Origin of the sequence: Mesorhizobium sp. B2-4-6 (genome assembly GCF_006442775.1) — a bacterium.
Lineage (GTDB): Bacteria > Pseudomonadota > Alphaproteobacteria > Rhizobiales > Rhizobiaceae > Mesorhizobium.
Genome location: NZ_VFVI01000002.1, coordinates 334791 through 389910, shown reverse-complemented (window position 1 = coordinate 389910; position 55120 = coordinate 334791). Strand labels below are relative to the sequence as shown.

60 protein-coding genes (2 of these 60 only partly in view) are annotated in these 55120 nt (G+C 63.6%); 33 read left to right on the top strand and 27 right to left on the bottom strand.

The genetic code is table 11. The features are described from left to right. Positions 1 to 131, top strand: partial view of an ABC transporter ATP-binding protein gene (locus FJ957_RS07805; RefSeq protein WP_140830220.1) — the end only. The gene continues 829 nt to the left of window position 1, outside the view; 131 of the gene's 960 nt are visible here — the last part of the coding sequence; the start codon falls outside the window, past its left edge; it ends in the stop codon at positions 129 to 131. 8 nt (positions 132 to 139) lie between these two features. Next, positions 140 to 1129 (top strand): dipeptide ABC transporter ATP-binding protein, encoded by a 990-nt coding sequence (locus tag FJ957_RS07800; RefSeq protein ID WP_140830218.1) that lies wholly within the window; start codon positions 140 to 142, stop codon positions 1127 to 1129. Positions 1130 to 1177: 48 nt separating this feature from the next. On the opposite strand, the gene FJ957_RS07795 is transcribed toward FJ957_RS07800, so the two are convergent. From FJ957_RS07795 to FJ957_RS07780, 4 genes are all read right to left on the bottom strand, one after another. Further along, positions 1178 to 1732 (bottom strand): hypothetical protein, encoded by a 555-nt coding sequence (locus FJ957_RS07795; protein ID WP_181180523.1) that lies wholly within the window; start codon positions 1730 to 1732, stop codon positions 1178 to 1180. A gap of 99 nt (positions 1733 to 1831) precedes the next feature. Further along, positions 1832 to 2914: a TIGR01620 family protein gene (locus FJ957_RS07790; protein WP_140830214.1), complete on the bottom strand. Its 1083-nt coding sequence runs from the start codon at positions 2912 to 2914 to the stop codon at positions 1832 to 1834. Then, a complete protein-coding gene (locus FJ957_RS07785; protein WP_140830212.1) occupies positions 2911 to 4383 on the bottom strand; it encodes a YcjX family protein in 1473 nt (490 codons plus the stop codon). The genes FJ957_RS07790 and FJ957_RS07785 overlap by 4 nt, the downstream gene beginning before the upstream one ends. Positions 4384 to 4446: 63 nt before the next feature. Further along, positions 4447 to 4950, bottom strand: coding sequence for a histidine phosphatase family protein (locus tag FJ957_RS07780; protein WP_140830210.1), 504 nt, complete (start codon positions 4948 to 4950; stop codon positions 4447 to 4449). Positions 4951 to 5199: 249 nt separating this feature from the next. On the opposite strand from FJ957_RS07780, the gene dksA reads away from it, so the two are divergent. Further along, positions 5200 to 5616 (top strand): RNA polymerase-binding protein DksA, encoded by a 417-nt coding sequence (gene dksA / locus FJ957_RS07775; RefSeq protein ID WP_140830208.1) that lies wholly within the window; start codon positions 5200 to 5202, stop codon positions 5614 to 5616. A 118-nt stretch (positions 5617 to 5734) separates the two neighbouring features. Here dksA and FJ957_RS07770 read toward each other — a convergent pair whose 3' ends face one another. After that, a complete protein-coding gene (locus tag FJ957_RS07770) occupies positions 5735 to 6448 on the bottom strand; it encodes a flagellar biosynthetic protein FliO (protein ID WP_140830206.1) in 714 nt (237 codons plus the stop codon). Positions 6449 to 6659: 211 nt separating this feature from the next. On the opposite strand from FJ957_RS07770, the gene FJ957_RS07765 reads away from it, so the two are divergent. Together FJ957_RS07765 and FJ957_RS07760 are read left to right on the top strand one after the other, a co-directional pair. Next, positions 6660 to 9242 (top strand): ATP-binding protein, encoded by a 2583-nt coding sequence (locus FJ957_RS07765; protein WP_140830204.1) that lies wholly within the window; start codon positions 6660 to 6662, stop codon positions 9240 to 9242. A 185-nt stretch (positions 9243 to 9427) separates the two neighbouring features. Beyond that, on the top strand, positions 9428 to 10135 hold the full coding sequence (locus FJ957_RS07760; RefSeq protein ID WP_140830202.1) for a purine-nucleoside phosphorylase: 708 nt from the start codon (positions 9428 to 9430) through the stop codon (positions 10133 to 10135). Between the two features lies 1 nt (position 10136). On the opposite strand, the gene FJ957_RS07755 is transcribed toward FJ957_RS07760, so the two are convergent. The 4 genes from FJ957_RS07755 to FJ957_RS07740 form a co-directional block, all read right to left on the bottom strand. Continuing rightward, a complete protein-coding gene (locus tag FJ957_RS07755; RefSeq protein WP_140830200.1) occupies positions 10137 to 11354 on the bottom strand; it encodes a cytochrome c in 1218 nt (405 codons plus the stop codon). Beyond that, entirely contained in the window at positions 11351 to 13117 is a 1767-nt protein-coding gene (locus FJ957_RS07750) for a GMC family oxidoreductase (RefSeq protein ID WP_140830198.1), read from the bottom strand. The genes FJ957_RS07755 and FJ957_RS07750 overlap by 4 nt, the downstream gene beginning before the upstream one ends. A 3-nt stretch (positions 13118 to 13120) precedes the next feature. Continuing rightward, on the bottom strand, positions 13121 to 13873 hold the full coding sequence (locus FJ957_RS07745) for a gluconate 2-dehydrogenase subunit 3 family protein (protein WP_181180522.1): 753 nt from the start codon (positions 13871 to 13873) through the stop codon (positions 13121 to 13123). A gap of 265 nt (positions 13874 to 14138) precedes the next feature. Further along, a complete protein-coding gene (locus tag FJ957_RS07740) occupies positions 14139 to 14444 on the bottom strand; it encodes a ribbon-helix-helix domain-containing protein (protein ID WP_140652977.1) in 306 nt (101 codons plus the stop codon). A 341-nt stretch (positions 14445 to 14785) separates the two neighbouring features. Here FJ957_RS07740 and FJ957_RS07735 point away from each other — a divergent pair, with 341 nt between their 5' ends. The 3 genes from FJ957_RS07735 to FJ957_RS07725 all read left to right on the top strand — a co-directional run bounded on the left by FJ957_RS07735 (position 14786) and on the right by FJ957_RS07725 (position 17103). Continuing rightward, positions 14786 to 15181: a VOC family protein gene (locus FJ957_RS07735; RefSeq protein WP_140830197.1), complete on the top strand. Its 396-nt coding sequence runs from the start codon at positions 14786 to 14788 to the stop codon at positions 15179 to 15181. Between the two features lie 77 nt (positions 15182 to 15258). After that, complete coding sequence (locus tag FJ957_RS07730; protein WP_140830195.1) at positions 15259 to 15807, top strand: gluconate 2-dehydrogenase subunit 3 family protein; 549 nt, start codon at positions 15259 to 15261, stop codon at positions 15805 to 15807. Positions 15808 to 15855: 48 nt separating this feature from the next. Beyond that, positions 15856 to 17103: a GMC family oxidoreductase gene (locus FJ957_RS07725; RefSeq protein WP_140830193.1), complete on the top strand. Its 1248-nt coding sequence runs from the start codon at positions 15856 to 15858 to the stop codon at positions 17101 to 17103. Positions 17104 to 17152: 49 nt separating this feature from the next. Here the strand turns inward: FJ957_RS07725 and FJ957_RS07720 are convergent, their stop codons facing one another. Beyond that, positions 17153 to 17545: a hypothetical protein gene (locus FJ957_RS07720; protein ID WP_140830191.1), complete on the bottom strand. Its 393-nt coding sequence runs from the start codon at positions 17543 to 17545 to the stop codon at positions 17153 to 17155. Positions 17546 to 17851: 306 nt separating this feature from the next. Between FJ957_RS07720 and urtA the strand changes: the two genes are divergently transcribed. The 6 genes from urtA (at position 17852) to FJ957_RS07690 (ending at position 24217) form a co-directional block, all read left to right on the top strand. Further along, a complete protein-coding gene (urtA, locus tag FJ957_RS07715; RefSeq protein ID WP_140830189.1) occupies positions 17852 to 19162 on the top strand; it encodes an urea ABC transporter substrate-binding protein in 1311 nt (436 codons plus the stop codon). A 114-nt stretch (positions 19163 to 19276) separates the two neighbouring features. Beyond that, positions 19277 to 20893, top strand: coding sequence for an urea ABC transporter permease subunit UrtB (gene urtB / locus FJ957_RS07710; protein WP_140830187.1), 1617 nt, complete (start codon positions 19277 to 19279; stop codon positions 20891 to 20893). Further along, positions 20890 to 22113, top strand: a complete 1224-nt coding sequence (gene urtC / locus FJ957_RS07705; protein WP_140830186.1) for an urea ABC transporter permease subunit UrtC — start codon at positions 20890 to 20892, stop codon at positions 22111 to 22113. Before urtB ends, urtC begins: the two co-directional genes overlap by 4 nt. Before the next feature lie 7 nt (positions 22114 to 22120). Continuing rightward, on the top strand, positions 22121 to 22867 hold the full coding sequence (urtD, locus tag FJ957_RS07700) for an urea ABC transporter ATP-binding protein UrtD (protein ID WP_140830184.1): 747 nt from the start codon (positions 22121 to 22123) through the stop codon (positions 22865 to 22867). Positions 22868 to 22939: 72 nt separating this feature from the next. Continuing rightward, entirely contained in the window at positions 22940 to 23635 is a 696-nt protein-coding gene (gene urtE / locus FJ957_RS07695) for an urea ABC transporter ATP-binding subunit UrtE (RefSeq protein ID WP_140830182.1), read from the top strand. A 405-nt stretch (positions 23636 to 24040) separates the two neighbouring features. Beyond that, complete coding sequence (locus FJ957_RS07690; protein ID WP_095765283.1) at positions 24041 to 24217, top strand: hypothetical protein; 177 nt, start codon at positions 24041 to 24043, stop codon at positions 24215 to 24217. A gap of 23 nt (positions 24218 to 24240) precedes the next feature. On the opposite strand, the gene FJ957_RS07685 is transcribed toward FJ957_RS07690, so the two are convergent. The 10 genes from FJ957_RS07685 to FJ957_RS07640 form a co-directional block, all read right to left on the bottom strand. Continuing rightward, complete coding sequence (locus FJ957_RS07685; RefSeq protein ID WP_140830180.1) at positions 24241 to 25386, bottom strand: GGDEF domain-containing protein; 1146 nt, start codon at positions 25384 to 25386, stop codon at positions 24241 to 24243. Positions 25387 to 25498: 112 nt separating this feature from the next. Continuing rightward, entirely contained in the window at positions 25499 to 26305 is an 807-nt protein-coding gene (locus FJ957_RS07680) for a DUF72 domain-containing protein (protein ID WP_140830178.1), read from the bottom strand. A 24-nt stretch (positions 26306 to 26329) separates the two neighbouring features. Next, on the bottom strand, positions 26330 to 26896 hold the full coding sequence (locus tag FJ957_RS07675; RefSeq protein WP_246685799.1) for a GNAT family N-acetyltransferase: 567 nt from the start codon (positions 26894 to 26896) through the stop codon (positions 26330 to 26332). Next, positions 26785 to 27195 (bottom strand): DUF302 domain-containing protein, encoded by a 411-nt coding sequence (locus FJ957_RS07670; RefSeq protein ID WP_181180521.1) that lies wholly within the window; start codon positions 27193 to 27195, stop codon positions 26785 to 26787. The genes FJ957_RS07675 and FJ957_RS07670 overlap by 112 nt, the downstream gene beginning before the upstream one ends. Beyond that, positions 27195 to 30116: an excinuclease ABC subunit UvrA gene (gene uvrA / locus FJ957_RS07665; protein ID WP_140830173.1), complete on the bottom strand. Its 2922-nt coding sequence runs from the start codon at positions 30114 to 30116 to the stop codon at positions 27195 to 27197. The genes FJ957_RS07670 and uvrA overlap by 1 nt, the downstream gene beginning before the upstream one ends. Positions 30117 to 30934: 818 nt before the next feature. After that, positions 30935 to 31216, bottom strand: coding sequence for a hypothetical protein (locus FJ957_RS07660; protein WP_140830861.1), 282 nt, complete (start codon positions 31214 to 31216; stop codon positions 30935 to 30937). A 76-nt stretch (positions 31217 to 31292) separates the two neighbouring features. After that, entirely contained in the window at positions 31293 to 31895 is a 603-nt protein-coding gene (locus FJ957_RS07655; RefSeq protein ID WP_140642887.1) for an ATP-dependent Clp protease proteolytic subunit, read from the bottom strand. Between the two features lie 19 nt (positions 31896 to 31914). Then, complete coding sequence (locus tag FJ957_RS07650; protein ID WP_140830171.1) at positions 31915 to 32388, bottom strand: SRPBCC domain-containing protein; 474 nt, start codon at positions 32386 to 32388, stop codon at positions 31915 to 31917. Beyond that, positions 32385 to 32699: a metalloregulator ArsR/SmtB family transcription factor gene (locus FJ957_RS07645; RefSeq protein ID WP_140830169.1), complete on the bottom strand. Its 315-nt coding sequence runs from the start codon at positions 32697 to 32699 to the stop codon at positions 32385 to 32387. The genes FJ957_RS07650 and FJ957_RS07645 overlap by 4 nt, the downstream gene beginning before the upstream one ends. Before the next feature lie 44 nt (positions 32700 to 32743). After that, positions 32744 to 33124 carry a cupin domain-containing protein gene (locus FJ957_RS07640; protein ID WP_140830166.1) on the bottom strand — a complete coding sequence of 127 codons (381 nt, stop codon included), beginning with the start codon at positions 33122 to 33124 and terminating at the stop codon, positions 32744 to 32746. 194 nt (positions 33125 to 33318) lie between these two features. Here FJ957_RS07640 and FJ957_RS07635 point away from each other — a divergent pair, with 194 nt between their 5' ends. Genes FJ957_RS07635 through FJ957_RS07625 form a run of 3 tightly spaced genes read left to right on the top strand, consistent with a single transcriptional unit; the run spans position 33319 to position 34732 of the window. Further along, positions 33319 to 33837: a single-stranded DNA-binding protein gene (locus FJ957_RS07635; protein WP_140642880.1), complete on the top strand. Its 519-nt coding sequence runs from the start codon at positions 33319 to 33321 to the stop codon at positions 33835 to 33837. A 34-nt stretch (positions 33838 to 33871) separates the two neighbouring features. Then, a complete protein-coding gene (locus FJ957_RS07630) occupies positions 33872 to 34270 on the top strand; it encodes a DUF2306 domain-containing protein (RefSeq protein WP_140830164.1) in 399 nt (132 codons plus the stop codon). Positions 34271 to 34300: 30 nt separating this feature from the next. Continuing rightward, entirely contained in the window at positions 34301 to 34732 is a 432-nt protein-coding gene (locus tag FJ957_RS07625; RefSeq protein WP_140830162.1) for an OsmC family protein, read from the top strand. Positions 34733 to 34772: 40 nt separating this feature from the next. On the opposite strand, the gene FJ957_RS07620 is transcribed toward FJ957_RS07625, so the two are convergent. The 3 genes from FJ957_RS07620 to FJ957_RS07610 all read right to left on the bottom strand — a co-directional run bounded on the left by FJ957_RS07620 (position 34773) and on the right by FJ957_RS07610 (position 36435). Further along, entirely contained in the window at positions 34773 to 35402 is a 630-nt protein-coding gene (locus FJ957_RS07620) for a MarC family protein (RefSeq protein ID WP_140830160.1), read from the bottom strand. A gap of 93 nt (positions 35403 to 35495) precedes the next feature. Beyond that, a complete protein-coding gene (locus tag FJ957_RS07615) occupies positions 35496 to 35873 on the bottom strand; it encodes a VOC family protein (protein WP_140830158.1) in 378 nt (125 codons plus the stop codon). A gap of 31 nt (positions 35874 to 35904) precedes the next feature. After that, a complete protein-coding gene (locus FJ957_RS07610) occupies positions 35905 to 36435 on the bottom strand; it encodes a hypothetical protein (RefSeq protein ID WP_140830156.1) in 531 nt (176 codons plus the stop codon). 85 nt (positions 36436 to 36520) lie between these two features. On the opposite strand from FJ957_RS07610, the gene FJ957_RS07605 reads away from it, so the two are divergent. Beyond that, positions 36521 to 37345 carry an AraC family transcriptional regulator gene (locus FJ957_RS07605; RefSeq protein WP_140830154.1) on the top strand — a complete coding sequence of 275 codons (825 nt, stop codon included), beginning with the start codon at positions 36521 to 36523 and terminating at the stop codon, positions 37343 to 37345. Positions 37346 to 37372: 27 nt separating this feature from the next. Here the strand turns inward: FJ957_RS07605 and FJ957_RS07600 are convergent, their stop codons facing one another. Then, a complete protein-coding gene (locus tag FJ957_RS07600; protein WP_140830152.1) occupies positions 37373 to 37996 on the bottom strand; it encodes a ParB-like protein in 624 nt (207 codons plus the stop codon). A gap of 6 nt (positions 37997 to 38002) precedes the next feature. Beyond that, positions 38003 to 39694 carry a SulP family inorganic anion transporter gene (locus tag FJ957_RS07595; protein WP_140830150.1) on the bottom strand — a complete coding sequence of 564 codons (1692 nt, stop codon included), beginning with the start codon at positions 39692 to 39694 and terminating at the stop codon, positions 38003 to 38005. Between the two features lie 200 nt (positions 39695 to 39894). On the opposite strand from FJ957_RS07595, the gene gyrA reads away from it, so the two are divergent. Next, complete coding sequence (gene gyrA / locus FJ957_RS07590; RefSeq protein WP_140830147.1) at positions 39895 to 42681, top strand: DNA gyrase subunit A; 2787 nt, start codon at positions 39895 to 39897, stop codon at positions 42679 to 42681. A 48-nt stretch (positions 42682 to 42729) separates the two neighbouring features. On the opposite strand, the gene FJ957_RS07585 is transcribed toward gyrA, so the two are convergent. Further along, positions 42730 to 42882: a hypothetical protein gene (locus FJ957_RS07585; protein ID WP_095765297.1), complete on the bottom strand. Its 153-nt coding sequence runs from the start codon at positions 42880 to 42882 to the stop codon at positions 42730 to 42732. Between the two features lie 191 nt (positions 42883 to 43073). On the opposite strand from FJ957_RS07585, the gene coaD reads away from it, so the two are divergent. The 8 genes from coaD (at position 43074) to FJ957_RS07545 (ending at position 49206) form a co-directional block, all read left to right on the top strand. Then, entirely contained in the window at positions 43074 to 43574 is a 501-nt protein-coding gene (coaD, locus tag FJ957_RS07580) for a pantetheine-phosphate adenylyltransferase (RefSeq protein ID WP_140830145.1), read from the top strand. A 78-nt stretch (positions 43575 to 43652) separates the two neighbouring features. Continuing rightward, the gene (locus tag FJ957_RS07575) at positions 43653 to 44183 is read left to right on the top strand and encodes a peptidylprolyl isomerase (protein ID WP_246685798.1); all 531 of its coding nucleotides are present in this window, start codon (positions 43653 to 43655) and stop codon (positions 44181 to 44183) included. A gap of 29 nt (positions 44184 to 44212) precedes the next feature. After that, positions 44213 to 44725 (top strand): peptidylprolyl isomerase, encoded by a 513-nt coding sequence (locus tag FJ957_RS07570; RefSeq protein WP_140653014.1) that lies wholly within the window; start codon positions 44213 to 44215, stop codon positions 44723 to 44725. 10 nt (positions 44726 to 44735) lie between these two features. Further along, positions 44736 to 45185 carry a DMT family transporter gene (locus FJ957_RS07565; RefSeq protein ID WP_140830141.1) on the top strand — a complete coding sequence of 150 codons (450 nt, stop codon included), beginning with the start codon at positions 44736 to 44738 and terminating at the stop codon, positions 45183 to 45185. Beyond that, positions 45185 to 46273 carry a tRNA preQ1(34) S-adenosylmethionine ribosyltransferase-isomerase QueA gene (gene queA, locus FJ957_RS07560; RefSeq protein ID WP_140830139.1) on the top strand — a complete coding sequence of 363 codons (1089 nt, stop codon included), beginning with the start codon at positions 45185 to 45187 and terminating at the stop codon, positions 46271 to 46273. The genes FJ957_RS07565 and queA overlap by 1 nt, the downstream gene beginning before the upstream one ends. Further along, complete coding sequence (locus FJ957_RS07555; protein WP_140830137.1) at positions 46263 to 46532, top strand: hypothetical protein; 270 nt, start codon at positions 46263 to 46265, stop codon at positions 46530 to 46532. Before queA ends, FJ957_RS07555 begins: the two co-directional genes overlap by 11 nt. Then, positions 46525 to 47655 carry a tRNA guanosine(34) transglycosylase Tgt gene (gene tgt / locus FJ957_RS07550; protein ID WP_140830135.1) on the top strand — a complete coding sequence of 377 codons (1131 nt, stop codon included), beginning with the start codon at positions 46525 to 46527 and terminating at the stop codon, positions 47653 to 47655. Before FJ957_RS07555 ends, tgt begins: the two co-directional genes overlap by 8 nt. A 204-nt stretch (positions 47656 to 47859) precedes the next feature. Continuing rightward, complete coding sequence (locus tag FJ957_RS07545; protein WP_140830133.1) at positions 47860 to 49206, top strand: hypothetical protein; 1347 nt, start codon at positions 47860 to 47862, stop codon at positions 49204 to 49206. A gap of 19 nt (positions 49207 to 49225) precedes the next feature. Here FJ957_RS07545 and FJ957_RS07540 read toward each other — a convergent pair whose 3' ends face one another. Beyond that, the gene (locus tag FJ957_RS07540; RefSeq protein ID WP_140830131.1) at positions 49226 to 49645 is read right to left on the bottom strand and encodes a DUF4864 domain-containing protein; all 420 of its coding nucleotides are present in this window, start codon (positions 49643 to 49645) and stop codon (positions 49226 to 49228) included. A 216-nt stretch (positions 49646 to 49861) separates the two neighbouring features. Here FJ957_RS07540 and FJ957_RS07535 point away from each other — a divergent pair, with 216 nt between their 5' ends. From FJ957_RS07535 to FJ957_RS07510, 6 genes are all read left to right on the top strand, one after another. Then, positions 49862 to 50098: an Lrp/AsnC family transcriptional regulator gene (locus FJ957_RS07535; protein ID WP_040995065.1), complete on the top strand. Its 237-nt coding sequence runs from the start codon at positions 49862 to 49864 to the stop codon at positions 50096 to 50098. Between the two features lie 166 nt (positions 50099 to 50264). Then, positions 50265 to 51677: a circularly permuted type 2 ATP-grasp protein gene (locus FJ957_RS07530; protein WP_181177361.1), complete on the top strand. Its 1413-nt coding sequence runs from the start codon at positions 50265 to 50267 to the stop codon at positions 51675 to 51677. Between the two features lie 123 nt (positions 51678 to 51800). Then, complete coding sequence (locus FJ957_RS07525; RefSeq protein ID WP_140830129.1) at positions 51801 to 52742, top strand: alpha-E domain-containing protein; 942 nt, start codon at positions 51801 to 51803, stop codon at positions 52740 to 52742. A 21-nt stretch (positions 52743 to 52763) separates the two neighbouring features. Next, positions 52764 to 53558, top strand: coding sequence for a transglutaminase family protein (locus FJ957_RS07520; protein WP_140782841.1), 795 nt, complete (start codon positions 52764 to 52766; stop codon positions 53556 to 53558). 32 nt (positions 53559 to 53590) lie between these two features. Then, the gene (locus FJ957_RS07515) at positions 53591 to 54322 is read left to right on the top strand and encodes a peptidase (protein WP_140782840.1); all 732 of its coding nucleotides are present in this window, start codon (positions 53591 to 53593) and stop codon (positions 54320 to 54322) included. 99 nt (positions 54323 to 54421) lie between these two features. Beyond that, positions 54422 to 55120, top strand: partial view of an aspartate aminotransferase family protein gene (locus tag FJ957_RS07510; RefSeq protein WP_140830127.1) — the start only. It continues 714 nt past the right edge of the window; only the first 699 of its 1413 coding nucleotides appear in the window; it begins with the start codon at positions 54422 to 54424; the stop codon falls past the right edge of the window.

Sequence of the window (55120 nt, the reverse complement as noted above, 5' to 3'; positions counted from 1 at the left end):
TGCTGCGGCTGCCCCAAGGCTGCGCCTTCGGCCCGCGCTGCCCGGTCCGTTACGAACCTTGCGAGGCTGGCAAGCCAGGTCTCGGCGCGAGCGCGCATGCCGCGGCATGCTTTCGGGTGGCGCAGGCATGAGCGAGCCGATGACAGACACAGATCGCCCGATCCTCGAGACGCGTTCGCTGGCAAAACGCTTTTCGATCGGCACCCGGTTTTCCGCCGAGGGCAGGCGGACGGTCCATGCCGTGGACAACGTCTCGCTGACCGTGTGGCGGGGCGAAACAGTGGGCCTTGTCGGGGAATCCGGATGCGGCAAGTCCACGCTGGCGCGCTGCCTGGTCCGGCTCTACGACATCACCGACGGCAAGCTTCTGTTCGAAGGTGACGACATCACCTCGAAGTCGCTATCCGATCTGAGGCCGCTGCGGCGGCGCTTGCAAATGGTCTTTCAGGATCCCTCGGCCTCGCTCAATCCGCGCCGGCGCGTCGGCGATCTCGTCGCCGAGCCGCTGCGCATTCATGGCAAGGTTTCGGCCAAAGAGATCACCGCGCGGGTGGCGGAGCTGTTCGAACTGGTCGGACTGTTGCCGGACCATATGGTGCGCTATCCGCACGAATTCTCCGGTGGCCAGCGCCAGCGCGTCGGCATCGCGCGGGCGATCGCGTTGAATCCCGACCTTGTCGTGCTGGACGAGCCGGTCTCCGCGCTCGACGTGTCGGTACAGGCCCAGATCGTCAACCTGCTCGCCGATCTGCAGGAGAAGCTGAAGCTCACCTATATCTTCATCGCCCACGATCTCTCCGTGGTGCGCCAGGTCTCGACACGCATCGCGGTTATGTATCTCGGCTCGATCGTCGAGGAAGGCCCGGCGGAAGAGGTCTTTGCGACGCCGGCTCATCCCTACAGCCAGGCGCTGATCTCGGCGGTTCCCATTGTCGAGACGACGCCTGCGGGCGCGCGCAAGCGCATCATCCTCACCGGCGACGTGCCAAGCCCGCTGAAGCCTCCATCCGGGTGCCGCTTCCATCCGCGATGCCCGATCGCGGCGGAACGGTGCCGTTCTGAGCGGCCGGAACTGAAGGAATATCGTCCAGGCCGCAAAGTGGCCTGCCACTTCCCGACTTTAACGTGAACCGTCTTCTTGCGGGTGGCGGACGCGGGCGGCCGGAACCGCGCCGGATCAGTTCTTGGCGATGGCGCCGACTTCGACCGGATCGATCCGCTTCAGGCTCATGCCGATCACCGGCACCAGCTGATTGTTGACGCGCACGGCCACCGTCACGGTCATCGAATTGCCGTCGGGGACGCGCGCCTGCATGACGCCGTTCAACTGTTTGCGGTTGATGGTGAAGACGACTTTCTGGGCGTCGACGACATTGCCGCCGACAATGTCCATGCCGCTTTCGGTCGAGCCGCCCATGAAGGTGCCCCTGTAACCATCGCGCCCTTTGCGTTCGACGCTGGCCGACATCTTTTGCGTGAACACGCCGACCCTGCAGCCGCCGTCAAGCGTCATGCCGAGCTTGCTGGCGGGCGTCGAGCCGTTGAAATCGCAGGTGAATTTGGTGCCTTTGTACTTGCCGGCGATGATCTCGCCAGGGCCGACCCATCTGCCTTCGACGGAGCGGAAAAACTGCTTGTCCGGCTCTGCGCCAACGGCCTTTTCGACCAGTCCGAGCGGCGCGGCAATCGCAATGGTGGCAGGCAGAACGCAGGACAGGATTACGCTTCTCATCGACGACACCCGGCACGAAAGAGTCTATTCTTGGGACCGGACTGACCATGCAGAAGATTGGTTAATGCTTCGTCACCCGTGGCGGGTCACGCGTTTACCCTATCGGTCGTCTTGGCTGTTCTTTCGCGCCGCGAACGACGTCAGCGCCGAGAGGAAATCGCCTAGGCCGGGGCGTTTGACGGCGATGAACGGCAAGGGGCGGGCGGTTTCCATCGCGGCGATGCCGATGCGCGCCGTCATCATGCCGTTGACCACGCCTTCGCCGAGCTTTGCCGAGAGTTTTGCGGCCAGGCCATGGCCGACGATCTGCTGCACGAAACTGTCGCCCACCGCGATCGAGCCGGTCACCGCCAGATGCGCGAGCACGCCGCGCGCCCGCCGGAAGAAGCCGAGCGTGCCTGGGCGGCCGCCGTAGAGTTCGGAGAGCCGCCGGATCAGGCGTCCGGCCTCGAACACGACATAGGCGATGTCGACCAGAGCGCGCGGGCTGACCGCCGTGATCAGGGACACGCGCTTCGCGGCCTCGAGGATCATGATTTTCGCGCGGGCATCGAGAGGCGACAGGATCTCGGTCTCGGCAAGCCGCACCAGATTGGCGCCGTCGATGATCTCGCCGCGCAGTTCGGCGAGCGAGCGGCGCCCAGCGGCGGTCTCGGGTTTTGCCGCGACGAAGGCCGAGAGTTCGTCGACCAAGGCACGCGCCGCCTTGGGATCGTCGCGCGCCACGGCATCCAGGGCCCGCTTCTGCATCTTTTCGACTTCGGCCAGGCGGGCGATGGCGAGGAATTCGCGGATCAGGATGACGAGCAGCGAGAGCAGCGCAATCGCCGCCATGCCGGCCGCCAGCCAGCCAAGCCATTCGGCCCGCGCGAACAGGTCGCGGATCAGCTGGTCGGCCCAAAGACCGACCGCCAGCGAGAGGAGCACGCTCAGAGCACCGAGGAACAGCCGGGCAAGCAGCGAGCGCTTTCTCGGCGCCGTCGCCGGCGGCGGAACCGCGGCCTCGATGTCCGGTTCGTCGAAGACGTCGACCTCCGAGGGGATCACGACCGCCACATCAGCCCGCGCGGCACGTGGCCTGCGCGCCGGCTGCTCCTCGGCGACGCGGTTTCGCTGTGGTTGCGGCGGCGCCTCGGTCTCGGGCTCGATGCGGAAGGCCGCCGGTTTGCGGGGCGCGGTCATGCCAGATGATCTCCGATCAGGAACTGCAGCGCGCGGTCGAGCCGGATATGCGGCAAGGACAGCGTGACGCCTTCGGCGGTGCGTTCGAGTTTCGGCGGGCGGAAACGCACGAAGCGGATCGCGGGTTCGGTGCTGTCGGGCGGCGATCCGGAATTGTCGAACACCGCGTCGACTTTTTCCGGCAAATCGCCCGGGAATATGGCGGTTTCGGTCTTTCCGTCGAATGTCTCGCCGTTGATCTTCTCGCCCTTCAGCGGGGTGCCGATGATGACGGGCAGCGTCTCGCGGCCCTGCTTCACCGTGCCTTCGCGGGTTGAGCGAACCGCGGCCATGGCGACGACGTCGACGGCGGCGCCGCTGAAATTCGCGCGCGCCACGGCGCGGTCGGTCAGCCGGCGAACGATCGCCTGCAGCCGGTCATGGCTTTCGTGGTGCAGATGGTCCGCCTTGGTCGCGGCGACCAGGATGCGGTCGATACGGCGCGAGAAGAAGTCGGTGAGGAAATTACCCCGTCCGGGCCGGAAGCAGGACAGGATCTCGGTGACGGCGCGCTCCAGATCGGCCATGGCGGCCGGTCCGGCATTCAACGCCTGCATGGCGTCGATCAGCACGATCTGCCGGTCGAGGCGGGCGATGTGCTCGCGAAAGAACGGTTTGACGACATGCGTCTTATAGGCCTCGTAGCGGCGTTCCATTATGGCCTGCAGCGATCCGGAGCGCGGCCGGCCTTGCGACAGCGTCATCAGCGGCGCGAAGGTCAGCGCCGGCGAGCCTTCGAGATCGCCCGGCATCAGGAAACGGCCGGGCGGCAGCGTCGACAGCGCGCGTTCGTCGAGCTTGCAGGCCTTGAGATAGGCGGCGAAGCTTTCGGCCAATCGCCGCGCCGTCATCTCGTCGGCGTCGGCATCGGGATCGATGGCGGAGGCCAGTTCGCGCCATGCCTGCGACAGGTCCGAGCGGAGGGGCAGGGCGGCCAGTTCGACCGCCTCGCGCGAAAAGTCGGCAAAGGATTTGCCAAGCAGCGGCAGGTCGAGCAGCCATTCGCCGGGATAGTCGACGATGTCGATGGATAGTTTTCCGGCTGAAAACAACCGGTTCCAGCCCGAAGCCGACTCATATTCGATGGTGAGCCGCAGTTCTGAGATGGCGCGCGTGGAGTCCGGCCAGACACGGTCGTTCACCAATGCCGCGACATGATCCTCATACTGGAAACGCGGAACGGCATCGTCCGGCTGCTCCTCGAGGAAGGCACGGGCGATGCGGCCGGATTTCTGCGCTTCCAAGAGCGGCAGGCGTCCGCCATGGATGAGATTGTGGACGAGGGCCGAAATGAACACGGTCTTGCCGGCGCGGGAAAGGCCGGTGACGCCAAGACGCAATGACGGAGAGAAGAGCCCGGCGGCGCGGCCCGACAACGTGTCGAGCGCAATCCTCGCCTCGTCGGTGAAATTGGTCAGCGATGATGCCAAATCGGGCCTCTGGTTGGGCGTCAGCGCCCGATATAGGCCCTGGACCGCGCGTTTGAAATGGCCTCAGAGGTCGGCGGGCGTGAGAAAGGCTTCGAGATAGCCGTTGCCCTGCGCCGCTTGGGCAAGGTTGCCGGGAAAGCGCACCACGGCAAGGCCGGAGGTCGGAAAACCGTGATTCATCATCCCGCGCGCCGCCTGCTCGCCATCTCCGGACACCGCCATCGCCAGGTCTTCGGTCATGGGATTGTGACCGATCACCAGCACCGAGTTGGCTGCGCCATTCTTGCGGATGATGTCGAGATAGCCGGCTGCATCCTCGCTGTAGAGCGTGTCGAAAAACAGGACCCGTCCGGTGTCGGTGCGCTCCGCCAGGCCTTCCAGCGTCTGCCTTGCCCGCCTGGCGTTGGAGCAAAGGGTGACGTCCGGCACGTAGGCGCGGGCCCGCATGGCCTCTCCGATCGCTTCGGCATCGGCCATGCCCGATTCGTCGAGCGGGCGGTCGAAATCGCGCACTCCGGGCAGCGCCCAGCCGGCCTTGGCATGCCGCAACAGATAAAGTCTGCTCAACCGGACCCCCCGTGACGCCGCCTTGCTGGCAAAGCGCGATTAGTCACCAGAACGATGTCATGCACAATGGCCGGCGCCAGCAACTGCAACGAATCATGTGCGAATTCGTTTTGTGTGGTTGAAACAAAGTCATCGCGCGGGCCGCCGATGCGAGACTAACAATTGCGTGAAACTGTCGCCGATAGCGCTTGTGCAGGCTCTTGTCCCCGAATATATAGGCGCCAAATTTGGGGTTGTTGGGTGAGTCGAATGAACGATATCGTTACCGCCAATTACGTACCCTCCGAAGACGAGCCGTTCATGAACGAACGGCAAAAATCGTACTTCCGTCAAAAGCTTATCACCTGGAAGAGCGACATTCTCCGCGAAGCACGCGAAACCCTCGAAATCCTGCAGCAGGAAAACGCCAACCACCCCGACCTAGCCGATCGCGCCTCCTCCGAAACCGACCGCGCCATCGAATTGCGCGCCCGCGATCGCCAACGCAAGCTCATCTCGAAAATCGACTCCGCGCTCCAGCGCATCGACGAAGGCACCTACGGCTATTGCGAGGAGACCGGGGAGCCGATCGCGCTGAAGCGGCTCGACGCACGTCCGATCGCGACACTGTCGATCGAGGCGCAGGAGCGCCACGAGCGTCGCGAGAAAGTTTATCGCGACGACTGACGCAATCCAGCAGGCAAGAACATCGAAAATGGCCGGGATTTCCGGCCATTTTGTTTTTCAGCGCTCCATTTGTCTTTGCCGACAAGGGCGCGAAGAGCTCGCTTGCGCGGGTGGCCGGTCAGCGCTTGTGGCTGCCCAACTCGCCAAGGAGCTTGGTCATCTCGTCATCGAGCGAGGGCTTGGCCGCGGGCTTGGCGATTGCCGGCTGGGAATGCTGGTCGTCGAGAGAGGTCTCGAGTTCGTGCATCAGCGTGTCGTCGATGGAGTCGCTTGAGGGCGGCGGCGCATATTTGGTGCCGCCGTTCGTCGTCCCGTAGCCCGGCAGCGGCGTGACCTTGGCCGTCGGCTGGCTCGGCGCCGCCGGCTTGGTGGGGGCGGGCGCCGGCACGCGCGGACGTGTGGCGGCAGCTGGCTGGGCGGCAGGCGGCGCCGGCGGCTTGGCGGGGGCGGGCGCCGGTTGCGGGGCGCGCGGGCGCTGGGCGGTGGCTGCTGCCTGCTGTTGTCCGCCGTCGCCCGTCAATGCCGGGCGACGCGGCGCCGCCAGCCTGATATCGCGCTCGACCACGACATCGGTCGGCCCGCCGATCAGGATCAGGTGCTCGATGTCGTCGCGGCGCACCAGGACAAGCCGGCGATGGCTGTCGACGGCGGTGGCATCCATCACGGCAAGCCGCGTCTTGCGATTCCTGCCGCCGGCGACGAAGGTGCCGAAGGTCAGGTTGCGGACCACCTTGATGGCGAGCAGGACGACAACCAGCAGGATGAGGGCCGCTACCGTCCACAGGATTGCGGCGACATAACCCGGGCCCGCCACATTATCCAGCCACTGCATCGGTGCACCCCAATCGCCATCTTTGAAGTGAGGGGACACTAGACCGTTGGGACCAGCGACCGCAAGTTCACATCACCCATCGTGAACAGTTTGAAACATGAATCGTTGATTTTATCGGACATTTGCCGCCGGGGCCTTTTCCGTTACAGGAGAATGTGATTCAACCGGCCGTCCGCGCCCGTCGGACACCGGAATCACGAGCAGGGGGAACATGGCCAAGGAAGCGCGCGGCGATTTCTATCCGGTACCGATCGTCGACCAGAACACGCGTCCGGGCGCCGTCACTAGGCTCATCGTCTTCATCGTCGTCTTGACCGGCGCCGCGATCGTCTTCGGACTGTTCCGCGAGCGTCTCGGCGATCCTTTCCTGCTCGGCATGCTCGGCGTGCTCGCCATGATCGGCGTCGGCTTCCTGTTCGCGACGGCGATCGGCTTCGTGCAGATCGCGCCCCGTTCGACTGGCGACGAATTGTCGAAAGCCTTCGTCGACTCGATGTCGCAGGGCCTTGTGGTCACCGACACCAAGGGCCGCGTCGTCTACGCCAACCGCGCCTATGCCGATATGACGGGTGCTGCCTCGGCCGCCGATCTCAAGACCGTCGAAGGACTGCTTTCGGATGTTCCCGAGGCCTCGATGACGATCTACCGGCTGGCGTCGGGCCTGCGCGACGGCCAGGCCGGCGACGGCGAGTTCCGGCTGGCACAGTCGATCAAGCCGGGTGCCGAGCCCGGCGCGCGCTGGTACCGCGCCCGCGCCCGTGCCTTCAGCATGCCCGGGCAAAGGCTGCCGATGCTGGCCTGGCAACTCGCCGACATCTCGCAGGAACGGGCGGAGCAGGAGCGTTTCTTCCTCGACCTGCAGAAAGCCATCGACCATCTCGACCATGCGCCGGCCGGGTTCTTCTCGGCCGACCAGGAGGGCCGCGTCACCTATATCAATGCCACGCTCGCCGAGTGGCTGGGCATCGACCTTGCCTCCTTCACGCCGGGCGCCATCACGCTGCCGGAAATCATCGCCGGCGACGGCATGGCGCTGGTCCGCTCGGTCAAAGCCGACCCAGGCACCACCCGCAACGCCGTCATCGACCTCGACCTCACCACCATGAGCGGCCAGGCGCTGCCCGTGCGCTTCATGCACCGCGTTTCGGCGAGCCGCGAAGGCTTGAACGGCCCGACCCGCACGATCGTCCTCAACCGCACCCAGGGCGAGGACGCTTCCGCGCAACTCAGAGCCTCCGAGGTTCGCTTCACCCGTTTCTTCAACTCGACGCCAATGGCCATTGCCGGCGTCGATGCGAGCGGGCGCATCCTGCGCACCAACGCGCCCTTCCTGCAGCTGTTTTCGTCCGTGGTCGACCGCGACGCCGTCGACCGGCGGGTGCGGTTCGAGACCATCGTTCACGAGCGCGACCGGCCGGCTTTCGCCGCAGCCTTCGAGAAGGCCCGGCAGCGGCAGGCCAATATCGAGCCGATCGACTCCGTGCTGCCCGGCAACGAGGAGCGCCACATCCGCTTCTACGTCAACGCCGTCGCCGACAGCGCGGGCAGCGAAGGCGCCGAGGAAGCGGCGATCGTCTACGCAGTCGAGACCACCGAGCAGAAAGCGCTTGAGGGCCAGATGGCGCAGAGCCAGAAGATGCAGGCGGTCGGCCAGCTCGCCGGCGGCATCGCGCACGACTTCAACAACGTGCTGACCGCCATCATCATGGCGTCCGATCTTCTCTTGACCAACCACCGGCCGTCGGACCCGTCCTTCCCCGACATCATGAACATCAAGCAGAACGCCAACCGGGCGGCCTCGCTCGTGCGGCAATTGCTGGCCTTCTCGCGCAAGCAGACGCTGCGGCCGGAAGTGCTCAACCTGACCGATGTCCTGGCGGATCTCAGGATGCTGCTCGCCCGGCTGGTCGGCAACGACATCAAGCTGAAGATCGACCACGGCCGCGACCTGTGGCCGGTCAAGGTCGATATCGGCCAGTTCGAGCAGGTGGTGGTCAATCTCGCCGTCAATGCGCGCGACGCCATGCCGAGCGGCGGCGATATCACCGTGCGCACCCGAAACGTCACCTCCGACGAGTGCAAGTCCTTCGCCTATCGCGAGCTGGCGCCGGCCGACTATGTGCTCGTCGACGTCGAGGACACCGGTAGCGGCATCGCGCCCGACGTGCTGAAGAAGATCTTCGAGCCGTTCTTCACGACCAAGGAAGTGGGCAAGGGCACCGGCCTCGGCCTGTCGATGGTCTACGGCATCATCAAGCAGACCGGCGGCTTCATCTTCTGCGATTCCGAGGTCGGCAAGGGCACGGTGTTCCGTATCTTCCTGCCGCGCCACATCGCCGAGGTGAAGAAGCAGGCAGAGCCCGGCGAGGCGCCGGCCGCGGCGACGGCTCCGACCAAGCCGGCCGATACGGCCAAGGATCTTTCCGGCTCGGCCACCGTGCTTCTGGTCGAGGACGAGGACGCCGTGCGCATGGGCGGCGTCAGGGCGCTGATCTCGCGCGGGTACACCGTCCACGAGGCGTCGTCCGGTGTCGAGGCGCTGGAAGTGTTCGAGGCGCTCGGCGGCAAGGTCGACATCGTCGTCTCCGACGTGGTGATGCCGGAGATGGACGGGCCGACATTGCTCGGCGAGCTGCGCAAACGCCAACCGGACATCAAGTTCGTGTTCGTTTCGGGCTATGCCGAGGACGCCTTTGCCAAGAACCTGCCGGCCGACGCGCATTTCGGCTTCTTGCCGAAGCCGTTCTCGCTCAAGCAATTGGCGACGATCGTCAAGGATGTGCTGGAATCCTAGAGCGTCTCAGCGTTTCACGAAAACGCTGAACCGCTCACGCAATTCCGGGCGGAAAACTACGGCGAAGCCGCGAGCCCAACCGCTCACACTTTTCCTAGAATTGCTCCAAGTAAGCCAGCGCTTGCGCATTGCTATGACCCTGTCATGATGGCGACCGGATGGGTCTATCATGGGGGTGGTAGCGCGTGACGCCGCATATCGAGGCGGGCCGGGGGGCCTATGCCGAAACGGTGCTCTTGCCGGGCGATCCCGAGCGCGCCCGATGGATGGCGGAAACCTTTCTCGAGGCGCCGCGCTGCGTCAACCGCCGAAGAGGCGCGCTGGGCTTCACCGGCCGGTTCCGCGGCAAGCCGGTCAGCATCCAGGCGACCGGCATCGGTGTTTCATCCTTCCTGATCTACGCCCACGAACTGCTCGACTATCATGGCGTGAAGACGCTGATCCGCACCGGCACATCAGGCGGCTTGTCGGAAGATGTGCCCCTGCGCGGCGTCGTCATCTCCAGCGAAGTGCGGGCGGAGGGCGCAATCAGCGGACAGGTGTTCGGGCTTTACCAGCCGGCGGGCCCGGACCATGCGCTGCATGCGCTGGCGCTGCGGCGCGCGGCCGATCTCGGCATCGCCTGCAGCGCGGGTCTCACGATCTGCAGCGACGTGTTTCATCATCCCGCCGGCCGTGCCCGGTTCGACGAGCCGATCGCGCTGGGAGCGTTGGCCGTCGATATGGAAACCAGTGCGCTCTATCGGATTGCGGCGCAGTTCGGCGCGCGAGCGCTGTCACTGCTCACCGTCGTCGATCATATCGCCACCGGCGAGTTGACCGATTATTCGGAGCGCCAGGCTTTGTTCACCGACATGACCCGGCTGGCGCTCGAAGTCGCCGCAGCCGACTAGATTATTGCGTCAATTCCTTCCGCACGGCAGCGACATCGCCAGACGAAACCATCGGAGCGGCGTTGCCCCAGCTGTTGCGCACATAGGTGAGGACGTCGGCGACTTCCTGGTCGCTCAACCGCCAGGCCAGGGATGGCATCGCCGGGGTCGTGCGCGCATGCTCCGTACGCACGGCCTGGCTTCCCGCCAGGACCAGCCGGGCCAGTGTCTCCGTATTGCCCTGGGCGACGATCGAGTTGTTGCTGAGCGCCGGGAAGAGGGCGCCGGCACCAGCGCCGTCACCGCCGTGGCACGCTGAGCAATTGTCGCGGTAGATGGCTTCGCCGGTCACCATCCTTGCCTGTTCAGGTTTCGCCGATTGTACATTGCCGGTATCCGAACCAAGGCTCTTCAGATAGACGGCGACGGCTTTCAGATCCGCGTCGGTCATCTTCGAGGTCGAGTTCTCGACCGCTTCGGCCATCGGACCCGATGCGATCGAATGCGCGTTGACGCCGGTCTTGAGGTACTGAATCAGGTCGTCCTCGGACCATTTCCCCAGACCAGACTGCGCATTGTTGGTGATGTCCGGTGCGAACCAGCCCTGAAGCGACGCGCCCTGCAGGAAGACGCTGTCCTTGTCGGCGCCGAGGAAGGATTTCGGCGTGTGGCAGGTGCCGCAATGTCCAGCGCCTTGAACGATATAGGCGCCCCGGTTCCATTCCGCCGGTTTGGATGGATTCGGCGTGAAAGGCGTTTCGCTGAAATTGAGCAGGTTCCAGCCCCACATTGACAGCCGGACGTTGAGCGGGAACGGCAGCTGGTTGGCTTCCACCTTGTTCGAAACCGGCTCGACCGTCGTCATATAGGCCCACAGATCGGAAATGTCCCGATCGGTCATCCTGGTGTAGGCCGGGTAGGGCATCGCCGGATAAAGCCGCACGCCGTTATGGCCGACGCCGGTTTTCATCATGTTGCGGAAATCGGCTTCCCTCCAGTTGCCGATGCCGGTCTCCCTGTCGGGCGTGATGTTTGGCGGCACCAGCGCGCCGAACGGTGTTTCGAGCGGCAGCCCCCCGGCCAGCGGCTTGCCGCTGGGCTTCGTGTGACAGCCGGCGCAGTCACCGAGCACGGCCTGGTATTGACCGCGAATGATCTGGTCAGCCTGGTCGGCGGCGATGGCGGGGCCAACGGCCAAGCTGGCAAAACCCGCGGCAAGAGTGAGAGCGAGCGTCTTCATGCCTGCACCAATGGCGCGCCGGGATCGCGCAGATAGTGGTTGCGGATGGCGTCGGCGGCGCGGAAGGCCGGCGCGCCGACCGTTCCGGTCGGGTTCTTGCCGGCGTTCTGCGGGAAGGCCGAGGCGCCGATGACGAAGACGTTCGGGACGTCCCAGCTCTGCAGGAAGACATTGACGGCGCTGCGCTTGGGATCCGTCCCCATGATCGCGCCGCCGGTGTTGTGCGTGCTCTGGTACGGCACGCTGTCCCAGCCTTTCTTGCGCCGGCCGACGGCGTATTGCTTGCCGCCGAGCTTCTTGGCGATCTCCTCCATCCGGTCGCAGAGATAGTTCGACATCCGGATGTCGTTGTCGGGGAAGTCGAAGGTCATGCGCATCAGCGGGCGGCCGAAGCGATCCTTGTAGGTCGGATCGAGGTCGAGATAGTTGGCGCGCGTCGCGTAGCTGCTTCCCTGCGAAGAGAAGGAAAGCGTGCTCTTGTAGCCTTGGACCGTGGCCTTCTTCCAGGCGCTGCCCCATTTCGGCGTGCCGGGAAGCGTCGGTCGCGTGCCGATCGGACGCCCGTTGGTGGGGATGCAGTTGATGCCGGCGCCGCCGACGAAATCGAGCCCGCCATGATCGAAGGCATCGCCATTAAAATCGTCGATCGTCTGGCCGAGCGCGCCGGCGGCGATGAACGGATTGAAGTTCTTGTCGTCGAAGAACACCTGCACGCCGGCGTTGGTCTGGTAGCAGTAGTTGCGCCCGACCGTTCCCTCGCCGGTGTTGGGGTCATAGATCCCGCCAATGCCCGACAGCATCATCAGCCGGACATTGTGCAGGCCGTAGGCGCAAAGCAGCACCAAGTCGGCGGGCTGGAAATATGCCTCGCCGGAAGAGTCGACATAGGTGACTCCCCGCGCGGACTTGCCGCTGGCGGCGAGGTCGACATGCAGCACCTCGCTGTCCGTGCGGACCTCGAAATTGGCCTTCTTCATCAGCACCGGCAGCACCGTCGTCTGGGCGCTCGACTTGGAATAGTTGGCGCAGCCGAAGCGTTCGCAGAAGCCGCAGTACGTGCATTGGCCGAGCGTGACGCCGAGCGGATTGGTGTAAGCGCGCGACATGTTCGCCGACGGCGTCGGGAACGGATGCAGCCCCATCGACCGGCCGGTCTCGGCAAAGAGCGTCGGCGCGTAGGTCATTTGCATCGGCGGGTTCGGGTAGTCGCGCGCCCGCGGATCCTCGAACGGGTTGCCACCTTCCTGAAGCTGCCCCTTGATGTTGCCGGCCTTGCCCGAGATGCCGGCCAGATATTCGAACTGGTCGTAATAGGGCTCCATTTCGGCGCCGGTGACGCCCCAGTCCTCGACCTGGAGATCGGCGATCCGCGCCGCGCCGTATCTGTTCGTCAGATTGGTCCTGGTCTTGAAGTCGGAATCCCAAAACCGCCAAGTGTGGCCGTTCCAGTGGACGCCGGCGCCGCCGACGCCATTGCCCGGCAGAAAGGAACCGAAATCGCGCATCGGCAGCGCCGTCTGCGAGCGGTCGTTGCGCATCGTCATGGTTTCAACGACCGGCTGCAGGAAGAGATCGCGACGAATCGAGTAGCGCAGCTCGTCCTGCGCATAGCCGATGTTGAAGTCGGTCGCGGTATCGCGCCAAGGGCCGCGCTCGATGGCGAGCACGTCGAGGCCCTGGTCGGTCAGTTCATTGGCAAGAATGGCCCCGGTCCAGCCGAGACCGACGATGACGACATCCTTGCGCGGCAAAATCCTGGTCATGGCTCAAGCTCCCTTGCCCAGCCATTCCGGGCGGCCGGTGATCGACACCGGCGGCAGCGGATAGGGCTGATTGTGCTTGGCGACATGATCGCGGTAGTCGTAGCGGGCGCCCGGGAAGCCGAGCATGCGCCACGACGCCATGTCCTTGTTGCCGCCATAGACCGGGTCGGCGAAGAAGCCCTCCATCGTGTTCTGCAGCAAAAGCCCGAAGAATCCGGCGGCCTTGACACTGTTGGGCAGATCGACCTTGCCCGCTTCCATCTCGGTGAGGAAAGCGTCCTGTTCCTCCGGCTTGAGCTCGACGAATGTCCTGCCGTCGCGCTGTTTCAGGAAGGCATCCATGGCCGCCAGTCCGGCGCGGTAGCGCTGTGCCGGGTTGGCTTCGCCCTGGTAGCCCCGTGTCGGCAATGCCGGCTTGAACGGCCCCTGCGTGTAGAGCCGGCTCGATGTCCCGAATGCGCCCACCAGTTGCCGGTCGATGTAGACGGCGCAGCCGGCCTCCTTGCCGCCGATGCTGAGGTCGTCGTGGGGGACCAGCCTGTCGACAATGGCCTCGACCAGAGCCGCTTCCTGCGGCGTGAAGAACTGCCACGCGCCGGGGATGACCCGCGCCGGCGGATCCGAAGCCATCGGCTCCCAGGGCAGGGAGCCCGAGATCGTTCGCGCGAAGCTCACGGCTGGAGCTGTGATCGTCAGCATGGCGACAGAGGAGAGGAAAAGACGCCGGTTCATCCTGATAGGATAGCGATGGCTCATATTAGGTGCCTCGAAAATAAAGCTGCCTGCCTCGGGAAATCACGCCCAAGTTAAAGATGACGGAAACTGTAAAGTTCAAGCCGCATAGCTCGATTTGTTGCCAGCCTGCGGAAAGATAGACTGTCCGTCAAGCGCATCGTCAATCGTTGGTTAGGCCTGCCGCCGTTGTCCGTTGTGCCTGTATTTTAGATGGATGCAATAACCTGTCGATGGGCGGATCGCTCCGCCGCCTGGCCTGTCCAGGGGAATTCACCCGTGCCGCTGGTCAGGCGGCTTCCTGCTTCAACGCAGCCTGCTCCTCGGCGTTGGGGCGATGGCCCCGCAGATAGAGCGCGCAGGTGGTGCGCAGCATCGAAGCGAAGTTCGGAATCTGGCCGTTGATCTCGATCGCCTCGTCATAGAGCTTCGAGATGAATTTCGGCGTCGTCAGTCCCTGGCTGTCGGCGATCTCGTCAAGAAGACCCCAAAATGTCGCCTCGAGCTGGATGCTGGTCGAATGGCCGTCGATGCGGATCGACCTGTTGATCTGCCGGTAGCCTTCCGGATCCTGTCCGGCAAAGACTCTGCACATCGGTACCTCCCGTTCTTGTTTGTCTTGGGCGCCGATTGAGTTGCCGGCGCCTTTTTGAACACTGCCTGCGTTTGTCATTTTCGATCCAATGGCCGGCAACGGCAATCGGACTTTCGTCCTTAAAGCGCGCCGCTTGAAACCGTTTCGGCGCGCCGAGCTTCAAGCCTTTGTTTGCTGCATGCCGGTCCCCAAAACCGCGGCAGGCTTTTGGGCGGCATGCAGCTAAAACTGGAGCGACACTAGCCGTTTTCCAATTCCGTGCGTGGTAATCGGCTGCCACCACCTTTTTTTGCCGGCGCGCATAATCGTTTCCGTAAGCACCTGAAGCTGCGGAGACCGATTTGGCGAAGGCGATCCATTCCATGATCCGGGTTCTCGACGAGGCGCGGTCCGTCGATTTCTACAACAAGGCCTTCGGCCTCGAGGTCGCGCAGCGGCTCGATTTCGAGACCTTCACGCTCATCTATCTCAGCAATGGCGACTCGCTATTCGAGGTGGAGCTGACGGTGAACAAGGGGCGCACCGAACCCTATGCGCTCGGCGACGGCTACGGCCATCTCGCTGTCTCGGTCGCCGATCTCGACAGCGAGCACGACCGGGTCGGCGCGCTCGGCCTCAATCCGAGGAAGATCGTCGAGTTCAACCGCGACGGAGCGCTGATCGCCCGCTTCTTCTTCATCGAGGATCCCGACGGTTACAAGATCGAGGTCCTGCAGCGGGGAGGGCGCTTCCAATAGGGGATATTCGCCGCGGAGGGGCGCGGCGCCAGCAACGGCACTCTCTCGGGGTGCGAACAGCAAGCAGGGAGGAAATCATGGTCACAGTCTACGAGAAGAAACCTGGCTACGAGAAGAAAGCCGGGCTTTCGCGGCGCGAGCTTTTGAAGCGCGGCGGCGCTGGTGCGCTGCTCATCATCTCCGGCAGCGCCGTCATCAGCCCCGAACATGCCTGGGGTCTCGAAACCTCGGCGCTGAAGCCCGAGACGATGGCGACGCTGATCCAGGTGGCGCGCGACATCTATCCGCACGACCAGGTGCCCGACAAATACTACGCCATTGCCGTCAAGGGCCACGACGAGACGGCAGCCAAGGACCCGGCCCACAAGGAACTGATCGAGAAGGGCATCGCCGAGCTCGACAAGAAGGCCGGCAAGGGCGGCTATCGCGGGCTTGGCTGGGAAGAACAGCGGGTCGCGCTGCTCACCGGCATCGAGAAGACGCCGTTCTTCCAGGCGGTGCGCGGTGGCCTCGTCGTCAGCCTCTACAACCAGAAGGAGCTGTGGCCGATCTTCGGTTACGAGGGCGAGTCCTATTCCAAGGGCGGCTACATCGCGCGCGGCTTCAACGACATCGAGTGGCTGTAAGGCGCGATGTCCCGAACCGTTTTTCGATAGATTTCATGGGAGGAAACCATGGCAGCATCATTTGATCTCAAGAACGACGGCGTGGTCGTCATCATCGGTTCCGGCGCCGGCGGCGGCACGCTTGGCAATGAGCTGGCGCAAAAAGGCATCGATGTCGGTGTGACAGGCACCAACAACTGGCCGCGGCTGCCCGGCAACAACAACTTCAAGGTGCTCAAGGCCGGCGCCGACAAGCTCGGCTACAAGGAGTGCCATACCGGCAACATGGCCATCAATTCGGTGGAGCGCGACGACCGCAACTCCTGCCAGCAGACCGGCTTCTGCTTCCAGGGCTGCAAATGGGGCGCCAAATGGTCGACGCTCTACACCGAAATCCCGAAGGGCGAGGCGACCGGGCATCTGGAAGTCCGGCCGAACTCGATGGCGATCAAGATCAGCCATGACGCTTCAGGCAAGGTGACCGGCGTCGTCTATGCCGACAAGGACGGCAAGCTGCAGGAGCAGAAAGCCCGCATCGTCGCGGTCGCCGGCAATTCGATCGAGAGCCCGCGCCTGCTGCTCAATTCGGAATCGTCCAAATTCCCGCATGGGCTTGCCAACTCATCTGGGCAGGTGGGCAAGAACTACATGCGCCACACCACCGGCTCGGTCTATGCGATCTTCGACAAGCCGGTGCACATGTATCGCGGTACAACCATGGCCGGCATCATCCGCGACGAGGCGCGCCACGATCCCTCGCGCGGCTTCGTCGGCGGCTATGAGATGGAAACTTTGTCGCTTGGCCTGCCGTTCATGGCGGCCTTCCTCAACCCCGGCGGCTGGGGCCGCTCCTTCACCACCGCGCTCGACCATTACGACCACATGGCGGGCCTGTGGATCGTCGGCGAGGACATGCCGCGCGAGGAGAACCGTATCACGCTGCACAAGGATGAGAAGGACGAACACGGCATGCCGATCGCCGACGTCCATTTCGACGACCATCCGAACGACGAGGCAATGCGTGAGCATGCCTATAAGCAGGGCCAGGCGCTCTACGCCGCGGTCGGCGCAACGCGGACCTTCCCGACGCCGCCTTATCCGTCCACCCACAATCTCGGCACCAACCGGATGAGCGAGAAGCCGGAGGACGGCGTGGTCAACAAGCACGGCCAGTCGCACGATATCAAGAACCTGTTCGTTTCCGACGGCAGCCAGTTCACCAGCGGTGCCGCGGAGAACCCGACGCTGACCATCGTGACGCTGGCGATCCGCCAGGCCGACTACATCGCAGCCCAGATGTCGGCAAAGACTATCTGACCTCCCGACTGCCTGCTGGCGCGGGACCCGTGAGGGTTCCGCGCCTTTTTTATGCGGGCTGTCTCCTGGTGCAGGTCGAGGCCGTGAAGGCACCGTCCTGCTGCTTCATGATGATGTCGAAGGAGGGACCGCTTGGGTCGTCCAGCGTCGCCTGGGTCATGGAGATCGAATTGCCGCCGCTGGTGTAGCCGCCGAGCGGACCAAGCCAGGTGATCTCGCCATTGGGATTCATCTGGTAGTTATAGGTTCCCGAAGCGCCAAAGGTCACCGGGCCACTATAGACATTGCCCTTGATGGTGATGTCGCCGAGATTGAGAAACAGGCCGAGCAGGTAGACCTCGCAGTGATAGGCGCCGTCCGGCAACTTGCCGTCGGTGAAATCGGCGCGCGCGCCGCCGGCGGCGGAGACAAGAAGCAGGAAACTCAGGATCGTTCGGGCCATGACGTCGCTCGTTTGCGCGGCGACCTTGCCCCATTTTGCCATAGGCCCGCAACAGGGCTAATCAGCCCGACTTTGCCTTCATGGTGAAAGTTTAGGCATTTTTGACATTTGGGCAAAATCTAGGCAGCATTGCGTAAACTTTTCTCAACCCGCTGCATTGCAGTGGATGCGAAAAGTTTCCCGGCTACCGGATAACCGCCTGTAATCTCTTCGTTATCCTGAAATTCCGTCGAGCGCATTCCGTCTGGCACGTCGCTTGCACAGTGTATGTTGCGATGCAAACAATCACGCTTGGGAGTGTGTCATATGAGGGGTAACTTCGCGAAAATTACAAAAATCCTGTCGGCGGGCGTCGTCGCGGCCGGTCTGCTGGCATCGGCTTCCGCCAAGGCGGCTGAAGTCACGATCAAGGTCGGCATCCTCCATTCGCTGTCGGGGACCATGGCGATTTCGGAGACGACGCTGAAAGACGTCATGTTGATGCTTATCGACGAGCAGAACGCCAAGGGCGGCCTGCTCGGCAAGAAACTGGAAGCCGTGGTGGTCGATCCGGCGTCCAACTGGCCGCTCTTCGCCGAAAAGGCGCGCGAGCTGATTTCCAAGGACAAGGTCGCGGCCGTGTTCGGCTGCTGGACCTCGGTGTCGCGCAAATCGGTGCTGCCGGTGTTCTCGGAGCTCGACAACATCCTGTTCTATCCGGTCCAGTATGAGGGCGAGGAGAGCGAGCGCAATGTCTTCTACACGGGTGCGGCGCCGAACCAGCAGGCCATTCCGGCTGTCGACTACCTGATGAGCGCCGATGGCGGTTCGGTGAAGCGCTGGGTGCTCGAAGGCACCGACTACGTCTATCCGCGCACGACCAACAAAATCCTCGAAGCCTACCTGAAAGCGAAGGGCGTGCCGGACGAGGACATTATGGTCAACTACACGCCGTTCGGCTTCTCCGACTGGCAGACCGAGGTTTCGGCGATCAAGAAATTCGGTTCGGCCGGCAAGAAGACGGCCGTGGTCTCGACCGTCAATGGCGATGCCAACGTGCCGTTCTACAAGGAGCTCGGCAACCAGGGCATCAAGGCCGAGGACATTCCGGTCATGGCCTTCTCGGTCGGCGAGGAAGAACTGGCCGGTCTCGATACCGCGCCGCTCGTCGGCCATCTCGCCGCCTGGAACTATTTCGAAAGCGTCGATACGCCCGAGAACAAGAAGTTCATCGGCGACTGGCACAAGTTCATCAAGAACGACAAGCGCACCACCAACGACCCGATGGAAGCCCATTATATCGGCTTCAACATGTGGGTGAAGGCGGTCGAGAAGGCCGGCACCACCGATCCGGACAAGGTCATCGACGCCATGGTCGGCGTGTCGGTGCCGAACCTGACCGGCGGCTATTCGACGATGATGCCCAACCACCATATCACCAAGCCGGTGCTGATCGGCGAAATCCAGGCCGACGGCCAGTTCGAGACCGTCTCGCAGACGCCTGGCCTGGTGATGGGCGACGAATGGTCCGACTACCTGCCTGATTCCAAGGACCTGATCTCCGATTGGCGCGCGCCCTTGTCCTGCGGCAACTTCAATGTCGCCACCGGCAAGTGCGGCGGCAAGGGAACCAACTGATCCTCCCGGACCGGGTCGCGGAGTGGCCCCGCGACCCGAGACCGCAGCCCGGGCGGGCCAGTCTCTCCGGCCCGCCCGGGCAGAAACTTTCAACCATGCGAGACTGCTGAGGCGATGATCCTGTTGCGCTTACTTGGCCTGACGTTGCTGCTGGCGGTGGCAAGCCTGTTGCCGTCAAGCGCGGCCGAGACCGATCTTCGCGCCGTGATCGCCAAATTCGCGACTGCCACCAATTTCTCCGCCACCGAAGCGGTCGTGCACGAGCTTACCGCCAGCGGCGATCCCGCCGTCGAACGCGCGCTCTCGGCGCTTGCCGACGGCAATCTCTACATCCGCAAAACTGACTCCCAGATATTCGTCGGCAAAGAGACAGGCGACGCCGTCGAGTTGATCGATCCGTTAAGCGGCGAAAAGGCGACCGAAGCCGCCAAGGCCGACCTCACCAAGATCAAGGTCAACAATGGCTTGCGCCGGGTCATCCGCGATGCGCTGGGCACGCTGACGCTGCGCGCCAAGGACCCGGGCGTGCGCCTTGCCGCCGCTGCGACCATGTTCAAGACGCCCGATGCGGCAAACATCGAGCCGCTCGATGCGGCAATCGCCGCCGAGACGGTCCCTGGCGGCAAGGCTCTGTTCGAACAGGCCCGCGCCGCGTCGGTCCTGGTCTCCGACAAGCCGGAGGCCGACAGACTGGCGGCGATTCCGGTCATCGCGGCGCGCGGCGACCGCGACGCGGTTTCGCTGCTCACCTCGGTCGAGGCCAGTACGCAGGGCGCCGTCAAGGGGGCGGCAAGCGCGGCGATCGGCAGCATCAATTCGACATTGGCGATCTGGGATGCCGGCCAGAACATCTGGTACGGCATCTCGCTCGGGTCGGTGTTGCTGCTCGCCGCGATCGGTCTTGCCATCACCTTCGGCGTCATGGGCGTCATCAACATGGCGCATGGCGAGATGGTCATGCTCGGCGCATATACGACCTTCGTCGTCCAGCAGGTGATCCGCACCTCTTTTCCCGGCCTGTTCGACTGGTCGCTGGTCATCGCGCTGCCGCTCGCCTTCCTGGTCGCCGCACTTGTCGGGCTTGCCATCGAACGCGGCGTCATCCGTTTCCTTTACGGCCGCCCGCTGGAGACGCTGCTCGCCACCTGGGGTGTCTCGCTCATCCTGCAGCAGGCCGTGCGCACCATCTTCGGCCCGACCAACCAGGAGGTCGGCAATCCGTCCTGGATGTCGGGTTCGTTCGACGTCGGCCAATTGGCGATCACCTGGAACCGGCTGTGGATCCTGGTGTTCGCGCTCGCCGTGTTTGCCGTGCTGCTCTACGTCATGAAGCGCACGCCGTGGGGCCTGCAGATGCGCGCCGTCACCGCCAACCGCCGCATGGCCGCCTCCATGGGCATCCGCACGCCTTGGGTTGACGCGCTGACCTTTGCGCTGGGCTCCGGCATTGCCGGCATCGCTGGTGTCGCGCTCAGCCAGATCGATAACGTCTCGCCCAATCTCGGGCGCGGCTACATCATCGACAGTTTCATGGTCGTCGTCTTCGGTGGCGTCGGCAATCTCTGGGGCACGCTGGTCGGCGCCTTTTCGCTGGGCATCGTCAACAAATTCCTCGAACCCTATGCCGGCGCCGTGCTCGGCAAGATCGTCGTGCTGGTGCTGATCATCCTGTTCATCCAGAAGCGTCCGCGCGGCCTGTTCGCGCTGAAGGGCCGGGCGGTGGAAGCATGATCGCCCGGCGCTTCCTTTCGGCGGACCGCCGTATCGCCGTCACGATCCTCGCGCTGCTCGCAGCAGCCATCATCGTGCCGCTGCTCAACCTGGCGGTCTCGCCGCAAAGCGCCTTCTACATCCCGCCCTACATCGTGGCGCTGGTCGGCAAATATCTCTGCTACGCGCTGCTGGCGCTCGCGCTCGACCTGGTCTGGGGCTATTGCGGCATTCTTTCGCTCGGCCACGGCGCCTTCTTCGCGCTCGGCGGCTATGCGATGGGCATGTATCTGATGCGCCAGATCGGTTCGCGCGGCGTCTATGGCAATCCCATCCTGCCGGATTTCATGGTGTTCCTGAACTACAAGGAAATGCCCTGGTTTTGGCACGGCTTCGACCATTTCTGGTTCGCGGCGCTGATGGTGCTTGCGGTACCCGGCCTGCTTGCCTTCGTCTTCGGCTGGTTCGCCTTCCGCAGCCGCGTCACCGGCGTCTATCTCTCGATCATCACCCAGGCGATGACCTATGCGCTGCTGCTCGCCTTCTTCCGCAACGACATGGGCTTTGGCGGCAACAACGGCCTGACCGATTTCAAGGATATTCTGGGCTTCAACGTCCAGGCGGATACGACACGCTCGGCGCTGTTTGCGGCCAGTGCCGTCACGCTGGCGCTCGCTGTCTTCATCACCTCGGCGATCGTGCGCTCCAAATACGGCAAGCTGCTGATGGCGGTGCGCGACGCCGAAAGCCGCACCCGCTTCCTCGGCTGGCGGGCGGAGAACGTCAAGCTGTTCGCCTTCGTCGTTTCCGCTATCATGGCCGGCATCGCCGGCGCGCTTTACGTGCCGCAGGTCGGTATCATCAATCCGGGCGAATTCGAGCCGTCCAACTCCATCGAAGTGGTGATCTGGACCGCCGTTGGCGGCCGCGGCACCATTGTCGGTCCGATCATCGGCGCGCTGCTCGTCAATGCCGGAAAATCCTGGTTCACCGGCGTGCTGCCGGAATTCTGGCTGTTCGCGCTGGGCGGCCTGTTCGTCGCCGTCACCTTGCTGTTGCCCAAGGGCATCGTCGGCATGTGGGATAGCTGGCGCGGCAATGCCAGGGCGATGCGCGCGGCTTCGCTTGCCGAGGAGGCTGGAACCGACGGTGAGGTCACCGCACCGAAGATCGTGCGCTCGGCGGCGAGGACGCCTGGCGCATGGTCGGCCTCCAATCCCGAGCCGCAGCCGGCGGAGTGAGCGATCCATGGGCAAGTCCAACACCATCCTCTATCTCGACGGCGTCTCGATCTCCTTCGACGGTTTTCGCGCCATCAACAATCTGTCGCTGGTGCTCGACAGGGGCGAGATGCGGGCGATCATCGGGCCCAACGGCGCCGGCAAGACGACGATGATGGACATCGTCACCGGCAAGACGCGGCCGGACGAAGGCGAAGTGTTCTTCGATGGCCAGGTCGATCTCACCCGGCACGACGAGGCCGAGATCGCCATGATGGGCATCGGCCGCAAATTCCAGAAGCCGACCGTCTTCGAAAGCCACAGCGTCGAGGACAATCTGATGCTGGCGCTGAAGGGGCCGCGCTCGATCTTTCCGGCCCTGTTCCATCGCCGCTCGACAGCCGAGAGACGGCGCGTCGACGACATACTCGGCATCATCCGCCTCGGCGACAAGCGCGACGAGTTCGCCGCCAATCTGAGCCACGGCCAGAAGCAGTGGCTGGAGATCGGCATGCTGCTAGCGCAGGACCCGAAGCTTTTGCTCGTCGACGAGCCGGTCGCCGGGATGACCGACGCCGAGACCGAGGAGACCGCGCGCCTGCTCAAGGATATCGCCCGCGACCATTCGGTGGTGGTCGTCGAGCACGACATGCATTTCGTGCGCGAGCTGGGCGTCAAGGTCACCTGCCTGCACGAGGGCTCGGTGCTGTCGGAAGGCACGCTCGATTTCGTATCGGCCGATGAGCGCGTCGTCGAAGTCTATCTGGGGCGGTGAAGGATGATCTGGCGGGTTCCGTTCCACCGTTTCGATTTCGCTATTTTGAAGCGCTGGAGAAGGGGCTGAATCATGCTCGAAGTCTCCAATGCCACGCTCCACTACGGCGCCGCCCAGGCGCTGCGCGGCGTCTCGCTCAAGGCGGGCGCAGGCAAGATCACCTGCGTGCTCGGCCGCAACGGCGTCGGCAAGACCAGTTTGATGAGATCGATCGTCGGCCATCACCGGCTGACGAGCGGAAGCGTTGCCTTCGAGGGGAAGGCGCTCGACCGGAGCGCGGCGTATGATCGCGCCCGGTCGGGCATCGCATTCGTGCCGCAGGGCAGGGAGGTTTTTCCGCTGCTCACGGTGCGCGAGAACCTGGAATCCGGTTTCGCGCCGCTCAGGCGTGCAGACCGTAATGTTCCGGCGCATGTCTTCGAGCTGTTCCCGGTCTTGAAGCAGATGCTGTCGCGCCGCGGCGGCGACCTTTCCGGCGGGCAGCAGCAGCAACTCGCCATAGGCCGGGCGCTGGTGATGCGGCCCAAGCTCCTGGTGCTCGATGAGCCCACCGAAGGCATCCAGCCTTCGATCATCAAGGATATCGGCCGCGCCATCCGCTATCTGCGCGACCAGGCGGGGATCGCGGTGCTTCTGGTCGAGCAATATCTCGACTTCTGCCGGGAGCTTGCCGACGAGGTCAACATCATGGATCGCGGCCAGATCGTGCATACCGGTCCGGCCGAGGACCTCGACCGGGCGGATGTGCGGAAGTTCCTGACAGTGTAGTGCCGGCCGTCATCCTTGGGCGAAGCAAGGGGCGCAGCGACGTCGCGCACCGATGCCGGATGATGCGGCGGTATAAAGTAATGGCCGTTCAACCTCGCTCCTGCCGCCCTACGTTTTTGCACCGTTGGTGATGCTTCGAAGTAACGGAATGGACTCTCGGGTCTTCGCTCCGCTTCGCATCGCTATGCCCAAGGATGACGAAGTGTTCGACGGCTCTGGTACGTCGAATACCGCATGCTAGTCTTTTCCCGGCCTTGGTGAGTCGGCCGCTTTCCGTATCCAGTCGCGAATGAGGGGAAGGCGCGCGGAAACCGCCCGCAAGTTCCACGCAAGCAAGCCTGCTTAGCTTTCCCCGCAGTGATTGTCGGTCAATGCGTCCAAAAAGAATCTTGCCAGGGGACGGCGATGGAACGTTTTGTCGAGGACTACCAAAAGCGGCGTCTCACCGAGCGCGTCGATATCATGACCGCGATCAACATCCTGATGTCGCAAGGCTATGACGAGGATCATCTCCTGGATGAGATCACCAAGGTTTTCTATGTCGATCTCGACGCCTTCAACGAAGTGATCTCGCACCATTGAGAGTTCGCACGCGGCGGTAAAACTCAACCGGCGCGGCGGAAATCCAGGACGCGGTTGCGGCCGCCGCGCTTGGCGGCATAGAGCGCCTTGTCGGCGGCGCTGAGCACTTTGTCGAAGCTCATGCCGTCCGTGCTGCCGAGGGCGAAGCCGGCGCTGACCGTGCAGCGCAATGGCCCGGCCTCTGTCTCCACCGTGCGCGCGGCGAAGGTGGCCCTGACACGTTCGGCCGTCGCCTCGGCTGTCTCGGGCAAAGTGCGCCTCAACACCATGGCGAATTCCTCGCCGCCCATGCGGGCGACCGCGTCGCTCGGGCGCAGATCGGCGGAGAGCACTTCGGCAAAGACCTTCAGCACCTCGTCTCCCGCAGCATGACCGAACTGGTCGTTGACGGCCTTGAAGCCGTCGAGGTCGAACACCACCACGGCCGTGAAAGCGCCGACGGGTGTCTTGCCGTGAAGGTCGAATAACGCGCGGCGGTTGAGCAACCCGGTCAAGGCATCGGTCTGCGCCTCGCGCTGATGATGGCGGGCGAGCCGCCCCTGGTTGAGCGCCAGCGACAATGCGCCGATGCCGGTCATGGAGGCGATGACGATGACGAGGCTCAGATCCTCCGCCCAATTGCTCGGCGCACGGCCGAGGACGAGCTTGCCGTCCCATGCCAGCACGGCCGCGCACAGCACGAAGGATGCGGCCGTCAGCGAATAGAGCAGCGCCACGCCGATGAGATGGACGGGCGCTTCCGCGCGGCCCCGCCAATATTCGTGCGCGGCGCCGAACAAAAGCAGCGCGGCCAGCGCGTTCTCCAGGATGAAGCCCAGGCCGTCATAGCCGAGCGCCATCGGCGGGAGGGCCAGGGCGAAGGACAGGCCGGCGCCAAGCGCGATGAGCGGCAAGGGCGAACGCCTGGTCCTGAATTGATGGGCGGCCCCCAGCATGACCGAGAAGCCCAGCAAGAGCAGCGCCAGCGTCAGCACGCCAAGCGCCGTTCCGGGCTTTTCGATATAGGCGTCGTAGACAAAGACCTCGGCCACGACGACCAGCACGCTGATCGCCCAAGTCAGCAGGAACTTGTCGGAACGGGCGGTCAGCCATGTTCCGAACAGCGTGAGGCTGAGGCAAGCGGCGGAAAAGCCGACGGCAAGCAGCAATGAATTGTAGTCGAGCAGCATGCACGCGTCCTTGCCGGCACCGGGCCTCTGCAACCTGGCGTAGATGTATTAGTGCAGCAAGGAAGTATCGATTACGTTACGATAGCCGTGAAGATTGCGGGATTTGCCCCTATCAGCCCGCCACCCGTTTCATCAGCGCCATGGCGCCGAACGGCGCGCGCACCTTGCCCTCGGTGATGAAGTAGGCGAACACGTCGCGCGGCTTGACCGGCGCATCGGTCTTCGGATCGGCGCGCGGCAGGTCGGCGGGTTGTTTGCCTTCAGCCCAGGTTTTTGTCCGCCCCGCCCATTCGTCGAGGCCTTTCGGCGTGTAGCAGTCGGGGTTGTCGTCGCTGCCGGTCTGCAACCGCGCGTAGACGAAATCGCCGGTGATGTCGGCGATCGCCGGATATTTGGCGTGGTCCGCATAAACGATCGCCGCGTTGTATTTTCGGGCGAGCGCTGGAAACTCCGGCACGATGAAGCTGTCGTGGCGCACCTCCAGCGCGTGGCGCAGAGGCACGCCGTCCTGCTTCTCGGGCAGAAGTTTGAGAAAAGCTTCGAAATCGTCGGCGTCGAATTTCTTGGTCGGCGCGAACTGCCACAGAATCGGGCCGAGCTTCTCGCCGAGCCCGGCGACGCCGGAGCCGAGGAAGCGCATCATCGACTCCCCCGCCTCGCCAAGCACGCGGCGATTGGTGACGAAGCGGTTGCCCTTGAGCGAGAAGACGAAGCCGTCCGGCGCATCGTTGGCCCACTTGACGAAAGTCGGTTCCTTGAAGCTGGAATAGTAGGTGCCGTTGACCTCGATGCTCGGCACCTGGCGGCTGGCATAGTGCAGTTGCTTGGCCTTGGCGAGCTTCTCCGGATAGAAGGAGGTATCCCAGGGCTCAAAAGTCCAGCCGCCCATGCCGGAGCGGATCTTTCCTTGGCTCATCATCTTCCTCCTCCGTTCGAAATGCGATCAGGCCGCTCGGTCGACCGGCTTGGCCATATCGACCAGGATCCATCCTGATCGGTACGGGTTGGGCCGGCGACCCGTTTCGCGATAGCCGTAGGCCGCATAGAGCGCGATGTTCCGCTCCATGCGCGAATTGGTGTAGAGCCGCACTTCCGGCACGCCCCACGCCCGCGCCTGCTCGTCGGCGAAGCCGAGCAACGCAATGCCCAACTTTCTGCCCTGGAAGGCCGGCGAAACCGCGACGCTGAAGATCATGGCGTGGTCGGGGTGACGCTCGATGACGATCAATCCGGCGAGCTGTGAGCCTTCTTCCAGCAGCCAGACCTCGCCGCGCTCGATGCGCGGCGCATAATCCTCGGTGACCGGGACCGGTGGTCCGCCGAAGATGGGCGTGTAAGGCGCATAGGCTTCGGTGGTTAGCGCGACGACGGCGGCGAGATCGTCAGGGCGGGCCAGTCTCATGATTGGTCCACTCCGGCAGCGGCGGCGACAACCTTTTTCAAGCCGGCGGCAATCGCGGCGACGGCGTCGCGGCTGGCGTCGCCGAGGCCATGGCGCTCCGCCAGCCAGTGCGCGTCGTTGTAGGACAGCCAGACCTTGCCCTGCTCGTCCTCCCAGGCCAGCGCCTTGATCGGCAGGTCGATGCCGGCTGTTTGCTTGTCCTGCATCAACAGCGTGCCGCTCTTGGGATGGCCGAAGATAAGCAATTCGGTCGGGCGCAGCGGCGCACCGATCTCATGCGCGCCGGCGGCATGGTCGATCCGTGCGAAGACGCGCAATCCGGTGCGCGTGATGGTTTCAACGAGCCTATCGATCGTCTCTGTGACGCCGAAGCGGCTTTCGACGGAGACGAGACCGTTGTTCGTCATCACTCGGCCGCTTCGCGTTTGCCTCCGGGACGGCGCTCCAGAAGCTCCTTCAGGAACTGGCCGGTGTAGCTGCGCTTTTCGCGCACGATCGCTTCCGGGGTGCCCGACGCCACCAGCTCGCCGCCGCCGTCGCCGCCTTCGGGGCCGAGATCGAGCACCCAGTCGGCGGTCTTGATCACCTCGAGATTGTGCTCGATCACCACCACCGTGTTGCCTTGGTCGACCAGCTCGTGCAGCACTTCGAGCAGCTTCGCGACGTCGTGGAAGTGCAGGCCGGTGGTCGGCTCGTCGAGGATGTAGAGCGTCTTGCCGGTCGCCTTGCGCGACAATTCCTTGGCGAGCTTGATGCGTTGCGCCTCGCCGCCCGACAGCGTCGTCGCCTGCTGGCCGATATGGATGTAGCCGAGGCCGACCTGCTTCAGCGTCTCCAGCTTGTCGCGCACGCCAGGCACCGCGGAGAAGAAGTCGACGCCTTCCTCGACCGTCATGTCGAGCACGTCGGCGATCGACTTGCCTTTGAACACGACGTCGAGCGTCTCGCGGTTGTAGCGCTTGCCGTGGCAGACGTCGCAGGTGACATAGACATCGGGCAGGAAGTGCATCTCGATCTTGATGACGCCGTCGCCCTGGCAGGCCTCGCAGCGGCCGCCCTTGACGTTGAAGGAGAAGCGGCCCGGCTGGTAGCCGCGCGCCTTGGCTTCGGGCAGGCCCGCGAACCAGTCGCGGATCGGCGTGAAGGCGCCGGTATAGGTGGCCGGGTTGGAACGCGGCGTGCGGCCGATCGGCGACTGGTCGATGTCGATGACCTTGTCGAGGAATTCCAGCCCCTCGATGCGGTCATGCTCGGCCGGATGCTCGCGCGAGCCCATGATGCGGCGCGAGGCCGCCTTGAACAGCGTCTCGATCAGGAAGGTCGACTTGCCGCCGCCCGACACGCCGGTGACCGCGGTGAAGGTGCCGAGCGGGATTTCCGCCGTCACATTCTTCAGATTGTTGCCGCGCGCGCCGACAACCTTGATGCGCCGGTTTTTCTTCGCCTCGCGCCGCACGCCAGGCGTCGCCACTTCGAGCGCACCCGACAGATATTTGCCGGTGATCGAATTGGGATTGGCCATCACCTGCTGCGGCGTTCCCTGAGCGATGATCTCGCCGCCATGGATGCCGGCGGCAGGGCCCATGTCCACGACGTAGTCGGCATGCAGGATGGCGTCCTCGTCATGCTCGACCACGATCACCGTATTGCCGATATCGCGCAGATGCTTCAGCGTTTCGAGCAAGCGTGAATTGTCGCGCTGGTGCAGGCCGATCGACGGCTCGTCCAGCACATAGAGCACGCCTGTCAGGCCGGAGCCGATCTGCGAGGCCAGCCGGATGCGCTGGCTCTCGCCGCCCGACAGCGTGCCGGAGTTGCGCGACAGCGTCAGATAGTCGAGGCCGACGTCGTTGAGGAAGCGCAGCCGCTCGCGGATCTCCTTGAGCACGCGCACCGCGATCTCGTTCTGCTTGTCGTTGAGCTCACCCGGCAGATCGGTGAACCATTGATCGGCCTTGCGGATCGACTGCTCCGTGACCTCGCCGATATGTTTGCCGCCGATCTTCACCGCCAGCGCTTCCGGCTTCAGCCGGTAGCCGTTGCAGGCCGGGCAGGGGGTGGCCGACATGAAGCGCTCGATCTCCTCGCGCATCCAGGCCGATTCCGTTTCCTTCCAGCGCCGGTCGAGATTGGGGATGACGCCCTCGAAAGTCTTGGTCGTCTTATAGGAGCGCAACCCGTCGTCATACTGGAAGGTGATCTCGCGCTCGCCCGTGCCGCGCAGTACCGCGTCCTGCGCCTCCGCGCTGAGGTCCTTGAACTTGTCGCCGAGCTTGAAGCCATAAGCCTTGCCCAGCGCTTCCAGCGTCTGCGCATAGTAAGGCGAGGTCGACTTCGCCCACGGGCTGATGGCGCCATTGCGCAATGAAACGTTCTCGTCCGGCACCACGAGGTTGGGATCGATGGCGCGCTGGCTGCCGAGGCCATCGCAGGTCGGGCAGGCGCCGAACGGGTTGTTGAAGGAGAACAGCCTCGGCTCGATCTCCGGAATGGTGAAGCCGGACACCGGACAGGCAAACTTCTCCGAGAACAGGATGCGCTCATGCGTCTCGTTCTTCGACTTGTTGACCGAGTCCTCGCCGGTCAGGCTGGCGTCGAGCGGCCGGTCGGCGAACTCGGCCACGGCAAGGCCCTCGGCAAGCTTCAGCGCGGTCTCCATCGAATCCGCAAGCCGGGTTGCCAGATCGCCGCGCACGACGATGCGGTCGACGACGACGTCGATGTCGTGCTTGTACTTCTTGTCCAGCGCCGGCACGTCGGCGATCTCGTAGAAGACGCCGTCCACCTTGACGCGCTGGAAGCCCTTCTTCTGCAGCTCAAGCAGTTCCTTGCGGTACTCGCCCTTGCGACCGCGCACGATCGGCGCCAGCAGGAACAGGCGCGTGCCTTCGTCGAGCGCGAGCACCCGGTCGACCATCTGCGAAACCGTCTGGCTCTCGATCGGCAGGCCGGTGGCCGGCGAATAGGGAATGCCGACACGCGCGAACAGCAGCCGCATATAGTCGTAGATTTCGGTGACCGTGCCGACCGTCGAGCGCGGGTTCTTCGAGGTGGTCTTCTGCTCGATCGAGATGGCGGGCGACAGGCCGTCGATCTGGTCGACGTCCGGCTTCTGCATCATCTCCAGGAACTGGCGGGCATAGGCCGACAGGCTCTCGACATAGCGGCGCTGGCCCTCGGCATAGATGGTGTCGAAAGCGAGCGACGACTTGCCGGACCCTGACAGCCCGGTCATCACGATCAGGCTGTCACGCGGCAGGTCGAGATCGACGTTCTTGAGATTGTGTTCGCGCGCCCCGCGAATGGAAAGGTATTTATGGTCGGCCATCGCCGGTCGCCGCCTCAGATCTGGAATTTGCTGGATTGGGCGGGGTTGTCCCGGCCATCCCTTATGTAGGTTGTTTTGCCGCCGCGTCGAGAGACGCCACACATCTCGACAACTAGCGTTTAACCGCCTTTCGCGCGAGCGGGCAAGCGGAAAGAACAAAGGCCGAACACGCTCCTGACAAAACTGCGGAAACAAAGAGCACCTGCGTCGCGTCCGAACCGGTTCACGAAGGCGCCCGACTTACCGGACGTAACCTCTTACCTGGACGTAACCTCCCGCCGATCACATTTTTCGGTAACCGGCTATTCAACGGTTGACGTGTCGGACGGAGGGGAGCAGTCTCAAAAGCGTCAACGAAGCCGGCCGTCTTTCGATGGCCTCGCCGCCCAACTGGCGGCCTGCGAGACGCCGCAGGCGATAGCGACCAGCGCTTCGAACGACATTGTCGCAACGGACCCAGGAGCGGAGCATGACGCCACCGGACAGTCCCTTGAGGCTCCACACGGAGATGGAGCCGCGGCGGGCATAAGTGCCAGGGCAGACTTGAAACGCCAGCCCGACAAACCGTGACTTGCCGATTCCCCACAATCAGAGACGACAGTCGGATCGTCGGCTGAACGCCGCGTTGCATCCGAAACAGAACGCCGGCAGTACACTCCCGGCTAAAGTTGGATTTCAGATCCATGAAGCCCCATCCATCTGCGCAGCAGGGATGGGGCTTGCATTTTTGCGCTCTTGCGTTCTTGGTCTGCATCGCCACAGGCGCCGACTGCGCTGAGGGGCACCACCCAATCCGGCAAATTTTCGGGGCAGGACGCTCAGCGGTTCGGCAGCTTCATGCCGCCCGTGGCCATGTCGATCGTTATGCTGCCGCCGATTCTGACATCGGTATTGCCGATCCTGAAGGAGCCGTCGTTGCCGGCCGGCAGGGCGTCGTCCGGTTCCGGTTGCGGCGCCGGCTTGGCGATACGGTAGTCGCCGCTGACGCCGGGCAGCTTCTGCGACGAGCTGTCGTCGGCAAGCGCGGTGCCGGCAACCAGCGCGCCTGCAAGCGCGGCGGCGGCAACGCACAAAAGTCTGGTTTGCAGCAGCTTGGGCATGCCCGAACTATAGAGGCGCGGCTGGAGCGATGCCAGACGCAGGGCGATCAATTTGCCGCGCGTCCGGCCTGCGATATCAGGCAGCTTTCTTGCGTGTGTCGTAGACGTGGTCGACGAGACCCCAGTCCTTGGCTTCCGCGGCGCTCATGAAATAGTCGCGGTCGAGGGTGCGCTCGACCTCCTCATAGGTCCGGCCGCAATGCTTGGCGTAGAGCTCGGTCATGTGCTGCTTGGTGCGCACGATGTCCTCGGCATGGCGCTGGATGTCGGAAGCCTGGCCCTGGAAGCCGCCAAGCGGCTGATGCAGCACGATGCGGGTGTTGGGCAGCGCGATGCGCCGTCCCGGGTTGCCGGCCATCAAAAGGAAGGAGCCCATCGAAGCGGCAAAACCCATGCACACCGTCGACACCGGGCAGGAAATGTATTGCATGGTGTCGTAGATGGCGAAGCCGCTGGTCACCATGCCGCCGGGCGAGTTGATGTAGATCGAGATCTCCTTATCGGGATGATCGGATTCCAGCGACAGAAGCTGCGCGCAGACCAGCGCCGAGACGCTGTCGTTGATTTCCCCGTTGATGAAGACGATGCGCTCGCGCAGCAGCCGCGAAAATATGTCGAAGGCGCGTTCGCCGCGGCTCGACTGCTCGATCACCATCGGCACCAGATTGGCAATGCTCATCGCTTTCTCCTCGATCTGATCAGGCCGCGCGCAGCATCATGCAGGGCGCATTGGCGGCGATTGGATTTTTGCGCGCATCGAGCGAAAGCCCGCAGCCGGCGCCCGAGATGGCGATGAGAGGCTGCGCTGCCCGCGCGAAGCCGTCATGGACGATGCTGAGATGCGTGCCGCCGGAAGCGGTGCGCGCCAGCGTGAAGGTGACGATGCTGTCGAAGGCCGGGAGTTCGCCATCGTCCGCGCCAGGCCGCTCGCGCCAGGAATAGCGCAGCAGCCTGCCGGGCTCGGCCTCGAGCACCTCGCATTCGATCGGCGCATCCGGGCCGGCAAAGGCGAAGCGGCTGCCGGCTTCGGCCTTCATGTCGTTCGGCATCATCCAGGCGGCGAGCAGCTCCGGCTCGGTCAGTGCCCGCCAGACTTTTTCCGGCGGCTCGGGGAGGTCGCATTCGAAGCTGAGCGGCGCCTTGGCCGCTGTCGGGTGTTTTATAGCCGTCATTGGTCCATTTCCTTCAGAACGGTCTTCAACTTCTCGATGCGTTCCGGCCAGAAGGCGCGGTAGCGTTCGATCCAGCCGAGCAGCGGGTCGAGCCCTTGCGGGTCGGCGCGATAATAGGCGTTGCGGCCGGCGCGCCGCTCGACCACCAGGCCGGCGGCGCGCAGCACGGCAAGGTGCTGGGAGACCGCGGGCTGCGACACGCTCATGCCGGCCCGCAGTTCGCTCACGCTCATCTCGCCGGCGGTCAGCTGCTCGTAGACGGTGCGTCGCGTCGGGTCGGCCAGAGCGCGGAAAATCTCTGCTTCGATCATGACAAAAGCATAAGCCGATACTTATTGATTTGGCAAGTGTTGTTTTAAGATGTCCAGCGTCTCACCGGCGCCGCGGCTCCGTCGAAGCTTGCCTCGAACACCGGCGATGCGAGCACGGCTTGGATGTGAAGCGTGCCGGAACCGACGTTTTGAAAGCCATGTTTGCAGTGCGCGGGAATGATCAGCGAGTGCCCGGCCGTGAGCACGGCGCGTCGGTCGTCGATCCACATTTCGGCTTCGCCGGCAATCACCGTCAGCACTTCCTCGGCCGTGTGCGCGTGCGTCGGCGCGCCGGTACCTGATCCGACCCACTGCTCGAATATACAAAGGCCGGTCGCGCCATTGACGGCGGCAACATGCAGGCGGGTTTCGACTCCGGCTCGCCACGTTTCGCGCGGCTGGTCCTCATGCGAAACAATGTTCATTCCGATGTCCCCCTTGTTTCCTGCGCAGGAATACTACCTGTTGCTGACATTCCTTGACAGAGGCTGCGGCCATGACTAGAACGAAAAGAGAACAAAAACCTTGTGGGAAAAGCCAGCCTGTGCGGGCGGCGGCGACCCGCAAGCTGTAAGGTGAGCGACTTAAAATTTGTTTCGGATGAGCGCGGAGAAGTAAGATGGCGGGTAGCGTCAACAAGGTCATTCTGGTCGGCAATCTCGGAGCGGATCCTGAAATCCGCCGCCTGAATTCCGGTGATCCGGTCGTCAACATTCGCATCGCCACGTCGGAAAGCTGGCGCGACAAGAACTCGGGCGAGCGTAAGGAAAAGACCGAGTGGCATAACGTCGTCATTTTCAACGACCAGCTCGCCAAGGTGGCCGAGCAGTATCTGAAGAAGGGCATGAAGGTCTATGTCGAGGGCCAGCTGCAAACCCGCAAATGGCAAGACCAGACCGGTGCCGACAAATACACGACCGAGGTCGTGCTGCAGAAATTCCGGGGCGAGTTGCAAATGCTCGACGCGCGCGGCGAGGGCGGCGGCGGCCAGGTCGGCAACTATTCCGGCGGCGGCAGCAGCCGTGGCTCGGATTTCGGCCAGTCCGGTCCGAATGAAGGCCGTGGCGGCGGTGGCGGTTCCAGGGGCGGCGGTGGCGGCGGCTCGTCGCGCGAGCTGGACGACGAGATCCCGTTCTAAGCGTCTCGAAATGGTCGTCTGAAGGGAAGGCGCGATGTCGCTCGGACCGCTTCTGTCGGCGCCTCCTCCCATTCCATGGCATGCATTAGCGGCCTTCGCCGCGCTCGCTGTGGGCGGCGCCCAGCTGGCGCTGCCCAAGGGCAATACGCGGCACCGGGTGATGGGTTATGCCTGGGTGACGCTGATGCTGGCCATCACCATATCCAGTTTCTGGATCCAGCAAATCCGGTTCGTCGGTCCGTTCAGCCCGATCCATCTGTTGTCGATCCTGGTGCTGGTCACCGTGCCGCTGGCGCCTTCGTATGCGCACACGCATAAGGTAGCCGCGCATCGCGGCGCCATGATCAAGCTCTATCTGTTCGCGCTGGTCGGCGCCGGCATCTTCACGCTGCTGCCCGGCCGGATCATGCATGCCGTCGTGTTCGGACAATAGGGCGGCAGGAACCTCGTAAGGAAGATCAACGTGAAAGCACGCGTCAAATGGGTCGAGGAACGCACCTTCGTCGGCGAATCCGGCAGCGGCCACAAGGTCGTGCTGGGCACGGCGAACGGGCCGGAAGGCCGGACACCCGGACCGAGCCCGATGGAACTGGTGCTGATCGGTACCGGCGGCTGCTCGGCCTATGACGTCGTCCACATCCTTGAAAAAGGCCGGGAGGCGGTCGAGGATTGCGTGGTCGAGCTCGACGCCGACCGGGCCGAAGCTGATCCAAAAGTGTTCACGCGCATCCACATGCATTTCATCGTCAAGGGCCGTGCCCTGTCGCACGACAAGGTGAAACGCGCGATCGATCTGTCGATCGAGAAATACTGCTCGGCCAGCGCCATGATGGCGAAGACGGCGACCATCACGCATGATTTTGAAGTGGTCGAAACGGCGGCAGTAGGGCAGTAGGGCAGTAGGGCAGTAGGGTAAGTTGCTCGCGGCCGATGAACTAAGCGGCCATCAGCGCCCTCACACCGTCGGCCACGAACTGTACGGCGAGCGCCGCGAGGATCACGCCCAGGAGCCTGGTCAGGATCGAGCGGCCGGTCTGGCCGAGGATGCGGTCGATGCGTTCCGACAGCACGAACACCAGAAACGTGATCACCAGGCAGATCGCTATGATGCCGACCAGCGCTGCCTGCGCGCCAAAACCCTGGAAGGATCCCGACAGGAGCACCGTCGCCGAAATCGCGCCCGGCCCGGCGATCAGCGGGATCGCCAGTGGGAAGGCGGCGATGTTGTGGATCATGTCCTTGGTGATGGCGACGTCGCCGATCTTCTCCTTGCGGTCCTGGCGGCGCTCGAAAACCATCTCGAAGGCGATGAAGAACAAGAGAAAACCGCCGGCGACGCGGAAGGCCGGCAGTGTGATGCCGAACACCGACAGGATCGAGGCGCCAGCGACGGCAAACAGCGCCATCACCAGAAAGCCGATGACCGAGGCGCGGACCGAGACCTGCTGACGCTCCTCGCGGTTCATGCCGCGTGTCACGGCAAGAAAGAGCGGCGCCAGCCCAGGCGGGTCGATGGTCACCAGGATGGTGACGAAGGCGTTGAACAGGCTGTCGAAGCTCGGCATCGCTGGTCCCCTCCCACCGGGCGAAGCCCGAGCTTTCAATTGGTAGAGCAAAGCCAGGGCGCTGGAAACAGCGCGGAAGGGGAAAACAGCCGGCTATTCGGGCCTGCCGCAAAAGGCTTCCAGGCGGTAGCCGTCCGGGTCGATAACGAAGGCGGCGTAGTAGTTGTCCCCATAGGCCGCCCGAAGCCCGGGCGCGCCGTCGTCCTTGCCGCCTTCATGCAATGCCGCGGCGTGAAAGGCGTCGACGCTGGCGCGCGTCGACGCCGAGAAACAGAAATGCAAGCCAGACTCCGCTTCGGCCGGTACCGGCCGTTCGGCGTCGTTCACCCAAAGCTGGACTGTTTGGGCGCCGTAACCGAGGGAGCCGGGCGACTGGCTGAGACAGGAATAGCCGAGCGGCTCGAGCGCGGCGTCGTAGAAGCGTTTCGAAGCGCCGGCGTCGCGGACACCGATCGAGACATGGTCAAGCATTGTTCCTCCATGATTACAATTGGTTGATCGCTCAGGCGGGAGTCATGCGGCGGGCCAGGAATTCTACCTCCATGCGCCAGGTCAAGCCGTGGTCACGCGAGCGTTCGCCGAGCCAGCGAAACGAGTTCCCGGTGATGCGCGAAAAGCTCCAGCGCACCGACGCGCCGGTGCCGTCGGCGCCGACCTGGATAATGGTGTCGTCCTCGGCGCGGCCGAGCTGCCGGCTGTAATACTGGTTGCGCGGATCGCTCCAGAAGATGTGCCAGGCGTCGGCACCGGGATCGTAGACGCGCAACGTCGTGCCGTAGAAGGTCCATGGCCCGAGCGACGGGGAGGGGCCGGCGTCGCGCGCAGGCAGGATCCAGACGTCCTGCACGGCCCTGCCTTCGAGAACCCAGCCGAAATGCACCTCGCCGCGCCCTGTCAGCCTGGTGCCATCCTCGAGAATGCGCGTAGCGTCGAAGGTCCAGGCGCCGATGAAGCGGCCATAGAGCTTCAGCTTTTCGGCGAGATCCGGGGTGGGGCCGTCGCTGTGCAGGGCCTCGGCAAAGGGATCGGTCATTGTTGCTGCCTCGTTTGTCAGGAGAGGCCGAGCAATAGCGGCACGGCTGGGTTCTTCGCTTGGGAAAAATTGCTATCCTTCAGCCATGACCACAGCGCAGAAAACTCTGGCTTGCGGACATGGCTGGCAGGTGTCCGACGTGATCTGCACGGCAGTCGCCGGCGACAGGCCGTTCGAGGAAGAGCATCCGAGCTTCTGCGTCGCCGCGGTGACCAGGGGCACGTTCCGCTATCGCACGAGCCAGGGCACGGCAATGCTGGCGCCGGGCGCCATCCTGCTCGGCAACCCCGGCGCCTGCTACGAATGCGGGCATGAGCACGGCGCCGGCGACCGCTGCCTCTCCTTCCATTTCTCGCCGGCCTATCTGGAGCGCGTCGTGGCCGAACTGCCGGGCGCGAAGCAACTGGGCTTCGCCGATCCGCGCCTGCCGCCCTTGCCGGCGCTGGCGCCTTTGTTGGCCGAGGCGGAAGCGGCACGGGAAACGTGCACCGGCGACGCATTCGAAGAGCTCGCCCTGCGCATGGCCGGCGCGGTCGCCGCAGCCGCGACCGGGTCTTCCACGACTGCCCGGACGCCCAGCCGGCGCGACCAGAAACGCGTTGCGGAGGCGGTGCGCTTGATCGAACTCAACGCCGAACGACCATTGTCGCTGACCGAGCTCGCCGACGGCACGGCGACCAGCCCGTTTCATTTCCTGCGCACGTTCCGGCACGTCGCCGGCATGACGCCCTACCAGTTCCTGCTGAGGACGAGGCTGCACCGCGCCGCGGTGCAATTGCGCACGTCAAATGCCGCGATCTCGACGATCGCTTTCGACGCCGGTTTCAACGATCTGTCGACCTTCAACCGCCGGTTCCGGCGCGAGATGGGGGAAGCTCCCGGCGCCTATCGCGCCCGCCGCATTGGCTAGCAAAATCCGCGTCGGTCGGATACGCCGTCAATACGATGTCGGGCCGCACCAGCCAGGCAGATAGTCCGCGTCCTTGCTCCTGGCGAGCGCCAAGGCATCCTTCATCGCCTTGTCGAAGTTCTTCGCAACCGCATCGCGGTCAATACGCCGGCGCAGGAAATCCGCCCAGATGAATTCGCTGAACGGCGTCGTGTCCTTGGCAAAGCCGCCGAGACGGCGCAGTTCGCCCGCCACGCTCCGGTAAGGATCGTCGACCAGCTCGCCGATCGTCTTTGGGATCGCCGCGTAGTCGCGGCGCCGGCCGTTCTCGTCGAACGGGTGCATCCAGCCGCGATTGTCGAGCACGAAGAGAAACGCGTCCTTGTCGAGCGCGGACAGGTCGCTGATCACGGTCACCAGCACGTCCTTGACGCCTTCCTCGAGCAGGGCGCGGGCGAGATGATGATGATCGGTGACGTAGTTTCGGTTCTTGGGGCCCAGCACGACCGGCACCATGTGCCTGCCGAGAAAAGCACCGGTCTTCTTCTTGGCGTCCTGCGCCCGGATCATCTGGCGCTTCAACGCGACTTCCCTCATGCCGACCGTGATCTGGGTCGGCCTCAGTTCCTCGACTGGGACCGGGGTCACAATGGGTTCGCGGGGGTCGATCATGGCGCGTCATCCTGTTCTTGCCGCTGCGGTTTCCCCCGGACCAAGTGATTTGATCGCCGCATCGACGCTGTGGAAGATCCGTTGCGTGCCGACAATTTCGGCGATGCCGAAGCGCTTGAGCGCCGCCTGGGCGCGCAGCGATTCCATGCGAGCGATAGCAAAGACCGCGCCTTTGTCGCGACAATGGCGGATGGTGTCGATCAGCGCCTGGGCGGCGGTGTAGTCGATCTCAACGATGTTGCTGGCTTCCAGCACCACCAGCTTCACGCCCTCGCTGGCGTCGATCAGGTCGCTCAGGCCACGCTTGAAACGGTCGGCGTTGACGAAGGAAAGCGGCGCCTGGAACGCCGCCACCAGCACGCCCGGGTGCTGCTCGCCGGCACTGAAATCGCTCGGCGGCCACCAGACCGAGGTTCCCGGTACCTGCGCCAGCGCGATCGGCTCCGTGCGCGTCGAGCCCCAGATGCCGTAGAGCAGCGACAGGCCGATGCCGATCGCGACGCCGGTTTCGATCGGCAGCACGACGATGGCGATCATGGTGATCAGGATCAGCGCGAACTCGACTTTCGCCTGGCGCCAGACCTTGGCGAACACCTGCCAGCGCAGGATGTGCTGGGCCACGAACATCAGCACCCCGGCCAAAGCGGCCTGCGGCACGTTGGCAAGCAGGCCACCGCCGAAAACGCCGAGCGCGAGCACGATGGCCGCCGCGATCAGGCCCGACAGCTGCGAACGACCTCCCGTCTGGGCGACGATGGCCGTGCGCGGCGGGCTGGCGTTCACGGCAAAGGCGCCGAACAGCCCAGCCAGGATGCTGCCCGCGCCGACGCCGACGAAGTCGCGGTTGATATCGGGCGCGTCGCCGTTCCGCGGCGCGAAGGAGCGGCTGGTGGTCGCGGTCTGCACCATGACGACGATGGCGATCAGCAGCGCGAGCGGGACAAGCGCCTGCGCGTCCTGGAAGTCGGCGGTTGGCATCCCTGCGGCCGGCAACCCGTTCGGCAAGGCGCCGAGCACTTCGACGCCCCGGTTCTTCAAGTCGAAGGCGATGACTGCAAACGTCGCCAGAACCATACCGATCAACGCCGCCGGGATCCGGGCGCTGATATGCTCCGACACGAAGACGAGGGTGAACACGCCGAGCCCGAGCGCAAGGCTCCATGGATTGGTGAGATGAAGATTGGCAGCGATTTCACCGACGCGTCGAACCGTCTCGCCGCTTTCCGCCGGCAGGCCGAGCAAAGAAGGCAGTTGCGAGACGATGATATGGACGGAAATGCCGGCAAGGAAACCGGTCGTGACAGGCACGGACAGGAGATCGGCAATCCAGCCGAGACGGAAAACGCCGCTGAGCGTCACCAGCAGCCCCACCATCAGCGCCAGCATGGCCGCCAGTGCCAGATAATGCGGCGAGCCGGATGTGGCGATCAGCGCCAGCCCGCCGGCAAACAACGGCGTGATCGTCGAATCCGCCCCGGCCGACAAATGGCGGTTCGCGCCGAACAGCGCGAAGGCGACCGAGCCGGCGACGAAAGCAAGGAAACCGATCTCCGGCGCGAAACCGCCGAGGCGCGCCGTCGCCATCTGCTCGGGAATGGCGATCGCGGCCAGCGTGATGCCGGCCGCCAGATCGCCGTTGAGGTCTCTGACACTCCAGCCGCTCAGCGCCCGCAAAGGCAACCATGAGGCCAGGTTCATTGCGCTTGCGGTTTTTGCCCGATCCATCGCCGACCTTGCCGCATGACGGCGAAAACGACTGTGGCCATATCGTCGCAATCAGCGGTATCCATTTGAAATTACCATCAAAATTGTCTCTGGAAAAGTCCGGCCGACATTGGAGTTTCGGCAAGGCTTCCTATATAAGCATGCAGTGATTCCCGACTGGATTGTGACCTGATTTGACCGACCAGAAGACACCGCGCGGGCCGGACGGCGGCCCCACCGGCATCGAGCCGATTTCAATCATCGAGGAGATGCAGCGCTCCTATCTCGATTACGCCATGAGCGTGATCGTCAGCCGCGCGCTGCCCGACGTGCGCGACGGCCTGAAGCCCGTGCATCGCCGCATCCTCTATGCCTCGCATGAGAGCGGCTACCACTGGAATCGCAAATATGTGAAGTCGGCCCGGCCGGTCGCCGACGTGATGGGCAAATACCATCCGCATGGCGACGCTTCGATCTATGATGCTTTGGTGCGCATGGCGCAGGACTGGTCGCTGCGCGTGCCGCTGATCGACGGTCAGGGCAATTTCGGCTCGATCGACGGCGATCCGCCGGCGGCGATGCGCTACACCGAGTCCAGGCTCACCAAGGTCGCGCATGAACTGTTGGAGGACATCGACAAGGAAACCGTCGATTTCCAGGATACTTACGATGCGTCCGGCAGCGAGCCCAAGGTGCTGCCGGCGCGTTTCCCGAACCTTCTGGTCAACGGCTCCGGCGGCATCGCCGTCGGCATGGCCACCAACATTCCACCGCACAATCTCGTCGAAGTCTGCAACGGCGCCATCGCTCTCATCGACAATCCAGCAATCGACCTGACGGCGCTGATGGAGATCGTGCCCGGTCCGGATTTCCCGACCGGCGGCATCGTGCTTGGCCGTTCGGGCATCTACAATGCCTATTCGACGGGCCGCGGCTCGATCGTCATGCGCGGTCGCGTCGAGATCGAGCAGCGCGGCAATGACCGCGAATCCATCGTGGTCACCGAGATTCCTTATCAGGTGAACAAGGCCTCGATGATCGAGAAGATGGCCGAGTTGGTGCGCGACAAGCGCATCGAGGGCATTTCCGACATCCGCGACGAGAGTGACCGCCAGGGCTACCGCGTCGTCGTGGAGTTGAAGCGCGACGCCGTGGCCGACGTCGTCCTCAACCAGCTCTACCGCTTCACGCCGCTGCAGACCTCGTTCGGCGCCAATATGGTGGCGCTCAACGGCGGCAAGCCGGAAGTGCTGACGCTGATCGACATGCTGAAGGCCTTTGTCGGCTTCCGCGAGGAAGTCGTCAGCCGCCGCACCAAATACCTGCTGCGGAAAGCGCGCGAGCGGGCGCATGTGTTGGTCGGCCTGGCGATCGCCGTGGCCAATATCGACGAGGTGATCAAGCTGATCCGCACCGCACCGGATCCGCAGACGGCGCGCGAGCAGTTGATGGAGCGGCGCTGGCCGTCACACGACGTCGCTCCGCTGATCCAACTGATCGACGATCCGCGCCACCGCATCAACGAGGATGGAACCTATAATCTGTCCGAGGAACAGGCGCGCGCCATCCTTGACCTGCGCCTGCAGCGCCTGACCGCGCTCGGCCGCGACGAGATCGCCGATGAATTGAACCAGATCGGCGCTGAAATCGTTGATTTCCTTGATATTTTGTCGTCGCGCGCGCGCATCCAGCAGATCGTCAAGGATGAGTTGATCGCGGTCCGTGACGAGTTCGGCACACCGCGCCGCACCGAGCTGACCGACGGCGGTTCGGATATGGAAGACGAGGACCTGATCCAGCGCGAGGACATGGTCGTCACCGTCAGCCATTCCGGCTACATCAAGCGTGTGCCGCTCTCGCTCTACCGGGCGCAGCGCCGCGGCGGCAAAGGCCGCTCCGGCATGTCGACCAAGGAAGAGGATTTCGTCACCCGCCTGTTCGTCGCCAACACGCACACGCCGGTGCTGTTCTTCTCCTCGCGCGGCATCGTCTACAAGGAGAAGGTCTGGCGGCTGCCGATCGGCAACCCGCAATCGCGCGGCAAGGCGCTGATCAACATGCTGCCGCTCGAGCAGGGCGAGCGTATCACGACGATCATGCCGCTGCCGGAGGACGAAACCAGTTGGGGCGAGCTCGACGTTATGTTCGCGACCACGCGTGGCACCGTGCGCCGCAACAAGCTGTCCGACTTCGTCCAGGTCAACCGCAACGGCAAGATCGCCATGAAGCTGGAGGAAGAGGGCGACGAGATCCTCGGCGTCGAGACCTGCACCGACAATGACGATGTGCTTCTGACGGCGAATTCCGGCCAGTGCATCCGTTTCCCGGTCTCCGATGTGCGTGTCTTCCAGAGCCGCAATTCCGTCGGCGTGCGCGGCATAACCATGGCCGAGACGGACCGCATCATCTCGATGTCGATCATCGAGAATGTCGATGCGTCACCCGCCGAGCGCGCCGCCTACCTGAAGCGTGCCGCGGCCGAGCGCCGGCTTGCCGCCGGCGGCGCGGCCGAGGAGGAAGAGATTGCGCTCACCAATGAGGAAATCGGCGAGGAAGCCGAGCTTTCCGAAGAGCGCTACGAGTTCCTCAAGGCGCATGAAAAACTTGTGCTGACGGTGACCGAGTATGGCTACGGCAAGCGCTCGTCTTCCTACGATTTCCGGCTGACGGGCCGTGGCGGCAAAGGCATCCGCGCCACCGATGTGTCGAAGGTAGCTGAGATCGGGCGCCTGGTCGCGACCTTCCCGGTCGGCAATGACGATCAGATCATGCTGGTTTCGGACGGCGGCACTGTCATCCGCGTGCCGGTCAACGGCATACGCTTCGCCAGCCGGGCCACCAAAGGCGTGACGATCTTCAACACGGCCGAAGACGAGAAGGTCGTGTCGGTGGAGCGGATTTCGGAGCCGCAGGGCGACGATGAGGTCGAGGAGGTGTTTTCGAGCGAGACCGGCGCGGACGATATGAGCGGAAGCGAATAAGCTTCGCTCGGCTTAACCGGCCCTTTGGCCGGCCCGGTCATGGTCGGATCAATGGCGGCGGTAAACGTTGCGATGGGCGAAACCATCGAGCCGCTTGGTGTTGGCCTTGACGCGTACCCGCGCTGCTTCCTGATGCAACCCGAATGCGGTGGCGATGAGCATCACAATGGTCATTGCAGTGGCGAGCATGTAGATCAGCATTTGCGTGTTCTCCTGCACTTACAACGATGAGATGGGGATTTGGTTTCATCCCTTGAAGCGGCAACTTAGTGAACGCTGCGTGAAACGTTCGTGATCGTCGCATTCATCTGTCGTTCATCGGCGCGAAAAGGTTCACGGCCGGGCAATCGATGGGATTTGCCTTTGTTCGAGAGGCTCGCTAGAAGCCTGCCATGACCGAACGCACCGCCCTTTATGCCGGCTCCTTCGACCCGCTGACCAACGGCCATCTCGATGTGCTGAAAGCGTCGCTGGCGGTGGCCGATACCGTGTACGCGGCGATTGGCATTCATCCGGGCAAGAAGCCGTTATTTTCCTTCGAGGAACGCGTTGAGTTGATCGAGGCGGCAACCAAGGCCGAGTTCGGCCGCGACGGCGGTCGCATCAAGGTCGTTTCCTTCGACGGACTGGTCATCGAGGCGGCCCGAAAGCACGGCGCCTCGATCATGATCCGGGGGCTGCGCGACGGCACCGATCTCGATTACGAAATGCAGATGGCGGGCATGAACGAGACGATGGCGCCGGAGTTGCAGACGGTTTTTCTGCCCGCCAGCCCGTCCGTGCGCACCATTACCGCCACACTTGTGCGCCAGATTGCGTCGATGGGCGGCGACATCCATCCTTTCGTGCCAGCCGCCGTCGCCGGCGCGCTCACCGCCAAGTTCACCAAATAGGCTTTCCCGGAGATTCCTATGCAGCTGAAGAAGCTCGCTTCGTTCCTCGTCGTGCTTGCCGGCCTTTTCGCGGCATCCATGCCGGCCGTCGCCGCCGACAAGGAAAACACCATGATCATCACACTGAAGGACGGCGATGTGACCATCGCGTTGCGTCCCGATCTGGCGCCCAAGCATGTCGCGCAGATCAAGAAGCTGGTGCGCGACGGCGCCTATGACAACGTCGCCTTCCATCGCGTCATCGACGGCTTCATGGCGCAGACCGGCGATGTCAAATTCGGCAATATGAAGAAGGGCTTCAACCCCGAAGCCGTCGGAACCGGCGGTTCCGATCTTCCCGACCTGCCGGCCGAGTTCTCGCAGAGCGAGCAGTTCACGCGCGGCGTGATCGGCATGGCCCGCTCGCAGGATCCGAATTCGGCGAACTCGCAATTCTTCGTCATGTTCGCGCCGGCGCCGAACCTCGACGGCCAGTACACCATCGTCGGCAAGGTCGTCGGCGGCATGGACCTCGTCGACAAGATCAAGAAGGGCGACGAGGCCGACAACGGAACGGTCACCGACCCCGACCGCATGATCAAGGTTCGCATCGCCGCCGACGGCAAATAACCTCCTCATCTTCAAAAGGATTTTGTGACATGGCTGAGATCAAGGACCGCGAGAACGCGCTCATCCTGGAAACGACCAAGGGACAGGTCGTCATCGAAATGTATCCTGAATTGGCGCCCGGCCACGTTGCCCGCATAAAGGAGCTGGCGCGCGAAGGCGCCTATGACGGCGTGGTGTTTCACCGCGTCATCGACGGCTTCATGGCGCAGACCGGCGACGTCAAGTTCGGCAATTCGAGCAAGCCCACCTATGCGCCGTCGCGCGCGGGCATGGGCGGCTCCGACAAGCCGGACCTGAAGGCCGAATTCTCCAACGCCAATCACGGACGCGGCGCCTGCTCGATGGCCAGAGCCCAGAACCCGAATTCGGCGAATTCGCAGTTCTTCATCTGCTTCGACGATGCCGCCTTCCTCAACCGCCAGTACACGGTGTGGGGCCAGGTCATCGAAGGCATGGAGAATGTCGACAAGATCAAGCGCGGCGAGCCTGTGCAGGATCCCGACAAGATCGTCTCGCTCAAAGTCGCGGCAGACGTCAAGTAAGGGCGGAACGATGATGGGCGCTGTCTGGTCCCTGCTCGGCATCCTGTCCGGCGCCTTCATCGCCATCCAGGCGCCGATCAATTCGCAATTGGCGCGCGGCCTCGGACTGCCGGTGGCCGCCGCGGCGTTCTCCTTCCTGTCCGGCGCCATCGTGCTTGGCATCATCTCCATCTCGGTGGTGAAGCTGCAGGGCATCGAGCTCGACTGGAAGGCGCCGGCTCCATGGCTGTTCGTCGCCGGCGGTATGCTCGGCGGCTTCTATGTGACGCTGTCGACGATCCTCACGCCACGTATCGGCGCCGCGGCGCTGATGGCCTTCCTGGTCGCCGGCCAGCTGATCGCCGGCATGCTGATCGACCGTGCCGGCTTCCTCGGCGTGGCGGTGCGCGAAATCTCGCTTGGTCGCGTCGCCGGCGCCGTGCTCTTGCTTGCCGGGGCGCTGCTCATCCGGCTCTACTGATGCGCGTCGACCTGTTCGACTTCGACCTGCCGGAAGAGCGCATCGCGCTTCGCCCGGCTGAGCCGCGTGACAGCGCCAGGCTTCTGGTCGTCAAAACGGGCGAGACGCCGCAAGACCGCCTTGTCGGCGAATTGCCGTCACTGCTGCGTGAAGGCGACGTGCTGGTGTTCAACGACACCAAGGTCATCCCGGCGCAGCTCAGGGGCATGCGCAAGCGCGGCGAGGCGGTGGCGCAGGTCGAGGCGACGCTGCACATGCGGGTGGCGCCGGACCGCTGGCAGGCCTTCATGCGGCCGGGCAAGCGCATTGCCGCGGGCGACCGCATCCATTTCGGCCATGACGGTAATTCCTGCTTCCTCGGCCAGCTCGACGCCACGGTGCTCGAAAAGGGCGAGGCGGGCGAGGCGCTGCTCGGTTTCGACCTTTCCGGGCCGTTCCTCGACGAGGCGCTGCACGCCGTCGGCCATATTCCGCTGCCGCCCTATATCGCCTCGAAGCGCGACGACGACGAGCGCGACCGCGCCGACTACCAGACCATCTATGCCCGGGAAGAGGGCGCGGTCGCTGCCCCCACCGCCGGCCTGCATTTCACGCCGGAGCTGTTTACCGCGCTGGACGCCAAGGGCATCGAGCGCCGCTTCGTCACGCTGCATGTCGGCGCCGGCACCTTCCTGCCGGTGAAAGCGGACGACACGGCCGATCACAAGATGCATGCCGAGACCGGCTCGGTGAGCCCGGAAACGGCGGCGGCGCTCAACGCGGCCAAGGCACGGGGAGGGCGGATCGTCTGCGTCGGCACGACATCGTTGCGGCTTTTGGAAAGTGCTGCGCGCAGCGACGGCAGAATCGAGCCCTGGTCCGGGACTACCGACATCTTCATCACGCCCGGCTATCGCTTCCGCACGGTCGACATGCTGATGACCAATTTCCATCTGCCGCGCTCGACGCTGTTCATGCTGGTCTCGGCCTTCAGCGGGCTGGAGACGATGCGCTCGGCCTATGCGCATGCCATCGAGAACCGTTACAGGTTCTACTCCTACGGCGATGCCAGCCTGCTTTTCCGAGCGGAGACGAGCGATGGACGATGATCTCGACGGCATGGACCGCGATGTCCTGATCGCGGAAGTGAAGAAGCTGCGCGCCGGCATCCGCGCGCATCGCGACACGACCGGGCATGATCTGTGCTGGCATCACCCCGACCTCTGGGACCTTTTGCCGGAAAGGACCGAGCCGTCGATCGCCGTGCCGCCATGGCCGAAATTCATGCGCGGCTGCATCCGCTACCGGCAGTCGCTCGACGAGCAGGCGCCCGGCGCGCCGGTGCACGACAAGGAATTCAATGGCTGAGACTTTTTCCTTCAAGGTGCTTGCCGGTGACGGCAAGGCCAGGCGCGGCTTGGTCTCGATGCCGCGCGGCGGGATCCGCACACCGGCCTTCATGCCGGTCGGCACCGGCGGCACGGTCAAGGCCATGTATATGGACCAGGTGCGTGGCGTCGGCGCCGACATCATCCTGGGCAACACCTACCATCTGATGCTGCGCCCCGGCGCCGAGCGTGTGGCCCGGCTCGGCGGCCTGCATGAGTTCGCCCGCTGGCCATATCCGATCCTGACCGACAGCGGCGGCTTCCAGGTGATGTCGCTGTCGAAGCTCCGGAAGCTGACCGAACAGGGCGTCACCTTCCGCTCGCATATCGATGGCGCGCCTTACGAAATGTCGCCGGAACGGTCGATCGAGATCCAGGGACTGCTCGATTCCGATATCCAGATGCAGCTCGACGAATGCACCGCACTTCCGGCCAAGCCGAAGGAGATCGAGCGCGCGATGGAATTGTCGCTGCGCTGGGCCGAGCGCTGCAAGACGGCGTTCGGCGACCAGCCGGGCAAGGCGATGTTCGGTATCGTCCAGGGCGGCGACAGCGCGGCCTTGCGCGTGCGCTCCGCTCAGGCGCTGAAGGCGATGGACCTGAAAGGCTATGCCGTCGGCGGGCTGGCGGTCGGCGAGCCGCAGCAAGTGATGCTGGAGATGCTCGACATCACCTGCCCGGAACTGCCTGCCGACAGACCGCGCTACCTGATGGGCGTCGGCACGCCGGACGATATCCTGAAATCGGTGTCGCGCGGCATCGACATGTTCGACTGCGTGATGCCGACGCGTGCCGGCCGGCACGGCCTTGCCTACACGCGCCGCGGCAAGGTCAATCTCAGGAACGCCCGTCATGCCGACGATCCGCGGCCGCTCGACGAAGAAAGCGACTGCCCGGCCGCGCGCGATTATTCGCGCGCCTACCTGCATCACCTGGTGCGCTCGCAGGAAGCGCTCGGCGCCATGCTGCTCACCTGGAACAACCTGTCCTATTATCAGAGGCTGATGCAGGACATCCGGGCGGCCATCGAGGCGCAGGCTTTTGAAGCGCGCGCCGCCGAGATCACCGAAGGCTGGGCGAGAGGCGATATCCCGGTCCTTTGATCAGAGAAGCCGTCGGAAAACTTTTCATAAATCAGATGAAGAGTAAGTATCCCTTGCCATATCGAGGCGAAGGGCGGCACGACTTTGGTAAAAATAGACGCGTCGATCGTTGACGATAATGTAGCAATTGCTAATGTTGATCGGCCTGGATCGGCGGCGACCCGGCGATGGAGCTACAGTCTATTACTTGTAATTTCGGGGGTCGTGCTTGCCGGCCTGACCTTGCGCCTGCTCGGCGCGCGCGGCGATCTCTGGCATGACGAGATCTGGAGCATCACGCTGCTGAGGCCCCTGACGTCGGTCGACCAGATATTCTGGCGCATAAACCACGACAACAATCACTTCCTCAACTCGATATATCAGTATGTCGTCGGCCCCGATGCCGCGCCACTCGTCCAGCGCGGCCTGTCGATAACGCTGGGTGCATGCACCGTCATCGTGGCCGCGGCGATATCGCGGGGACGCTGGGCCATGGTTGCGTCGGGGCTCCTGTTCGCAGTGAGCTACCCGATGGTTCACTACGGCTCGGAGGCGCGTGGCTATGCCGGCCTGGTGCTGTTCACACTCGTTGCCGTGGCTCTTCTGGAGCGTTGGTTCGACAAGCGTGGTCTCTACGGCGCCGCCTTTGCCGTCGCAATTCTGCTTGGCTTCCTTTCCCATCTGACGATGACCGAAACGGTAGCGGTGCTCGCGGCCTGGACGATGTGGCTAAGCTGGCGACGCAGCCGCAGCCTGATTGTCGTCAACCGGGAGGTTATCCAGGCCTTCCTGCCTGCTTTCCTTGCCGTGCTTCCGCTCGCCACGGCAATACTCGTGGGCGCGCGATTGTTCAGCTTCAATGTCGGCGGGTTTTCGTCTTTCTCGCTTGAGAGGTTCGCCGCCGGCTATGGTGGAATGATCCGCTATCTTTTCGGCCTGCCGGACTGGATCGGCGACTGGACATGCGTCGCGATCGTTTGCGTCCTGGTTCTGGCATATGCAGGCGTCCCGCGCGATCGCCGGGCCAGTCTCTATGCCATCGGCATCGTCGGGCTGCCCGCATTGATGGCGGTGGCGCATCTGCCGAATGTTGAATTCCCGCGCTATTTCATCGTCAGCGGAACCTTGTTGCTGCTTTGGGCCGGGGACATGATCGGACGCGGCTTCGACGCCGGCGGTACGAGAAGGCTTTGTGCCGCCGGGATGCTCATGCTTGTAGCGGGCGGCAACGCGGCGTTGCTGGCCCGTTTCTATGAGCATGGGCGCGGTTCCTATTCCGACATGGTGGGCGAGGTGACAAAGAGCGGCGCCGCCACATATGCCACCAACGCTGATTTCCGCACCGGCATGGTGGTCGATTATTTCGCCATGCGCATGGGCCGCCAGGCATCGCTCGTCACCCAGGACAAGATTTGTGCCGGGCGCGCGGAGTGGCTCATTCTCGAAGGCGATCCCCAAAAGCAGCCCGAGCGCGTGGATTTCGATTGCGCGCTTGCCTACGAACGAGCCGCAGCCTCGACTTTCTGGGGCCTCTCCGGCCTGGGCTGGACACTGTATAGCCGCCGGGATTGAGCGATCATGCCAGGCGGGCTCAGGTGCTGACCGAAGTCGAGGCCCGCAGGCTGCAGCCGGTGATCTTGAAGCTGCCGTCCGCCTGCTGCTGCAGCGTATAGACCGCCTCATAATCCTTGCCGTCGGGCCCGACGATCAGCACCTGCTGGACGATCGAACCCGGCGCGGTCTGCTCGACCTTGCCGAAGGAATAGGACCGCGGCTTGCGCACCGGCGCGTAGCCGTTCGTCACCATGTTCATGAAGGTATCCACGGTCGGAAAGATCTGTTTCACGTTCGGCGCGGCGAAGCTGTAGGCCGTGGCGCCGTCATCGGTGATGAAGGCTTTCAACTGGCTGTCGATGACTGCCTGCGCGGTCTTGATCTCGTCATCGCCGGCAAAGGCAAGCGAGGCTATCCACATCGGAACAAGAGCTAGTGCGAACAATACGCGGCGCATGGCCTGCCTCCCGGAACTCGCTTGACGAATGCAATCTAACATACGCGCTTCGATGCCCGGCGGTTTCATCCCTTCGCAAGATTTCGCCCTTTCGACGCCGGAGCGCCCTGCTTGGGCGGTCGTTAAGAACGGCGCGCGCCGGCTGATGCTTGAAAGCCGGGCGGCAGTCTGCCACAAGGGCCGCTTAATCGTGAAGCAGGCTGGCAGGACCGGGCAATGAAGGCATTTTTCGTGCAGATCAAGTGCGACCTGGGCAAGTCCTATGAGGTCGCCAGCGCGCTTGCCGATGCCGAGATCGCCTCCGAAATCTACTCGACCGCCGGCAATTACGACCTGCTCGCCAAATTCTATATCGACGACGAGGAAGACGTTGGCCACTTCGTCAACGAGCGGGTGCAGATTCTGCCTGGAATCAAGGACACCTTCACGATCGTGACCTTCCGGGCGTTTTGACGGACTGGCGATGCCCCGCCGGGAAGCAGCAACTGATCCGGCCTTGCCGTTCATGCCTTAAATTTAGGCAATTCGCATAGAGCGGCCGCCATCGCGTCTTAAATCACCGATTGCGCTTGATTTTCTCCGGCGAGGCCAGTGAAATGGTCCAGAGGGGAGTACGTGATTGGCAGCGTTCGACGAAATGCTTCCGGAAGTCTCCGGATTGAGAAGACCTTATGAGGCTTACGATCGCTGGCTGAAGGAGCAGGACCCAGCCAGGCTTACCCAGAAAATGCAGGACGCCGAGCGCGTCTTCCGCAAGACCGGCATCACCTTTGCCGTCTATGGCGAGCAGGAAGCTTCCGAGCGGCTGATCCCTTTCGACATCGTCCCGCGCATCCTCTCCGGCCAGGAATGGCGCCGGCTGACGCAAGGCATCGAACAGCGCGTGCAGGCGCTGAACGCCTTTCTCGACGACATCTACCATCGCCAGGAGATTTTGCGCGCCGGGCGCGTGCCGAGGGAGCTTGTCGCGAAGAATGAGGCCTTCCTGCCTGAGATGATCGGGGTGAGGCCGCCGGCCGGCGTCTATACCCACATCATCGGCGTCGATATCGTCCGCATCTCGGAGAACGAGTTCTATGTGCTGGAGGACAATGCCCGCACGCCGTCCGGCGTCTCCTACATGCTGGAGAACCGCGAGACGATGATGCAGCTCTTTCCGGAGCTGTTCCAGAAGATCAAGGTCCGGCCGGTCGAGAACTACCCGCAGCTTTTGCGCCAGTCGCTCGCCGCGGTGCGGCCGCAAAGCAGCAAGGGCGCGCCGACCATCGCGGTGCTGACGCCTGGCTCCTACAACTCGGCCTATTTCGAACACGCCTTCCTCGCCGACCAGATGGGCGTGCAACTCGTCGAAGGGCAGGATCTGCGCGTCGTCGACGGCCATGTGGCGATGCGCACGACCGAGGGCTACAAGCAGATCGACGTGCTCTACCGGCGCGTCGACGACAACTTCCTCGATCCGCTGACCTTCCGGCCGGATTCCGCGCTCGGCGTGCCCGGCATCATGGATGTCTACCGCGCAGGCAACATCACCATCGCCAACGCGCCGGGAACCGGCATCGCCGACGACAAGGCGATCTATTCCTACATGCCGGAGATCGTCGAGTTCTACACCGGCCGCAAGGCGATCCTCGGCAACATCCCGACCTGGCGCTGTTCGGAGCCGGACAGCCTCAAATATGTGCTCGAGCGCATCGGCGAACTCGTCATCAAGGAAGTGCACGGCTCCGGCGGCTACGGCATGCTGGTCGGCCCGGCGGCGACCAAGAAGGAATGCCAGGAGTTTGCCAAGAAGCTGCAGGCGAAGCCCTCGAACTACATCGCCCAGCCGACCTTGGCGCTGTCGACCTGCCCGATCCTGACCGAGAAGGGCCTGTCGCCGCGCCATGTCGATCTCAGGCCTTATGTGCTGGTGTCCGACCGCATCCAGATCGTGCCGGGCGGCTTGACGCGTGTCGCGCTGAAGCAAGGCTCATTGGTGGTGAACTCTTCGCAAGGCGGCGGCACGAAAGACACCTGGGTGCTGGATGATTGAGATGAGTGATTAGTGAATAGTGAATAGTCAGTAGGGGAAAGAGCAATGCCACATTCGGTCGAAGTTCGAAAATTCACTACTCACTACTCCCTATTCCCTATTCGCTAACCCGAAGGGCCTGACATGCTTCTCGGCCGCACCGCAAACGGTCTCTACTGGATGAACCGCTATATCGAGCGGGCCGAAAACATGGCGCGCCTGGTCGACGCGGGATTGCGCATGGCGCTGACGCGCACGCAGAGCGCTTCGGAGGAATGGAACTCGGTGCTGCTCAGCGCCGGCTCGGACATCACCTTCAGCCGGAAGTACCAGGACTACACCGCGGCCAACGTCTCCGACTTCCTGCTGCGCGACACATCGAACCCGTCGAGCACGATGTCGTCGATCGAGACGGCGCGCAACAATGCCCGCATGGTGCGCACGGCGCTGACGCGCGAGACCTGGGAAAGCATCAACGAAGCCTGGATGTCGCTGAAGCGCATGCTGGCGAGGCCGATCGACGAACGCGACCTGCCGACGGTGCTCGATGCCATCAAGCGCGAGACGGCGCTGATCCGCGGTTCGTTCTACGGCACGATGCTGCGCAACGAGATTTTCGATTTCTCGCAACTCGGCACCTATGTCGAGCGCGCCGACAACACGGCGCGCATCCTCGACGTGAAATATTATGTGCTGTTGCCTTCGCTGTCCTGGGTCGGCTCGACGCTGGACAACTACCAATGGGAGTCGATCCTGCGCTCGGTGTCGGCACACCGCTCCTATCGCTGGGTTTACGAAGCCGATTACAAGCCGACGAACATCGCCGACTATCTGATCCTCAACGTGCGCATGCCGCGCTCGTTGACCTTCTGCTACCGCTTCCTCGGCGAGCATCTGAAATTCCTCGCCGACGACTATGGTGAGCACCATGCCTGCCATGCCACGGCCGAGAAGATCCAGGCATTGCTCAAGAGAGGGTCGATCAAGGACATATTCGACCACGGCTTGCACGAGTTCCTGGCAGAGTTCATTCGCGACAACACCAGGCTGGGCGACGAGATCGCCCAGGACTACCGGTTCTATTGAGCACAGCCGAGGGCGAGCGCTATGCGGCTCAAGATCACCCATCGCACCGAGTACCGCTACGATCAGCCGGTGCAGTATCTGCTGCAGCGGCTGCGCCTGCTGCCTTCCAGCGGGCGTACGCAGACCGTCGACTCTTGGGCGATCAAGGTCGAGGGCGCTCGCGAGGAGGTGCGCTTCACCGACCATTTCGGCAACGACACGCGGCTGGTGAGCGCCGAGAGCGGCCAGAACTCGATCACCGTCGAGGCCGCCGGAGATGTGACCACACATGATACGGCGGGCGTGACGGGCCCACATCAGGGCTTTGCGCCGCTCTGGCTGTTCGCACAGCAGACGCAGCTCACCACTGCCGGCGAGCGCATCCGCGAATTGGCCGGCGCGGTCGGACAGGGCACCGAGATCGAGCGACTGCACCGGCTGATGGGCGCTATCGGCGAACGCGTCGCCTACAGGCCGGGCACCACCAGCGTCGTGACGCCGGCGGAGGAGGCGCTGGCGTTGAAATCGGGCGTCTGCCAGGACCATAGCCACATCTTCATCGCCGCGGCGGGCGCGCTTGGTTTTCCCGCCCGCTATATCAGCGGCTACCTGATGATGGATGCTGCCGTCGAGCAGGCGGCAAGCCATGCCTGGGCCGAGGCCTATGTCGTCGGGCTCGGATGGGTTGCCTTCGACCCGGCGAACGGTATCTCTCCCGACGAACGCTATGTGCGGGTGGCGACGGGACGCGACTATCGCGATGCCTCGCCGGTGTCGGGGATATTGCTGGGGCAGGCGCAAGAGAAGCTTGCCGTGACCGTCACGGTAGAGCAGTAATCTGCGCCGGAATCGTTAGCAGAAGAGCGACCATGACCTATTGCGTCGGCCTCAAGATCGATCGCGGCCTCGTGTTCATGTCGGACACGCGCACCAATGCCGGCATGGATTCGATATCGACCTTCAAGAAGATGCATGTGTGGGAAAAACCCGGCGAGCGCGTCATCGTGCTGATGTCGGCGGGCAACCTTGCCACGACGCAGGCCGTCGTCAGCCTGCTCGACGAGCGCAACAAGGCGGTCGGCGACCGCCATGGGAAGCTGCTCGAGACGCCGTCCATGTACCAGACGGTGCGGCTGGTCGGCGATACGGTCAAGGAAGCGATCGCGCATGCGTCGCCCGACGGCGAGAAGGCGGACTCCTATTTCAATGCTTCCTTCATCCTCGGCGGCCAGATCAAGGGCAGCCCACCCAGGCTGTTCATGATCTATCCGGAAGGTAATTTCATCGAATCGACCGACGACACGCCCTTCTTCCAAATCGGCGAGACGAAATACGGCAAGCCGATCATCATCCGTGCCTATGACCGGACAATGAGCCTGGCGGAGACGGTGAAGCTGCTGCTGGTATCCTTCGACTCGACGCTGAAATCCAACCTTTCGGTCGGGCTGCCGCTCGATCTTCTGTTCATGGAACAGGATGCGTTCAAGGTGGGGCTGAACCGGCGGATCGGCCATGACGATCCTTACTACCGCACCATTTCGGATGGTTGGTCCAACGCGCTGAAATTGGCTTTTTCAAACCTGCCGGATTTTCCGGGGTAGGGCCCTGCGATCCAGCCGTTGCCTCAATATATTTAACATGTTAATCAAAAGTTGAGAGCGGTTCGGTTAGCCGACATGGGCGGCAGCTGGGAGGAAATTATGGACAATGAGGAATTCCGCGACTGGTCGAGGCGGGCAGCCGATTGGGGCTCCGATTACCGCGCCGGCCTACGCGATCGTCCGGTGCGGCCGGCGATCGCGCCGGGCGAGGTTTTCAGGAGCATCGAGGTTTCGCCGCCCGAAATGCCCGAGCCGATGGACAAGATCTTCGCCGATTTCGAAGAAAAGATCGTGCCGGGCATGACGCATTGGCAGCACCCGCGTTTCTTCGCCTATTTCCCGGCCAATGCGGCGCCGGTGTCGGTCGTGGCGGAATATCTGGTCTCGGCGATGGCTGCGCAGTGCATGCTGTGGCAGACCTCGCCGGCGGCGACCGAGCTCGAGACGCGCATCGTCGACTGGATGCGCCAGGCACTCGGCCTGCCCGAGGGTTTTTCCGGCGTCATCCAGGATTCGGCCTCGTCGGCGACGCTTGCGGCGGTGCTGACAATGCGCGAGCGCGCACTCGACTGGGAGGGCAACAAAAAGGGGCTGGCCGGGCAGGGCAAGCTGCGTGTCTATTCCTCCGACCAGGTCCATACCTCGATCGATCGCGCCATCTGGGTTTCCGGCATCGGCGAGGAAAACCTCGTCCGCATCCCGGTCGGCGGACGTTTTCGCGCCATGGACACGGCGGCGCTCGAAGCCGCGATCGTCGCCGATCGCGAAGCGGGGCTGCTGCCGGCCGGCATCATCGCC

Excerpts from the sequence above, each read along its gene's own strand:
- FJ957_RS07620 (WP_140830160.1), bottom strand. The coding sequence starts at position 35,402 with ATGCCGAGCTTCGACAGCCTGTTCAACGCCTTCGTCACCATCCTGGTG.
- urtA (WP_140830189.1), top strand. The coding sequence starts at position 17,852 with ATGAGGGGTAACTTCGCGAAAATTACAAAAATCCTGTCGGCGGGCGTC.
- FJ957_RS07640 (WP_140830166.1), bottom strand. The coding sequence starts at position 33,124 with ATGAACATTGTTTCGCATGAGGACCAGCCGCGCGAAACGTGGCGAGCC.
- FJ957_RS07555 (WP_140830137.1), top strand. The coding sequence starts at position 46,263 with ATGGACGATGATCTCGACGGCATGGACCGCGATGTCCTGATCGCGGAA.
- FJ957_RS07765 (WP_140830204.1), top strand. The coding sequence starts at position 6,660 with ATGGCCAAGGAAGCGCGCGGCGATTTCTATCCGGTACCGATCGTCGAC.
- FJ957_RS07600 (WP_140830152.1), bottom strand. The coding sequence starts at position 37,996 with ATGATCGACCCCCGCGAACCCATTGTGACCCCGGTCCCAGTCGAGGAA.
- queA (WP_140830139.1), top strand. The coding sequence starts at position 45,185 with ATGCGCGTCGACCTGTTCGACTTCGACCTGCCGGAAGAGCGCATCGCG.
- urtE (WP_140830182.1), top strand. The coding sequence starts at position 22,940 with ATGCTCGAAGTCTCCAATGCCACGCTCCACTACGGCGCCGCCCAGGCG.
- FJ957_RS07725 (WP_140830193.1), top strand. The coding sequence starts at position 15,856 with ATGGCAGCATCATTTGATCTCAAGAACGACGGCGTGGTCGTCATCATC.
- FJ957_RS07740 (WP_140652977.1), bottom strand. The coding sequence starts at position 14,444 with ATGTGCAGAGTCTTTGCCGGACAGGATCCGGAAGGCTACCGGCAGATC.
- FJ957_RS07540 (WP_140830131.1), bottom strand. The coding sequence starts at position 49,645 with ATGCGCCGCGTATTGTTCGCACTAGCTCTTGTTCCGATGTGGATAGCC.
- FJ957_RS07645 (WP_140830169.1), bottom strand. The coding sequence starts at position 32,699 with ATGATCGAAGCAGAGATTTTCCGCGCTCTGGCCGACCCGACGCGACGC.
- FJ957_RS07790 (WP_140830214.1), bottom strand. The coding sequence starts at position 2,914 with ATGACCGCGCCCCGCAAACCGGCGGCCTTCCGCATCGAGCCCGAGACC.
- FJ957_RS07670 (WP_181180521.1), bottom strand. The coding sequence starts at position 27,195 with ATGACGAACAACGGTCTCGTCTCCGTCGAAAGCCGCTTCGGCGTCACA.
- FJ957_RS07650 (WP_140830171.1), bottom strand. The coding sequence starts at position 32,388 with ATGACGGCTATAAAACACCCGACAGCGGCCAAGGCGCCGCTCAGCTTC.
- FJ957_RS07660 (WP_140830861.1), bottom strand. The coding sequence starts at position 31,216 with ATGCCCAAGCTGCTGCAAACCAGACTTTTGTGCGTTGCCGCCGCCGCG.
- FJ957_RS07770 (WP_140830206.1), bottom strand. The coding sequence starts at position 6,448 with ATGCAGTGGCTGGATAATGTGGCGGGCCCGGGTTATGTCGCCGCAATC.
- FJ957_RS07565 (WP_140830141.1), top strand. The coding sequence starts at position 44,736 with ATGATGGGCGCTGTCTGGTCCCTGCTCGGCATCCTGTCCGGCGCCTTC.
- urtB (WP_140830187.1), top strand. The coding sequence starts at position 19,277 with ATGATCCTGTTGCGCTTACTTGGCCTGACGTTGCTGCTGGCGGTGGCA.
- FJ957_RS07610 (WP_140830156.1), bottom strand. The coding sequence starts at position 36,435 with ATGACCGATCCCTTTGCCGAGGCCCTGCACAGCGACGGCCCCACCCCG.
- FJ957_RS07605 (WP_140830154.1), top strand. The coding sequence starts at position 36,521 with ATGACCACAGCGCAGAAAACTCTGGCTTGCGGACATGGCTGGCAGGTG.
- urtC (WP_140830186.1), top strand. The coding sequence starts at position 20,890 with ATGATCGCCCGGCGCTTCCTTTCGGCGGACCGCCGTATCGCCGTCACG.
- FJ957_RS07520 (WP_140782841.1), top strand. The coding sequence starts at position 52,764 with ATGCGGCTCAAGATCACCCATCGCACCGAGTACCGCTACGATCAGCCG.
- FJ957_RS07680 (WP_140830178.1), bottom strand. The coding sequence starts at position 26,305 with ATGATGAGCCAAGGAAAGATCCGCTCCGGCATGGGCGGCTGGACTTTT.
- FJ957_RS07570 (WP_140653014.1), top strand. The coding sequence starts at position 44,213 with ATGGCTGAGATCAAGGACCGCGAGAACGCGCTCATCCTGGAAACGACC.
- FJ957_RS07515 (WP_140782840.1), top strand. The coding sequence starts at position 53,591 with ATGACCTATTGCGTCGGCCTCAAGATCGATCGCGGCCTCGTGTTCATG.
- FJ957_RS07525 (WP_140830129.1), top strand. The coding sequence starts at position 51,801 with ATGCTTCTCGGCCGCACCGCAAACGGTCTCTACTGGATGAACCGCTAT.
- tgt (WP_140830135.1), top strand. The coding sequence starts at position 46,525 with ATGGCTGAGACTTTTTCCTTCAAGGTGCTTGCCGGTGACGGCAAGGCC.
- urtD (WP_140830184.1), top strand. The coding sequence starts at position 22,121 with ATGGGCAAGTCCAACACCATCCTCTATCTCGACGGCGTCTCGATCTCC.
- FJ957_RS07635 (WP_140642880.1), top strand. The coding sequence starts at position 33,319 with ATGGCGGGTAGCGTCAACAAGGTCATTCTGGTCGGCAATCTCGGAGCG.
- FJ957_RS07575 (WP_246685798.1), top strand. The coding sequence starts at position 43,653 with ATGCCGGCCGTCGCCGCCGACAAGGAAAACACCATGATCATCACACTG.
- FJ957_RS07615 (WP_140830158.1), bottom strand. The coding sequence starts at position 35,873 with ATGCTTGACCATGTCTCGATCGGTGTCCGCGACGCCGGCGCTTCGAAA.
- FJ957_RS07730 (WP_140830195.1), top strand. The coding sequence starts at position 15,259 with ATGGTCACAGTCTACGAGAAGAAACCTGGCTACGAGAAGAAAGCCGGG.
- coaD (WP_140830145.1), top strand. The coding sequence starts at position 43,074 with ATGACCGAACGCACCGCCCTTTATGCCGGCTCCTTCGACCCGCTGACC.
- FJ957_RS07655 (WP_140642887.1), bottom strand. The coding sequence starts at position 31,895 with ATGAGCATTGCCAATCTGGTGCCGATGGTGATCGAGCAGTCGAGCCGC.
- FJ957_RS07690 (WP_095765283.1), top strand. The coding sequence starts at position 24,041 with ATGGAACGTTTTGTCGAGGACTACCAAAAGCGGCGTCTCACCGAGCGC.
- uvrA (WP_140830173.1), bottom strand. The coding sequence starts at position 30,116 with ATGGCCGACCATAAATACCTTTCCATTCGCGGGGCGCGCGAACACAAT.
- FJ957_RS07685 (WP_140830180.1), bottom strand. The coding sequence starts at position 25,386 with ATGCTGCTCGACTACAATTCATTGCTGCTTGCCGTCGGCTTTTCCGCC.
- FJ957_RS07755 (WP_140830200.1), bottom strand. The coding sequence starts at position 11,354 with ATGAAGACGCTCGCTCTCACTCTTGCCGCGGGTTTTGCCAGCTTGGCC.
- FJ957_RS07800 (WP_140830218.1), top strand. The coding sequence starts at position 140 with ATGACAGACACAGATCGCCCGATCCTCGAGACGCGTTCGCTGGCAAAA.
- FJ957_RS07585 (WP_095765297.1), bottom strand. The coding sequence starts at position 42,882 with ATGCTGATCTACATGCTCGCCACTGCAATGACCATTGTGATGCTCATC.
- FJ957_RS07745 (WP_181180522.1), bottom strand. The coding sequence starts at position 13,873 with ATGAGCCATCGCTATCCTATCAGGATGAACCGGCGTCTTTTCCTCTCC.
- FJ957_RS07795 (WP_181180523.1), bottom strand. The coding sequence starts at position 1,732 with ATGAGAAGCGTAATCCTGTCCTGCGTTCTGCCTGCCACCATTGCGATT.
- FJ957_RS07720 (WP_140830191.1), bottom strand. The coding sequence starts at position 17,545 with ATGGCCCGAACGATCCTGAGTTTCCTGCTTCTTGTCTCCGCCGCCGGC.
- FJ957_RS07750 (WP_140830198.1), bottom strand. The coding sequence starts at position 13,117 with ATGACCAGGATTTTGCCGCGCAAGGATGTCGTCATCGTCGGTCTCGGC.
- FJ957_RS07630 (WP_140830164.1), top strand. The coding sequence starts at position 33,872 with ATGTCGCTCGGACCGCTTCTGTCGGCGCCTCCTCCCATTCCATGGCAT.
- dksA (WP_140830208.1), top strand. The coding sequence starts at position 5,200 with ATGAACGATATCGTTACCGCCAATTACGTACCCTCCGAAGACGAGCCG.
- FJ957_RS07595 (WP_140830150.1), bottom strand. The coding sequence starts at position 39,694 with ATGAACCTGGCCTCATGGTTGCCTTTGCGGGCGCTGAGCGGCTGGAGT.
- FJ957_RS07535 (WP_040995065.1), top strand. The coding sequence starts at position 49,862 with ATGAAGGCATTTTTCGTGCAGATCAAGTGCGACCTGGGCAAGTCCTAT.